Genomic DNA, 55,840 nt, shown 5'->3' with positions numbered 1-55,840 from the left:
CCAGCGCGCCCTCCTCAACCAACGACGGGCACCGGCCAGCGCGCCCTCCTCAACCAACGACGGGCACCGGCCAGCGCGCCCTCCTCAACCAACGACGGGGACCGGCCAGCGCGCCCTCCTCAACCAACGACGGGCACCGACCAGCGCGCCCTCCTCAACCAGCAGCGGGACCGGCCAGCGCGTCCTCCTCAACCAGCAGCGCGCCCTCCTCAACCAACGGCGGCACCGGCCAGCGCGCCCTCCTCAACCAGCCGCGGGGACCGGCTAGCGCAGCCTCCTCAACCACCGGCATGCCCCCGCAGAGTGACGCCAATCCGTCACGCCAGCAGGTCCGAACCCTTTGCAGCGCGCGTCATCGACGACGTGCAGCCCGATGTGGAGGACCAGATGAGTGACACCAGCAGAAGGAAGTTCCTCGCTGCGGCAGGGATCGGGGCGGCCGGTACGGCCGGACTGATGGGGGGCCTGACAGGCGAGGCGGCAGCGGCCGCACCGGCCGTTGCGTCCCGCAACGTCAAGAGTGCGCGGCAGCCGGTGGTGGCCTACGTGGAGCACCACTTCAGCAACCGCGTGCACCTCATGGTCGGCGAGAGGGAGATCGTCGTCCACGACCCGGACCTCGCGGCCCGGATTCTCAACGCAGCAGGAGGCGAGTGACATGTCGTCGCACCGTGAAGCCCCCGAGATCAGCAAGGACCCCGTTGCCGACGGCACCGACGTCTATGCGTTCGTCAGCCCCGACCGGCCGACGCACGTGACCTTGATCGCCAACTTCATCCCTTTGCAGAAGCCGGACAGCGGCCCGAACTTCTACGAGTTCGGCGACGACGTCCTCTACGAGATCCACGTCAACAACCGCGGTGACGCGACCAAGGACGTGACCTACCAGTTCAAGTTCTCGACGAAGGTCCGCAACGACAAGACCTTCCTCTACAACACCGGCCCCATCACCGGGATCGGCAGCCCGAACTGGAACCGCCCGCAGTTCTACTCGCTACGTCGCATCGAGCGGCGCAAGAACGGCGACATCAAGAAGATCGTCGACCTCGGCACGAACCTTCGGGTGCCGCCGGTCAACGTCGGCAAGCGCAGCACTCCGAACTACGCGAACCTGTCCTCGCAGGCCATCCACGAGGTCAAGCAGAACACTCGCGTGTTCTGTGGTCAGCGCGCGGACGCCTTCCACGTCGACCTGGGCAGCATCTTCGACCTCGGGGCGTTGCGACCCCTCAACGAGGCGCACCTCATCTCGATGCCCAACGCGGCGGGCGTCAACGGTGTGCAGGGCTACAACGTGCACACGATCGCGATCGAGGTCCCGATCCGCAAGCTCACCCGCGATGGCACCCACCCGACCAACGCACTGAGCAAGAAGGCGGTCATCGGGGTCTGGGCCACGGCGAGTCGGCGCAAGTCCCAGGTCTGGAACAAGGACCAGGGCAAGTACGTCGGCCACGGGCCGTGGGAGCAGGTGTCGCGTCTGGCGAACCCGCTGTTCAACGAGGTCATCGTGCCGATGGCCGAGAAGGACGAGTGGAACGCCCGAGGACCTCACGGCGACAAGCGCTACACGAAGTACGTGAACAAGCCGGAGCTGCAGGGCCTGTTGCCCGTGCTGTACCCCGGCGCGTTCTCGAACCTCGCGGCCTACGACAAGCCGCGCGCGGACCTCAACGCCGTGCTGATGACGGGGATCCCGGCAGGTGTCGTGCCCGGGTTCCAGAACTTCACCGGCGCGGTCCAGGCCGACATGCTGCGGCTCAACGTCGCCGTACCGCCGTCGTCATCGCCCAACGACCTCGGCCTGGTGGCTGGCGACGCGGCAGGGTGGCCCAACGGTCGCCGGGTCAACGACGACGTCGTAACGGTGGCCCTGCGTGCCGTCGCCGGGCTGACCATCCCGCTGGTCGACCCGTCGTACACCCCTGACGGGGCTGCCTCGGCGGTCGCGGACGGGACCACCAACACCAACGCGGCTGCCACGGGCTCCTTCCCGTTCCTGGGGCTGCCGGGTGGCGGATACCAGACCGAGCCCGGGACCACCTCGGCGTCATGAGCGAGAACCCGCACGCCGGTCAGGGCTCGGTGCTGCTCGACATCGGCGGTGACGTGGGGGCCCTCGTGGTCGCCATGCCAGCGTCGATGGTCGGCACCGAGATCGAAATCGCCCCTGTCGGGCAGGGGCGAGGGCACGAGCACGAGCACGGCCACGCGCACGACGGGCACCCGCATCGCCCACACGTCGCCGTCGTCGACCGACCGGTCGGCGGGGCCACGATGCCCTCCCTGGTGTTCCCCGAGCTGGTCGAAGGCACATACGAGCTGTTCGACAAGGGGGGCCACGCAGTGCTGTTGAAGGCCGCCATCACGGGCGGTGAGGTGACCTTCATCGACTGGCCAGCCAGCGGGGGTGAGCCTGTCTAGCCCTGGGGGTGAGCCTGGGGCAGTGACCTGACAAGCGGTTCGTGTCTTGTTACTTTCCTGACATGGGTTCTCTCCCCCCAAGAGCCCGGCTGTTCGCTGCGGCCGCGGCGGCCATCACGGCCGCTGCGGTTCCCGCGGTCTCCGGAGCGACGACGACGACGACCACGACCGCCGTGCAGACGACTGCGCGCGCGGCCCAGATGGCGTTGGTGCAAGGCACCAACGGCAACGACCAGATCATCACCAAGAAGCGGGCCCAGCTGGTCTACGGCCTCGATGGCGACGACTGGATCCGCCTCGGCCGCGGTGATGACCGCGCCTTCGGCGGTGACGGCAACGACTGGCTGCACGGCAACGAGGGCAGGGACTACGTCTCCGGCGGACCGGGCCAGGACCACCCGCAAGGCGGCTCCGGCAATGACCGCGTCTATGGCGGCCCCGGCAACGACGAGCTCGACGGCGACTCCGGCAACGACCGGCTCTTCGCCGGTTCCGGGGATGACCAGGTCACCGGCGACGAGGGTGACGACATCATCTACCCCGGCGACGGCGCCGACGAGATCTACGGCGAAGAGGGCAACAACACGATCATCGCCACCAACGACGGCGTCCGCGACGACATCTTCTGCAACTCGATGCGACTGGACTCCCCGCCGGGACTCATCATCTACCGCGGTGAGCGCGACCCGCTCGACGCGCTGCGCAACTGCAAGGTCCAGGTCAAGCGCTGACCAGCTTCGTCTGACCTAGCTTCGGGCGCTGGCGTACCCGAGCACCGCTGCCAGCCCGAGGGCGCTGCGTGGCTCGTACGGTGCCCGCCACAGGCCGCCGTGCACCGCGGCGTACGCCTCGTCCTGCCAGGGATGGTCGCGGGCCGCAGGTGCCGGCGCCATCAGGTCGTGGACGAGCAGCGCGGCCATCAGGGTGTTGGACGTGGACGGGTCGAACACCTCCACCCCGAACCGGTGCGCGCCCGCGAAAGCCGCAGCCAGAGCGCGGTTCTTGACGACCGAGCGCGTGCGGGTCGCGGGGGCCACGTGGAAGGACACCTGGCGTCCCCGGACGCGTTCGACGCACGCCTGCCAGCGCTGGATCCGCTTGGCCAAGGCGTAGTTGGGGCCCTGCTGAGGAACCAGGCAGTCGGCGATCCCGGGGTCGGCGCCCGGGGGGTAGTTGCGGTGCAGCAGCCGCCCGCGGGAGAGCCAGCGCAGTGGCCGGCCCAGCATCTTGGCGGCCCCGGAGCGCTCCTCGTAAGCACGTGTCGAGTGAGCCACGGCATCGGCAGGTACGGCGAACACATCTGTCGGCGTGGCCAAGAAGGCCAGCGCGGTGTCCGGTCGCGCGGCCGTGACCCGCGAGGCGAGCGCGTCGGCCGCGACCGACACCCGCACGTGCGTCCCGCCGTCGGCGTACAGGTAGTTGCCCACCACCAGCCGGCCGTCGAGCCCGGCCAGCCAGTCGGCCGTCTCGGGAACCTCGGCCAGCAGGTCCACGCCGGGGTCCTCCGCGCCGGCGGCAACGGGGACCAGCAGGTCGCCGGCCCCGGCCTTGGCCATCGCGAGCACACGGTCCCAGACCGCGCCGGAGGGCAGGTCGACGGCCGCCACCCGGGCCCCCCAGCGAAGGAGCGGTCCGAGTGGACCCATCTCGGCACCGGCCCCGAGCACGGCGACCGTATGGCCCTCCAGGCTCAACCACTCGGGATGGTGGCTGACCTCGAGGACGGCCCGGGCTGCCGAGGGTTCCAGCACGCCCACCGTCTCCCAGGCCTGGACCTGATCGACCAGCGCCGACCCGGTCAGGAGCTGCCCGCGATAAGGCAGCACCAGCTCGGTCAGCCGATCGCTCTCCCCCTTCACGCACATCGTCTCGAGCGAGCGCGAGCCCGGGTCCTGTGCCAGGGCGCCCACAGGGCGGTCCCCGGAGTCCGAGGTCACCACCATCTGGCTGCGCACGCTGTGCAGCCCGGCTTCTGCGATGTCGCACCACGCCTGCTGCGTGGGCAGACCCGCCTCGACGAGCCGCCGGAAGTGCAAGACGTAGCGACTGCGCCACGACGTCTCGGTGCGGCAGGCACGGCCACCGATCGGGTCGACCGACTCGAGGGCGGCTGCTACGACGCTGCGTGCGACCGCGCTCGTCGGTCTGGTGCGGTCAGGCAGAGCCGGGAACGAGACGCCGTGGGTCACCCGCCCATCATGGGGGGTCAGGCAGTCAGCGCGGTGAGGAGCTCAGCAGCGGGCCACACGCCTGCGGCGGCCTGACGAAACGGTGCGGCTGCCGAGCCGACCACTGACCTCACACCGCTCAGCTCGCGACGGTGGAGGTCACTGACCACGGTGGTCCAGGGTTCGCTGCCGCGGTCGGAGCGCACAGCGTGGAGGCTCAGCAGCTCGCGGTGCTGGTGACCCTGGTCGTCCGGAGCCGTGGCTCCCACGACCGACAAGACGGGGAACCCGGCGGCCTGTCCCTTGTGGGTGCGCATCGTGGACACGTGGACGTGCAGCACCGGGAACTGTTCGCTGACGGTGCGGTCGTGCCAGTGGCGAAGCCGGGCGCGGACCGTGTCGAGGATGCGGGACAGCGTGCGAGGCGCAGCAGTGGTGGGATAGGCCTGGGCGAGGAGGTCGAGCGTCTCGCGAGCTGGCGCTCCCTTGGCCGCCAAGGGCAGCAGCACGCGATCGATGCCGACCACCTCCCGCTGCCACTTGCCGACGGTCATGGGCTGAAAGGTCCCCCAACGGTCACGCGGGACCTCGACCGTGACCGGTCCGACGACGGTGCGCACGGTCTTGGCCCGGGTCCCGTTGCGGGAGTTGCGGCGGCCGCGGTGGAGGCGCTGGTTGTGGGCGCCGGCGAGATGCTCCATCAACTCGGCCTCGAGGGCTGCCTCGATGACGTGCTGGGCCAACTCGGCGAGCAGGCCGGTGGATCGATGACGCTCGGACATCAGGGCACTCTCCTGGGATCGTTTCGCAGGTAGGAGGGTGCATCTGGTGGACTACGCGGGTGCAGCGCGGAAATACCTGAACCACTACGTGTTCTCGCGCTCCAGGACTTTCGAGGGGTGAGACGAGCACGCCGCTGAGGGTGGCGCTCAGGAAGTCCATCTAGGGTCCGACGGGTTTCCGACTCGAGGCGGTGAGCGTGGGCAGGCAGGGCAGCGGGGGCGATGTCGTGCTGACCTCCTTCGTCGGACGCCGGCGCGACCTGGACCAGTGCCGCCGGCTCCTGGGCGCTGCCCGTCTCGTCACGCTGGTGGGCCCGGGAGGGGTCGGCAAGACCCGGCTGGCACGCCGGCTGACCGACGAGGTCTCACGGTCCTTCCCCGACGGCACCTTCCTGGTCGAGCTGTCCGAGCTGCACGACCCGGAGGCACTGGTCTCCGAGCTGGCGAGCAGCCTGGGGGTCGAGGACATCGGCACGTCGCATGCCATGGCGGTCTCGGCGTTCGTGCGCGATCGTCGACTGCTGCTGGTGCTCGACAACTGCGAGCACCTCGTCGAGGCCACCGCCCGGTTGGTGCACGGCCTGCTCCACGAGTCCACCGGGCTGCGGGTCGTGGCGACCAGCCGTCAGCCGCTCGGCGTGGTCGGCGAACAGCTGTTCAACGTGGAGCCGCTCTCCTTGCCCCACGAGGGCCAGGCACGCGAGACCGAGGTTCCGGAGGCGGTCCAGCTCTTCGTGGAGCGGGCCCGACTCGTCGTACCCGCCTTCGACCTGACCCCGGACAACGCGGCCCTCGTCGGTCGGGTGTGCACGACGCTCGACGGCATGCCCTTGGCGATCGAGCTGGCGGCTGCCCGCCTGAGGCTGTTGTCGCTGGCCCAGCTCGCCGAACGGCTCGTCGACCGGTTCGGGGTGCTGGCGGTCGCCGCCACCGCCGCGTTGCCACGGCACCAGACCCTGCGCGCGTCGGTCGACTGGAGCTTCGACCTGTGCTCCGCGGACGAGCAGACCCTCTGGGCATGGATGTCGGCGTTCGAAGGCGGCGCCGATCTCGACGCAGTCGAGGCCTTGTGCACCGGAACACGCATCAACGTCTTCGACACGGTCGCCGGACTGGTGGACAAGTCCGTGCTCACGCCGAGGGAGGCCGCCGGCCGGGTCCGCTACCAGATGCTCGACACCATCCGGGCCTACGGCCGCGAACGCCTCGATGAACGCGGTGACACCGGCGACGTGGCCGAGCGGCACCGCGCGTACTTCGTCGAGTTCGCGCGCTCGACTGGTCAGGCGTGGTTCGGACCCGACCAGCGAGACGCCATGGCCCGGACCGCTGCGGAGCACGCCAACCTCCGCGCTGCCTTCGAGTCCTGCCTCTCGTCGCCGCACACCCACCAGGACGCGTTGACGCTGACGACCTCGATCTGGTGGTTCTGGGTCGGTCACGGCGGCCTCGACGAGCTGTGGCGCTGGCTGAGCAGGGCACTCGAAGTCCCTCAGCCCTCGACGTCGCTGACCCTGCACGCGACCAGCCGTGCGTCGTTCGTCGCAGCGATGCGGGCCGACTACGCCATGATGCGCACGTACGCCGAGCGCGCGCTCGCCCTCGATCCCGGCGAGGACTCCCCCGCCGTGAGGTGGGACAGACGTTGGGGCCGGACCTGCCAGTTGATCCTGGCCGGTGACGCGGCCGGCGCTGCAGAGGTCAACCTTGAGGCGTTGCGCGACGACCCTCCGCCCGGTCGGCCCGGGCAGCAGGAGATCGTCAACATCCTGACCACACTGGCCCAACGGCGGATGAGCTCCGAGGAGCCGGACGCTGCCTTGGACCAGGTCGACGAAGGCATCGAGATCTGTCGTCGCCACGGCGACGAGTGGAGTCTCAGCTTCTTGATGAGCATCCGCGGTGCGCGGCTGGCCGACGCCGGGCGGCATGTCGAAGCCCTGGCAGCCGAACGCGAGGCACTCCGCCTGGCCAGGGGCGGGTTCAACGCCTGGGCGGTCGTGCACGCCCTGGAGTTCACCGCGCAGATCTATGCCTTCGCCGGCCAGAGCACCCGCGCGGCGGTCTTGTTCGGCGCCCTCACCGGCCTGTGGTCCGACGTCGGCGGCGTTCTCACGCGCAGTGACCAGTCGCGCCATGCCGACCTCGAGCGGGAGACCCGCTCGGCCCTGGGCGACGGCGCCTTCGACGAGGCCTTCGATCGGGGGCGACGACTGTCCCTGGAGTCTCTACTCGCCTTCGTGCTGGACGAGGAGCCGGGGGCCGAGCCGCCGGTCGCCGCACCGACGCAGATCGTCGCAGACCTGACCCCCAGGGAGCTCCAGGTGGCCGAGCTGGTCGCCCGTGGGCTGTCCAACAAGGACATCGCGCACGCATTGGTGGTCTCGCCGCGCACGGCAGAGGGCCACGTCGCTCGTCTGCTCGTCAAGCTCGGGTTCGACTCACGTGCCCGGGTCGCGGCGTGGGTGGCCGAGCGTCGAGCCGGTGGACAGTGACGAGCAGACTGGCTCGCAACGCCTAACCTGCTGGGGTGTCTCGTGGACTCCCGGTCGAGCTGACCTCGTTTGTCGGGCGGCGGGTCGAGCTCGCTGAAGGCCGGCGGATGCTCCGCTCCGCGCGCCCGGTGACGCTGGTCGGTCCCGGCGGTGTCGGCAAGACCCGACTGGCCCAGCGACTGGCCCGTCAGGTCGAGCGGGTGTTCCCCGACGGCGTCGTGCTGGTCGAGCTGGCCGCCCTCCAGGACGCTGCGTCGCTGAGCACGACGATCGCGGGTGCTCTGGGGATCGACCCGCAGGACTTCGCGCCCGACGTCGCCATCACGGCGTACCTCCGCACCCGCCGGCTACTGCTGGTCCTCGACAACTGCGAGCACGTGCTCGACGCGTGCCACGACCTGGTGGCGGGGCTGCTCTCCGATGCACCCGATCTCCGGGTCCTCGCCACGAGTAGGCAGCCCCTGGGTCTGCCTGAGGAGCACGTGATGGTGATCGGCACACTGGCCGTGCCGACGGCCGAGGAAGCCGCCGCGGGCAGGGTCGGTCATGCCGACGCCGTCGCCTTGCTCGCCGACCGGGCACGGGCCGTCGCCCCCGGCTTCCGGGTCGATGCCGGCAACGCCGCTCTCGTCGCGCGGTTGTGCAGGGCCCTCGATGGCATCCCGTTGGCGATCGAGCTCGCGGCCCCGCGCCTCCGGGTGCTCGCACTCGCCCAGTTGGTCGACCGCCTCGACGAGCCGTTGGCGCTGCTGACCACGGGTCCCCGTGACGCGCCGGGGCGACACCAGACCCTGCGTGCCGTCATCGACTGGAGCTACGAGCTGTGCACGCCGCAGGAGCAGGCACTGTGGGCCCGGATGTCGGTCTTCGAGGGCGGCGCTGACCACGACGCCGTGGAGGCCGTCGGTGGCGAGCCCGGGTCGTCGGTTGCCGACGCGCTGGCCGGACTGGTCGACAAGTCCATCGTGATCAGCACCGCGGTCGACGACCGACCGCGTTACCGGATGCTCGAGACGATTCGCGAGTACGGCGCCGAACGCCTTGCGGAGCGCGGTGAGGAGGACGGGGCGAGGAGAAGGCACCAGGAACACTTCGTCCGCTTCGCGCGCAGCGCGCGAACCTCGGCGGTGGGCGCCGACCAGCTGGGCTGGCTGGCGCGCGTCAGCCTCGACCTCGGCAACGTGCGTGCCGCCTTCGAGCACAGCCTCGCGCGTGACGATGCGGCTAGCGCCTTGGAGATGGCGACTTCCCTGGTGTGGTTCTGGTCGCCGGGCGGCGCGCCTGACGAGGGAGCCAAGTGGTTCACACGAGCCCTGGCGTGTGCCGACGACGAGTCGCCCCCACTCCTGCATGCTCTCGCGGCCGCCGCCATCCTCGCGGGGGATCGCAGCGACGTCGACACCGCACTCGCGGTCGCGCAGCGGGCGGCGACCTTGCCCGTCCGGGGCGACGACGCCGCCGACCGCGCAGCGCGCTGGATCCTGGAGGCGACCGGGGCCATCGCGGGAGGCGACCTCTCCACCGCAGAGGCCGCCTATCGAGAGGCGCTGGCCGCCTACCAGGAGGCCGGTGACCTCTTCGGCCAGCTCGAGTGCTGGGCCATGGTCGGCGTCACGACCGGCTATCTCGGCCGCACGGACGAGGCGGTCGCCACTCTCGCGCAAGGCAGGCTGGTCTGCGAGGCGCACGGCGAGGTCATCATGAGAGGCCAGCTGCTGGACTACACGGCTGTGCTCCTGACCCGTGCGGGCAGATCGAGGGAGGCCCTGGGCGCAATCAAGCAGTGCCTGTCCAACTGGTCGATCCGGAGGCCCTTCGTGCTCGTCAGCGCCCTCCTGCAAGCGGCGCAGATCTTCGCCGACGAGGGTGAGGAAGCAACGGCTGCTGGACTGCTGGGTGCGCGCGAGCGCATCTGGGACGACCACGGACTGCTACCGGGGCCGTTCAGCGCTGATGAGGCGAGGGCCGCCGTCCGCAAGAAGGCCGTCGACGTTCTCGGCGAGGAGTCGTTCCAGGAAGCGTTCGACGCCGGGTACGCCATGACCCGGGCACAGGCTGTCGGACTCGTGCTCGGTCGCGAGCTGAGCGATCCCCACCCGCCTTCATCGGATGCCACAGCCGTGCTGTCCAAGCGCGAGCGGCAGGTCGCCCAGCTGCTCGCAACCGGGTCGACCAACAAGCAGATCGCCGCGGAGCTGACCATCTCCTCTCGCACCGCCGAGGGTCACGTGGCCAAGGTGATGGACAAGCTCGGCGTCACCTCGCGCGAGCAGGTCGCGGCGTGGCTGGTGGGGGCTCAGGAGTAGCCGGACGGCAGTCTGGGCGTGTACGCCGCCTCGAGCGCCTCGACCTCCTCGGGGCCCAGCTCGATGTCGAGAGCCGCGGCAGCGTCGGCCAGGTGGTGCTGCTTGGTGGGGCCGACGATGGGGGCTGCGACCACGGGGTTGCGCAGTACCCAGGCCAGCGCCACCTGCGCCATGGGCACGCCGCGTTGCTCGGCGACGCGTTGTACGGCGGCCACGATCGGTGGGTTGCTCTCGTCGTCGTAGCGCCGTTGGAGCGAGTCGCTCCCCGACCGCTCTGTCTGCTCTCCCCACGGCCGCGCCAGACGTCCCTTGGCCAACGGGCTCCACGGGATGCTGCTGACGCCCTGGTGGGCCAGCAGGCCGAACATCTCCCGCTCCTCCTCGCGCTGGAGCAGGCTGTACTGGTCCTGCATCGACACGAACCGAGTCCACCCGCCGAGGTCGGCGGCGTGCTGCATGGTCGCGAACTGCCACGCCCACATCGACGATGCCCCGAGGTAGCGGGCCTTGCCCGCCTTCACCACGTCGTGCAAGGCCTCCATCGTCTCCTCGACGGGAGTGTCCGGGTCGAAGCGGTGGATCTGGTAGAGATCGACGTAGTCGGTGCCGAGGCGGCGCAGCGAGGCGTCGATCTGCTCCATGATCGCCTTACGTGACAGGCCTGAGCCGCCCGGCCCACCGTGCATCTCGAAGAAGACCTTCGTGGCGAGCACGACGCTCTCGCGACGGCTGTACTGCTGGATCGCCCTGCCCGTGACCTCCTCCGACGAGCCGCCGCTGTAGACGTTGGCGGTGTCCCAGAAGGTGATGCCGAGCTCGACGGCCTGCCGGAAGACCGGCGCGGCCGCCTCGTCGTCGAGCGCCCAGTCGTTCTTGCCGGCTCCGGCGCCGAAGCTCATGCAGCCCAGTGCGATGCGGCTGACGGTCAGGCCCGACGGTCCGAGACGCGTGTAGTCCATCCCGTCAGTCTGCCTCGGTGCCTAGACCGTCCCACGACCACCACCTCCCGAGCGGTCGGGGCGACCTCGGCCCGGCGTTGAGAAGTGTCGGCCCGCCGACGGTCCCCGGTGGCTGACGCGCCCTACCTTGGCCGCATCAGACAGATGGAAATGGAGTACGGAGATGGGCACGATCGACGCCGAAGCCTTCCTCGAGCGCCTCGAGACCGACGACGCCTTCGCCGCCACCATGCAGGCGGCCGGCGGTGACCCGGACGCCACGCATCGCCTGGCGGCCGAGGCAGGCTACTCCTTCACCCACGACGAGATGCTGGAAGCGCTCGCCAACGTCTACGGCGTCGAGCTGACCCTCGAGCAGTTGGAGCAGATCGCGGCAGGCGATGCCGGTCACATCATCGTGAGCGCCTCCGTCACCGCACCGTTGTACGGCAGCGTCATGATGGGGGCGGCCGCAGGCTGAGCCCGCGGTGAGTCGCCCTCAGACGTCGAAGCGAACGATCAGGCGGGTTCCGGCTGTTGTCGGTCACCGTTGGTCGGGACCGGAAGATGCCAGCAGCCACCGTCGCGTCGAGCTCTGCGCGGCCACGCCTCACACCCCGCTGTCGAAGTCGAGGATGAGCTCGGGGATGGGCATGCCGTCGGCGAGTGAGACACCGTGCACGTCCTGGACGTGGTCACGGAACCACTGGTCGAACGGCGCACCTGATCCTCCGATGGAGCCGAATGCCGCATCGAGGTCGTCTGCCTCGAGGTAGATCACGGCCAGGTCGCCCATCGGCGTGGTCTGTATCCACACGGTCTCCTTCATCACGCCCGCACGTCGACGGGCGTCCTCGTAGGCCGCCCGGCGCTCTCCTCGCCAGCAGGAACCCATGGCGTCGCGGTCGACGTCGGTCTTGCCGGGGAGCACCGGGATGGCAAATCCCACACTGGCCATGATCGGTTCCCTCCTGGGTTGTGACGCGGTGGGGTCTCATCCGTCGGCGGACCGGCGGCGTACGTGTGCTGCCGGGTGATGTGGACTCGCCGGACGTTGAAGTCAGGCGAGCTGGACGACCGTCGCATCGAAGGGCCCGGCCAACAGAGCGAGCACCGGCGCCATCGCCTCGGCGGTCGCCGGGTCGCTCATGACGGCGTTACGCGCGTCGGCCGTCTCCCAGTCGGCGATCTCCACGAGTGCGTCGGGGTCGTCCACCACCTCGTAGAAGGTGCTACCCAGGGAGCCGCTCTCCTTCAGGGCCGGGCCGAGGTCGGCGAGCAGCGTGTGAAGCACGCTCTTGAGCTCGTCGCGCCGGCCCGGTGCGGCCCTCAGCTGGACGATCACCCTGACTGCCATGGGGTTCCTCCTTGCGACCGAGGTGGGACTACTTCTCGACGTAGACAGTCAGGGGCGGGACTACGCCATGCGCTTCCATCTGGGCGGCCACCTCGGGAGGAGGCGAGTCGACCAGCGCTCGTAGGGCGTCCATGTCGTGGACGGAGGCGGTCACGGCGACGCGGTTGCTGTCGTCCATGGCAACGTGGTCGGTGACGTCCGTGCCGATCGACCCGATGGCTGCCGCCCGCTCGTCCTTGCCTGTGAGCCAGCGCTCCATGTCGACGACATCGTGGGTGATGACGATTCGGGGCATTTCTTCTTCACTCCTTGCGTGGAGGGGTCCGTGATCCTGCCGACGGGGCGCGTCCGGAGTCTGCGGTTATCTGGCTGCGCGACCGATCGTGCTCTCGACCGGCAAGGGAGACATCACTCGATCGTGCGATGGCGAAAGGTTCCCGCTGTTACCGGCGGGCAACCACGCTGGATCATGGCGCCGGCGTGGAGCAGACTCTGCACGTGGCGGAGTCGTCGTGATGCCGTCTGCGGACGAGCTGGTCGGGCGGGATGCCGAGCTCGCTCTGACCGCGGCTGAGGTCGGGCGGCTCAGCGAGGGCCGGGCAGCGGTGCTGGCGATCGAGGGGGAAGCCGGCATCGGCAAGACCCGCCTGGTCCAGAGCATCGTCGACGATGCGCGTTCGCGTGGCATGGCGGTGTTCTGTGGCCGGGCTCATCCCTTTGAGAGAACGCGTCCGTTCGGCGTGGTTGCTGCTGCGCTGGGTGTGAGCGCGCGGTCGCCCGACCCGCGCAGCGCCGCGATCGGCGCGCTGCTGGCCGGCCAGGGCGCCGGTGCACCGGGCGTCGTCGGCGACATCCAGTACCGGGTCGTCGAGGAGATGGTCGACCTGGTGGAGACGGCGTGCGCCGAGCGCCCAGGGCTGCTGGTCGCCGAGGACATCCACTGGGCGGACACCGCGAGCCTGTTGACGATCTCCTTGATCGTGCGGCAGCTGTCGCTCGTTCCCCTGCTCACCGTGGTGACCACCCGACCATCGCCGCTCCCGGGCGAGGTGATCCGGCTGTTCGACGACCTGGCGGCCGGCGGCGGGCGCACCCTGCGCCTACAACCGCTGAAGTCCGACGACGTCGCGGTCCTCGCCTCTCACGTGCTCGGGGCGGCTCCCGGTCCCCGCCTGACCGCCATGCTGGCCAAGGCCGGCGGGAACCCGCTGTGGGCCACCGCAATGCTGCGCTCCCTGGTCGACGAAGGGGTGCTGCGCCGCGCCTCCGACCAGATCGACGTGACGAGCTCGGAGTTGCCGGCCTCACTGAGCGAACTGGTGGCTCGTCGCCTGCGGGACCTGCCGAGGCCGACGCTGGATCTACTCCAAGTCACGGCGGTGCTCGGCGACGCGGTGTCGCTTCGTGATGTGGCCGCTGTCGCCCGCCGGCCCGCAGCCGACGTCGTCGGGCAGCTGAGCGAGGCGTTCGACGCCCAGCTTCTCGACGAGGTCGACGAACGCGTCGTGTTTCGGCATCAGCTCGTGCACGACGCGATCTATCAGCAGGTGCCCGTGTCGGCTCGCCGCCTCCTGCATCGCGAGGCCGCGGTCGCGCTGATGGCCGCCGGAGCGGATCGGCTGGAGGTTGCTGATCATCTGATGCTCGGCGCAGAGCGCGGCGACGAGCGGGCCGTCGGGTGGCTGCGGGACGCCGCCCGTGAGGCGTCGGGGCAAGCGCCGCTGGTCACCCTCGAGCTTCTCCGCCGTGCCGAGGCGCTGCTATCGGGCGGTCATCGCGACGCGGATCTTGTGTCGGCAGAGGTGGTGCAGGCGCTGCTGCGTGCTGGAGGTGTGGCCGAGGCGTCAGCTCGTGCCGAAGCGGTGCTCGCCCGGCAGCACGCCCCTGAGGTGGACACCCCGTTGCGGGTCGCTCTCGTCGGCGCGCTGGCCCTGCAGAATCGTGCCGACGAGCTCACCTCCGTGGTCGAGGCCAGCTTCGCCGCCCCTGACCGGCTGCGGCCCGCCGACCAGGTGCTGATGCTGGCCCAGCAGAGTTGGGCTCTCACCTACACCGGGGCCCCCCGTGCGGGCGAGTCGGGCGCTGCCCGGGCGCTGGCGATCGCCGAGCAGGCGAGCGACGCGGCGATGTCGGTGTGGGCGCTGACGGCGTTGATGGTGGCGGTGGGGCGGCAAGGCCGCTTCGACGAGGCGCTGACACATGCCCGGCGCGCGGCCGCCCTCGCGGCTGACTCTCCCGACACGAGATCGCTGCCGCTGCAGCCGAAGTTCTTCCTCGGCCTGGCGTTGTTCGACTGCGACCTCGTCGGCGAGGCGCGGGCAGCGTTTCGGGCGGCTCTGGACGACGAGTTCGGCTCCGCGTGGTGGCTCTCGGACACATTGATGGCTGATGCCCAGGCGTCCTTTGCCATCGGCGAGTGGGACGACGCACTGCCCGGCCTGATCGCCGGCGGGCAGGCCGCGCAGGAGAAGGGCAACGAGCTCCTCACGTCACAGTCGCTCGCCTACCGCACCATCATCGCGACCGCCAGGGGAGATCTCCGGGCCGCGCGCGAGCTGGCCGACGGACTCACCGGACCGCTGGAGGGCGAGCAGCTGAGCTACAACGCCGGAGTCCTGGCGTTCGCGGCGGCCGGGATGAAGGCGTCCGAGGGCGACCGGCAGGGAGCCTTCGACCTGTTGGTGCGGTGCTGGCGTTTCGACGCCGCCCGGGACAGCCGCTTCTACCACCGCTTCCTCGCCCCGGACCTCGTGCGCCTATCCCTGGCACTGGGGAATCGTGATGTCGCCGCCGAGGTGGCCGACAGCGTCGCAGCGGGGGTGGCACTGGCACCGGAGGTGCCCACGGTGCGCAGCTTGGCGCTGCGCTGCCGGGGTCTGGTCGACGGCGACGTCGAAGCGCTGATCGAGGCAGCCGCGCACGCTCGTCGGGCGCCCCTCTTGTTGGAGCACGCCGGCGCGTGCGAGGACGCGGCAAGCCTGCTGGCGCAGGGCGGGTGGCGGGACGAGGCAGCGACGCTGCTGAGCGAGGCCCTGACCCGCTACGAGGCAGCAGGCGCCGATGCCTGGGCCGGCCGGGTTCGGGCCGAGCTGCGGTCGCTCGGCGCCCATCCCGGCGCGCGCGGGTCCAGGAGTCGACCCGCAGAAGGCTGGGACAGTCTCACCGCCACGGAGCGGGCGGTGTCGCTGCTGGTTTCCGAGGGCCTCACGAACGGCGCTGTGGCCCGCCGCATGTACATCTCGCCGCACACCGTGAACACCCACCTCCGGCATGTGTTCGCCAAGCTCGGCGTATCGAATCGGGTCGCGCTCGCCACCGTGGTGCATCACTCGATCGAGTGATGTTGTCCCCGCGGGGCTCCGGCACATTCGACGGCATGCAGTCGCGCAGGCTGCAACGCGACGAATGGGAGAGCCACCGTGGAGCACGCTGCGACGATGCGGAGAACCTACGAGCTGATCAACGCCGGAGACATCGCCGGGTTCGGCGACCTGGTCGCGGACGACTTCATCGAGCACCAGGGAGCGCCCGGGTTCCCTGCCACCAAGGAAGGAACCCTCGACTTCTTCCGCGCCCTGCTCGGGGCTTTTCCGGACATGAGCATGAGCGTCGAGGACCTGGTCGCAGACGGAGACAAGACCGTGGCTCGAGTCACGGTCGCGGGGACCCACCGGGGCAGCTTCATGGGGATCCCGCCGACCGGCGCCAGCGTCGACATGCAGCTCATCGACATCATGCGGTTCGACGAAGCCGGCCGGGTCTGCGAGCACTGGGGTGTCGCCGACATGCTCTCGCTCATGCAGCAGCTCGGCGTCGTACCGGCCGGCGCTCCGGCGTAGCCGCTGCCGGCCGTCCTAGTCAAGGCTGGCGGCGTCCCAGGAGCTGCTCGACCTCGATATCGACCAGATCTGATCGCGACAGGGAAGGAAGGCACATGTGGGCGCAACTCATCAAGATGCCCGTGAAACCGGACAAGGACGTCGCAGGCCTGTCCCAGGCGCTGCGCGACGCTGAACAGCCGGGATCGGGGCTGGTACGCAGGCTCACGATGCGTGACCAGAAGGACCCGCGCCTGGTGTACACACTGGTCGTGTTCGAGAGCGAGGAGAAGGCACGCGCGCGCGAGCGGGATCCGCGTCGCGTGGAGGCGCTCCAGGGCGTCCGCGCGATGGTGGACGACATCCAAGACGGCCCGCCGGAGTACGTCGACCTGACGGTCGAGGAAGAGTGGACGGGCCAGTAGGTCTATCGGCTGGGTGCGCTCACCGCGCAAGGGTCGACGTGCGATCGCAGGCAGATGTGACGGTTTCTTGCGGACCGCATGCGGACCGCGGCAGTTTCCGGAGTCGGCGATGCGCCAACCGCCATGTCGGAAAAGGGCCTCTGACCTGGGCAAACGCTGCTCGCGAGCCGTTGGCAGCCGTTGGTCAGAAACGGGCTCCGCGCGACTTCTTGCGGACTATTTGCGGACCGCTGGACGGTCAAGGCTAGTCCGAGCTCCGACGTAGACCTTCGATCTTCGAGCATCTTGCGGACAGGTCGCGGATGCTCTGCCAGACAGCTGCTCGGGGCGCGTCGATCTTGAGTGCGCGGATGCATTCGTCAAGACGTTGCGGGCGATCTCGGAGGTAGGTGACTGCTTTGTTGAGGCTCTCGCCAACCGTGTTGCCGTATGCATCGACTGCCTTGCGCGCGCCGGCCTTCAGGGCGACGATGTCGGGTTTCATCATGGCTAGGTCGATCAGGTCGCGGCTGAACGTCGACGTGTCTTCCCAACGGTCGTCGTTGGCGAGCAGCTTGGTTGCGACCTGGTCGGTTCGCGTCAGGATCCGTAACCCGCAGATCTCATCGTCGGGGGCGGGAGTGTCGAGGTCGATGCGGCCTTCATGGATGATCTCGAACTTGATCGCAACCCCCGCAACGAGCACCGAGGTCCTGATCCCGTAACCGTCAACAGAGGTTGTTCGACCCAGGTCCAGTTCGCGTGTGGCCAGAGCGTCGAGCCCGTGGTCCCTGACCATCTGGCGCAGCGCGCGGTAGGACTTCGGGTCGGAGACCAGGAAGTCGATGTCAACCGATTCGCGGAACTCGCCGTTGGCAAGGACGATCGCGGTCCCGCCTCCGAACCAGCAGTTGTGCTCTGCCAGGAGCGGTGCGTCGAGGATCGACAGCACCTCGGCCACCTGTTGATGGTGCAGCCGCCTAAACAAGGAGCCTCCCGTTGCTGTAGGTGTCCGCGAGGTGCTGGATGAACGCTTTCTCGTGGTCCGTTAGCGCCTCCTGGTTGAGGTGCCGCCAGCCGCGTTCGTAGAGGTTGAGTGCCTCCGTCTCGGTGATGGTGGTGCCGGCGTCGGTCTGCCAGGCCAGCGTGCGCAGGCCGGGGTAGTCGCCGACCGTGATCGTCGCCGGTTCCGCTGCTGGAGCGTCGAGGATCGGGACGACGAGGTGAAGTCCGAGTGCGGCTGCAACGTTGACGTAGGCGCCGATCGTGACCGAGGGGTTGCCTGCCTCGATCCTGTGCAGGGTGACGCGCGACACGCCAGCAGCTTCGGCACAGGCGACTACCGTGACACCGAGGGCTTTTCGGCGTTCGCGCAGCCGGGCGCCTAGGCGTTCGAGGTCCGCCTGTTGCTCGGGGCTCGTGTACGGGCTAGGAGCTGGCATGTTTCTCATTTTAGCCATTTGGTCCTTCAAGTCAATAATGAGAAACACTTGTGGCAAGTCTCTAGGTCAAGCGAACAGGATCAACGCGAGGACCGGCGTGTCCGCTGACGATCTCGTCCACGCGGGACGAAGCCAGTGATTACGGTCGCGTCGACCGTGTCGCCATCGTCTATTCCAGCCGACACGTACAGCCGGATGGCGAAGCCCACTGCGCCACCGGAGACACACTCTGGACTCGAGTTCACTACCCCCAGAAGATCGGGTCGCCGCGCCCGCAACCCTCAACGCCTACCGGCGATTCCCGAAGACGCTAGACATTGAAGCGGAACGAAAACCCCTGGTTTCGGGTGTTGACGGTCACCGTTGGTTGAGGCCGGAAAACGAGGGATGACCTGCGGAAACGCGCTCGCGGGACCGTTGGACATCGTTGGCGTGAATCGGCCTCGGCCGGACTTCTTGCGGACTATTTGCGGACCGCTGAACCTCAGTCATCGCCGTCCAGGTCGAGGATCTCGTTGGCGACCTCGGACGGGAACAGCGTCGACCAGATGATCTCGCCCGAGCCAGGGCTCATCTCCGCCAGGGGCGACGGTTCAGGCTGCCAGTCCCCGGGCGCGACACCCGGGACGCAGTCGAGGAGCAGCGCGAACATCTGCGGGTCCGGCACTCCCTCGGCAATGATCGCGAGGTAGGCCTCGTGCCCGTTCTCTGCCCGGACGAGGGCCTTGATCCGGTGGTTTCGGAACTCGGCGACGGCAAGGCTGCCGCTCTTCAGGGACATCGCGACGAGCCGGATGACCATGCTCTTCATCTCGCGCCGCCACGCGACGGCCTGTTCTGCAGCGAGGCGCTTCCAGTCCCACTCGGCAGGGAGCAGGTGATCCGAGGAGACGGTCTTCCCCGTCGTGCACTCTCGCTGCAGCGTGGCGTAGAAGTCGCGCTGGGCGCTGTCCGCTTGGCGCCGGCCAGCGGCCCCGATCCACCATGCCCCTCGGCTCGGGCGCACCCAGTCCGGGAGATCAGTGCCGCGGAGCTCGGTCACGGCGGCGCGATGGTCGCTGGTCTTGACCTTGAACCAGACGCGGTCGGTGAGCGCGACGACGCGCTCGGCGCCGCCTGCGTCCCGCTGTTCAGGGACCGCCTGGGCGCTCACGATGACCGGCTGATCGATCTCTTCCAGGCGGACCCCGAGATCTGGCAGTTCAACCCCAAGATCACCGAGGCAGCGCTCGGTTGGGCGCACGCCGACCGGTTCCGAGACCATGTGGCGAATCTAGCGGCCAGGTCCGACGGTCCAGGGGAGGCGATGCGTCGGTTACTTCGGCATGCCGCCGAGGTCGTCGAGCTCTTCGCCGCTGAGGCCGGTCATGAGCGACACAGCAGCGGCGTCGGTGCCGTTGAGCTGGCCGAGCGCAGCCTTGATCCCGGCGTTGATCTCGTCGCGGTGCGCGTCGATGTACTCCCGTACGGCAGCGTCAACGATGTCCTTCTTCGAACGGGACATGAAGTGAGCTGCATGCGACACGAGCTCGTCAGTGGCGGCGTCGACCTTGATCGGCGCAGTAGCAGTAGCCATAACGCTGCCCTCCTTCTCGGGTACCAAAGTACCAGCGTCTACCGTACCGAGCAATATTGAGCCCTACTGCCGAGGATGGTGAATAGCTGGCCTCCCGAGCACGAACTGGCTACCCCCAGAAGATCGGGTCGCCGCTCTTCTCGATGTGGTCCAGGAGCGCCTGAACGTTCTTGGTCGGCCGCTTGCGCCTGTACTCGTGGAACTTCAGGTTGCGGTCGCGCCAGTAGATCGCCCACTGGCCGGTCGACTTCGTGTAGCGCAGGCGCGCGATCGGAAACCGGGTGTGCTCACCGACGCCGTCCCACGGTGGCCGCACCTCGACGATGTCGACGTGTCGGTCGGAGACGTCGGCCTCGACCTTCAGCTCGTCCCACAGGTGCTCGGGCACCCGCTCACGTGCCCACAGCCGGATGCGGTGCAGGTCAGCCTCTGGAAGTGCCATCACACCAGTCCATAGCGCATAACCTACGAGGCACCATGAACCTCGGGAACGACGCCAACCGCCTTGCCGCGGAGGCGCGCGCCCGCGTATTGATCGACCGCCAGCTCACCGACGCGGGCTGGTCGGTCCAGGACAGCAGGTCGCTTAACCTCTTCGCAGCGCAAGGCGTCGCGCGCCGCGAGGCAACGATGGCGACCGGACACGGTCGAGCCGACTACCTGCTCTACGTCGACCAACGGGTCGTGGGGGTGATCGAGGCCAAGCCGGAGGGCACTCCTCTCTCAGGTGTCGAGTGGCAGTCCGCGATGTACGCCGAAGGACTCCCGGCGGACGTCAGGTTGGCGGCCCAGACCAAGGACGGCCGGCTCCCCTTCGTCTTCGAGGCCAGCGGCACCGAGACCCACTTCACCAACGGTTTCGATCCCGAGCCGCGGGCTCGCCGAATCTTCAACTTCCCCAAGGCGGCCACCCTCGCCAAGACCCTTCGAGGGAAGGACGAGGAACACCCGACCTGGCGGGGCAAGGTCACCGCGATGCCACCGCTGGACACCACTCCCCTACGGCCGGCACAGATCGAGGCCATCAACGGCGTCGAGCAGAGCCTGCGCGAGCAGCGCTACGACCGGAGCCTGGTGCAGATGGCGACCGGTGCCGGCAAGACCTTCGCGGCCGTGACGTTGTCCTACCGGCTGCTGAAGTTCGGCGGATTCGACCGCATCCTGTTCCTGGTCGACCGGAACAACCTGGCCAAGCAGACGATGGGCGAGTTCGAGAACTACCGCACCCCCGACGACGGCCGCCGGTTCACCGAGCTCTACAACGTCAACCGCCTCAACCGCGGCCCGATGCCGGAGTCGACGGCCCTCGCGATCTCCACCATCCAGCGCGTCTTCAAGGCACTGCGCAACGAGGCATTCGACGACGACGCTGATGATCCAGGGCTGGACGGCTGGGTGCCCGACGCCCCGGTCACCGTCGCCTACAACGCCGACATCCCACCGGAGACGTTCGACCTGATAGTCGTGGACGAGGCCCATCGTTCGATCTATGGCCAGTGGCGCGGCGTCCTGGAGTACTTCGACGCCCACGTGGTCGGCCTCACCGCGACCCCTGGCAAGCAGACCTTCGGGTTCTTCAAGCAGAACCTCGTCTCGGAGTACACCTACCCGCAGTCTGTGGCCGACAACGTCAACGTCGACTTCGACATCTACCGGATCAAGACCCAGATCAGCGACCAGGGTTCGACGATCGAAGCCGGGACGGTCGTCCCGAAGGTCGACCGGCGCACCCGCGCCCAGCGCTACGAGGCGCTGGACGAGGACCTCGAGTACACCAGCGGTCAGCTCGACCGCGCAGTGACCGCGACCGACCAGATCCGCACCGTGCTGGAGACGTTCCGGGACAAGCTCTTCACCGAGATCTTCCCGGCACGGTCGACGGTGCCGAAGACTCTCATCTTCGCCAAGGACGACGCCCACGCCGAGGAGATCGTCACCCAGGTGCGCGAGGTGTTCGGCAAGGGCAATGACTTCGCCGCCAAGATCACCTACACCGCCCGCAACGCAGACCAGCAGCTCGCCGCCTTCCGCACCAGCCCGGCTCTCCGGATCGCGGTCACCGTCGACATGATCGCCACCGGAACTGACGTGAAGCCGCTGGAGTGCGTGTTCTTCATGCGAGACGTGCGCTCGCCGCAATACTTCGAGCAGATGAAGGGCCGCGGCGCCCGCACCATCCCCTCAGCCGACTTCCGGGCAGTCACCCCCGACGCCAAGAACAAGACCCGCTTCGTGCTCATCGACGCCATCGGGGTCACCGAGCACGACTTCGTCGAGCCGCCGCTCAACCGCGAGAAGTCGGTCAGCCTCCAGAAGCTGCTGGAGAAGGCCGCCAATCTGACCATCACCGAGGACGAGACGGCAACCCTCGCATCACGGCTCGCCGCCCTCGAACACCAGCTGACTCCCGAGGAGCGCACCGAGCTCGACTCCGTCGCCGGCGGGTCTGTGCGGAAGGTGGTCCGCCACCTCGTGGATGCCGTCGACCCCGACCGGCAGGCCGAAGCCATCGAGGGTGCCGAGGACCCGGACGCGGTCCGTCAGCAGCTGATCATCGACGCCGTGAAGTCACTCGCATCGAATCCGGACCTGCGCGCCCGCATCCTCGAGCTCCGCCGCGTCCACGACCGGGTGGTCGACGAGGTCTCCGCCGACGTACTGCTCGATGCGTACGGCGTGGTCGACCCCAGCAAGGCAACATCCGTCGTCGAGTCCTGGCGCGCCTACCTCGACGAGCACCGCGCCGAGATCACCGCCATCCAGCTCCTCACCGAAGCCAAGGAACGACGGATCTCCTTCAGCGACATCAAAGAGCTCGCGGACCGCATCGCACGACCTCCCTACAACTGGACACCCGACATCATCTGGAACGCCTACGTCGCCCTCAATCCCGAGTATCAAGACTCGGTGGTTGAGGAGGGCGCGCAGCGCCCGTCTCGAAACCACCACCACACGTTGACGGACCTCGTCTCGTTGGTCCGCTACACCGTCGGTGTCGACGACAAGCTGATCCCCTACGTCGAACGAGTAGAGGAGAGGTACGCCGCCTGGCTGGCCCAGCAGGAGCAGGCCGGCGTCACGTTCACGGACACAGAGCGCTGGTGGCTCGACAACATGGTCAAGGTGATCGCGAACTCCGCCGGCATCCGCACGGAGGACCTCGACGACGCCCCCTTCACCGAGCGCGGCGGCACCGATGGCGCCCTACGCGACCTCGGCGACCGCGCGGCCGAGCTCATCGACGAACTGAACTCGGAGCTCACGGCATGACGTGGCCAGAAGTTCCGCTGGACGCGGTAGCCGAGATCCAGGGCGGTATCCAGAAGCAGCCCAAACGTGCACCCCGGGACAACGCATTCCCATTCCTTCGGGTTTCGAACGTGACGGCGTCCGGCCTAGACCTAAGTGACGTTCACGCGGTGGAACTCTTCGACGGTGAACTCGACCGCTTTCGCCTCGAGCGAGGCGATCTCCTGGTCGTCGAAGGCAATGGGTCGGCGAGCCAGATAGGCCGCGCCGCAGTCTGGGACGGCTCGATCAAGGATGCGGTCCACCAGAACCACCTCATCCGTGTACGGCCAGCACCCGACCTCTATGAGCGCTACCTCGGGCTGCTCTGGAACTCCCCCACGATTAGGGACGAACTCTCGCGAGTCGCCAGCTCGACCAGTGGCCTCCACACACTAAGCGTCACCAAACTCAAGCGAATCATGCTCCCCCTTCCGCCCCTCGCTGAGCAGCATCGCATCGTCGACCTCCTCGAGGACCACCTCTCCCGCCTTGACGCCGCTGACGCCTACCTCGAAGCAGCTCAGCGACGTGGCAACGTGTTGTACGACCAACTGCTTGTGAGCGCACTCGCGGCGTTGGAGAGTGCGGAGCTCCCGTTCGCTGAGCTCCTCGCCGACGGTCTCGCAAACGGTAAGTCAGTCCCGACCCAAGAGGACGGGTTCCCGGTTCTGCGCCTTACTGCCCTGCGCGATGGCCACATCGACTTGGCCGAGCGGAAGCCCGGCGCATGGACAGCGGCCGACGCCAGGCGCTTCCTGGTCGAGCGGGGCGACTTCCTGATTGCCCGCGGCAACGGCAGCCTCCGACTCGTTGGCCGCGGAGGGCTCATCACCGACGAGCCAGACGCCGTCGCGTTCCCTGACACATTGATCCGGGCACGACCTGACCTCACCCGGATCCACCCTGAGTTTCTGGCCTACGTCTGGAACGCGCCCGGCGTTCGACGTCAGATCGAGCAGGCGGCCAAGACGACTGCCGGTATCTACAAGGTCAACCAGAAGGACCTCGCGGCGGTGCGGGTCCCAGTGCCGAGCTTGGCAGACCAGGAACGAGTCACGACCGCGGTCCGGGAGTCGCGCGATGCCCTTCTGCAACTGGCTCTCGAAGTTAATCGTGCCGTCGCCCGATCCTCTGCCTTGCGCCGCTCCCTGCTTGGCGCCGCCTTCTCGGGCCGCCTCACCGGCGATCCAACCGACTTGTCGGAGGCCGAGGAGATGATCGGCGCGTGAGTGGCAAACAGATCAAGCTGTTCCTCGTCGACGGCACACCGGGAGGCCTGACGACGGCGGAGATCACCAACTGGACCGGCCACGTGCTGTCTGGCCGCCGTTCCGACCTGGCCGATCTGTTGAAGCGCGATGAGGCTCAGCGCACTGGCGTCTACCTGCTGTTGGGTGACGACGAAGCCGCGATCGGCGACACCCGCTGCTACATCGGTGAGGCCGACGTCGTGGCCGACCGCCTGCGATATCACAACCGCGACGTCAACAAGGACTACTGGGATCGCGTCGTCCTCGTCACGTCCAAGGACACCAATCTCACCAAGTCCCACGGTCGCTACCTGGAGTCGCGGCTCATTTCGCTCGCCACGCAGGCCGGCCGGGTGAGTTTGGAGAACGGCACCGCGCCGCCTGTACCGGCGCTGCCCGAGGCGGATGCCTCAGACATGGACTATTTCCTGTCGCAACTCCAGATCGTCCTGCCCGTCCTCGGCGTCAATGCGATCCGGGTGCGGCCGCCAAAGCCGTCGACGGCGCCCCTCGCGGAGAGCACGGAGTCTCCGGTCTTCCGGCTGCGCCAGGCCAAACTCGGCGTTGACGCCCAGGCACAGCAAGTCGACGGCGAGTTCACCATGCTTGCCGGCTCGATCGTCGTCGCGTCGTGGCACGGCGTCGGCAAAGCCGACAGCACACAGAAGGCGTACGCCTCCTACCGAGCCCAACACGAACAGTTGGTCACTGACGGGTCGATCGTCGTCGAGAACGGCAAAGGTCGCCTCGCCCGCGATGTCGTGTTCTCCTCTCCCTCGACAGCGGGAGCTGTCGCGCTCGGTCGCTCCTGCAACGGCCGCCGCGAGTGGGTCGCGGGCAGCGAGACCTTCGGCGACTGGGAGAGCCGGGGCGTGGAGTAGATGATCGCGACCGACCACACGCCGAGCGAAGGGCTCATCGACCCCTACGCAGTGCTTGCCTCCCTGGCTGAACGTAGAGCGGTGTTCCATTCGGAGGCAGACTTCCAGTTCGCGTTCGCATGGGAGGCAAAGACGCTGAATCCCGGTCTGGAGGTCCGGCTCGAGACCCACCCCGAGCCGGGTGTTCGTCTCGACCTGGAACTGATCGATCCAGATTCTCCGCGTGGCCTGGCTGTCGAGCTCAAGTACATGACACGACTCTGGGCGGGTGCGCACCGAGGTGAATCCTTCGCGTTGAAGAACCACGGCGCGTCGGATCTGCGCGCCTACGACGTCGTCAAGGACATCGCACGCGTCGAGCGCTTCGTTGGCGAGCGCTCAGGTTGGGCCGGGTTGGTCATTGCAATGACGAACGAGGCCGCGTACTGGCGGGCTTCGACGCATGGGCGCATCACGAATGCGGATGCGTTCCGCCTCTTCGAGGGCAACGTCCTTGCTGGCGAACGACGATGGGGACCGAACACCGGTGGTACCTCGAGAGGCCGTGAGACCCCGTTGACTCTGCGCGGAACTTACGAACTTCGCTGGTCGGACTTCTCGCGCGTGGACTCAAGTCCGGCCGGCACCTTTCGCGCATTGGTCGTGCCGATCGGTGGTGCCACATGATCTGGGGGCGAGAAGGCTCGGAGTGGACCGAGCTGGTCGCGACGACATCAGAGTTCCTGGCCGAGCAGGCTCGCTTGGGCCGCACTACGTCCTATACCGAGCTGAACTCGGTGCTTCACCGGCGTACGGGGGCCCGTCCCTTCGACTTCAGCAAAGACAGCGAGCGCGCGGCCATGGGATCGCTTCTTGGCGAGGTCGCCCGGGAGCAGTTGCCCGTGGTCGGGGCCCTCGTCTCGTCCATCGTGCTCTATCTCAACGAGAACTACGCCGGAAGTGGGTTCTATCGCCTCGCCGTCGAATTGAACCTGCTCACACCCAAACCAACCGTCGACCAGAAGCTCGCCTTCTGGCCGGCCAAGTGAAAGCAACCTATGAGTACTACGCCTGACTCCCGCCGCCTCGTCGACAAGCTCTGGTCCTACTGCAACGTCCTGCGCGACGACGGCGTGGGCGTCATCGAGTACACCGAGCAGCTGACGTACCTGCTGTTCCTCAAGATGGCCCACGAGCGGGCTACCCGGAGGCTGAACCCGCAACAGATCGTGCCGCCCGAGTACTCGTGGCAGAAGCTCCTCGACGCCGAAGGCACGGAGCTGGAGGTCACATACACCCAGATTCTGGTTGGTCTTGCACAACAACCGGGCACGCTCGGCACGATCTTCCGGAAGGCCCAGAACCGGATCCAGGACCCGGCCAAGCTCAAGCGACTCATCGTCGACCTCATCGACCAGGAAAACTGGTCAGCCTCCGGCACTGACCTCAAGGGAGACGCCTATGAGGAACTGCTGTCGAAGGGCGCTTCCGACAAGGGCTCCGGCGCCGGCCAGTACTTCACGCCCCGCGAGCTGATCCGGGCGATCGTCGACGTCATCGACCCCAAGCCCACTGACACGGTCGTCGACCCCGCCTGCGGCACCGGCGGCTTCCTCCTGGTCGCCCACGAGCACGCCTCCCGCGACGCCGCCAGCCTCACGCCGACCGAGCGCGATCACCTCCGCGACGAGTTCATCTCCGGCTACGAGCTCGTCGACGGCACCGCTCGGCTGGCTGCGATGAACCTGCTGCTGCACGGCATCGGGACACCGAACGGCGACTCCCTCATCGACGTACGCGACTCCCTGATCGCCGACCCCGGGCAGCGCTGGTCCGTGGTGCTCACGAACCCGCCGTTCGGCCGCAAGTCGTCGCTCACCATGGTCGGCGCGGACGGACGGGCCGTGCGCGAAGACCGCGACATCGAGCGCCAGGACTTCGTCGTGACGACGTCCAATAAGCAGCTCAACTTCCTGCAGCACATCATGACGATCCTGGACATCAACGGTCGCGCCGCGGTCGTCCTGCCCGACAACGTGCTGTTCGAGGGCGGTGCCGGCGAGACGCTGCGCCGCAAGCTGCTCGCGGACTTCGATCTGCACACGATGATCCGGCTTCCGACCGGCATCTGGTACGCCCCCGGGGTGAAGGCCAATGTGCTCTTCTTCGACAAGAAGCCAGCGGCCGAGCAGCCCTGGACCCAGAAGCTGTGGGTCTACGACTTCCGGACCAACATGCACTTCACGCTCAAGCAGAACCCGCTGCGCCGGGCAGACCTCGATGACTTCGTGACGTCGTACCTGTCCGGCAAGGACCGCGCGGAGCGGGTGGAGTCCGAGCGGTGGACGTCGTTCACGTACGACGAGCTCGTGGCCCGCGACAAGGCCAACCTCGACATCACCTGGTTGCGCGACGAGTCGCTCGAAGACGCCGACAACCTACCGGCGCCGGAGGTCATCGCCCGCGAGATCGTCGAGGACCTGACGGCCGCGCTCGCCGAGTTCGAGGCCGTCGCCGCCGCACTCGAAGCGTCTTCCGCCAACTCCTGATCGTCGCTCGGCGCTCGCCCCTCGCACCTGATTTGCTTGCAGAGTTGGTGAGGACCGGGATCCGCTACACCCATCTGGCCTGCGCAAACGCACTGATTCACACGTTGAAGCGGAACTCCACCACGTCACCGTCGGCCATCACGTAGTCCTTGCCCTCCATGCGTACCTTGCCGGCCTCACGGGCCTTGAGCATGGAGCCGGCGGCCATCAGGTCGTCGTACGACACGACCTCGGCCTTGATGAAGCCGCGCTGGAAGTCGGTGTGGATGACACCGGCGGCCTCGGGCGCCGTGGCCCCCTTGCGGATCGTCCAGGCGCGCGACTCCTTGGGGCCGGCGGTGAGGTAGGTCTGCAGGCCGAGGGTGTCGAAGCCGACCCGGGCGAGGGTGTCGAGACCGGGCTCGTCAACGCCCATCTCCCGCAGCATCTCGCGGGCCTCGTCCTCGTCGTCGAGTTCGACCAGCTCGGACTCGAACTTCGCGTCGAGGAAGATCGCCTCGGCCGGCGCAACGAGCACGCGCATCTCGTTCTTCAGCGCCTCGTCGCCCAGCTCGTCGGCGTCGCAGTTGAAGACGTAGAGGTAGGGCTTGGCCGTCAGCAACGAGAGCTCGCGCAACAGGTCGCGGTCGATCTTCGTGGCGATGATCGGCGTGCCGGACTCCAGCGCCTCCTTGGCCTCGCGGACCGCAGCCGCCTTGGGGGCGGTCTCCTTCTTGATCCGCGCTTCCTTCTCCAGGCGCGGCAGCGCGTTGTCGACGGTCTGGAGGTCCGCCAGCATCAACTCGGTCTGGATCGTGGAGATGTCGTTGCCGGGGTTGACCTCACCGTCGACGTGGGTGACGTCGGCGTCGCGGAAGACCCGTGTCACCTGGCAGATCGCCGCGGACTCCCGGATGTGGGACAAGAACTTGTTGCCCAGCCCCTCGCCTTCGGACGCGCCCCGGACGATGCCCGCGATGTCGACGAACTCGACCGTGGCCGGCACCACGCGCGCCGACTCGAAGAGCTCGGCCAGCCTGCCCAGGCGCGGCTCGGGCACGGCGACCACGCCGACGTTGGGCTCGATGGTCGCGAAGGGGTAGTTCGCCGCGAGCACGTCGTTCTTGGTCAGCGCGTTGAAGAGGGTCGACTTGCCCGCGTTGGGCAGGCCGACGATGCCGATGGTGAGAGCCACGGCCGGGAAGTCTAGGTGCCCGTCGGCCGGCTGACGGCATCGCGGCGGCTGCGGATCACCGAGGTCGATCCCCGACCTCGCCCGCCAGCCACCACTTCGCTGGTCGCTCCCCCCGACACGTCAGTACTTTCCGGGGGCACGAGCTCTCTCGGGCTGATGCCCGGCCCCCACCCCCCACTCCTAAGAGGTCCGATGAAGCGTCGCTGTGCCGTCCTGCTTGCCCTGCTGTCGGTCGTACTCCCCGTGCTCGTCATGGGCGTGACGCCACCGGCGTCGGCGATACCCGACGGGGAGACCCGCTCCACGGTGGTGTTCAACCCGGTGCCGGGCACCAACATCGTCACCGCGAACCCGACCGCGCCGTGGGCCTATGTCACCAGCCCTGCGATCCTCACCCGCGGCAACACCCTCGAGCTGTGGGCCTGCCAGAACAGTGTCGGCCTGCCATCGGGTCCGCCCCGCATCAGCCACGCCACGTCCACCGACGGCGGCCAGACGTGGACCTGGGACGGCTACGCGCTGCAGCCCACCAGCGCCGGCTTCGACAGCCGCGGCACCTGCGACCCCAGCGTCGTCAAGGCCGGCGACTACTGGTACCTCGCCTACACCGGCACCGACACCTCCGGCCACCGCGCCGTCTTCGTGGCCCGTTCGGCGACCGCCGCCAACGGCAGCTGGGCCAAGTGGAACGGCACCACCTGGACCCTGACCGGCTCGCCTGCCCCATTGATCACCGACAACAGCGGCCTCTCCTTCGGCGACACCGCACCCTCACTCGTGCTCTCCCCCACCACCTTGTCGGTCTACTACGGCTACCACGCGACCATCAACGGGGCACCGATCTGGCAGACCAGGGTCCGCACCGCTGACATGGCCTCCATCAACCCCGACACGTGGGTCGCCCGCCTGGTCGAACGAGGCTCTGTCATCCGCCACCCGGGCCAGGACACCGAGGTCACCTGCGGTGGTGACGAGCTCCGCGACTCCACTGACGTCAAGTACGTCGACTCCCTCGGCAAGTACGTCGCCGTCACCAGCGACGCCGCCACCTACAACCTCTCCACCATCCAGACCTGGGAGTCGACCGACGGCATCAACTTCACCCAGTCCATCACCAAGCGAGGCGACATCCGGGCGCACACCATGAACGCCAGCCTCATCGGCGACCCGAGCGGTCACATCACCACCGCCACCCCGAAAGCCGTCGCCTTCAACCACGGCGAGGCCAGCTGTCCCCGCAACCTCACCCTCGACCCCGTCCAGCTCGACAAGGCCACCACCGGCTTCGCCAACCAGCCGGTCCCCAGTGGCACCGGTGGCTGGAACATCACCTCCGGAAGGTTCTCCATCATCGCCGACAAGTTCCGCTCCTCGGCCAACCGGGAGCAGTGGAACACCGCCACCTACTTCGCCCAGCAGTGGGGAGGCAGCTACACCATCGACATCGACACCGACATCGACACCGGGCCGTCCGGTGTGCAGTTCGGGCAGACGTCTCCCACCGACACCTTCTCCAGCTCGGGCTACCTAGTCAGCATGGAGCACCAGGGCCGCGTCCAGATCTGGAAGGCGGGCTTCGGCGTCGTCGCGTCCGGGCAGTACGACGAGCTTTTCCCGTCGAACTACGAGCACATGCAGATCGTGGTCGCCAACGGGCACATTGCCGTCTACGTCGACTCCGCGAGCAACCTCAGCCCGGACAGGATGAGCAAGCCTGTGGTGACGTTCGTCGACGCCGACGCCCCGTACCTCGGCGGCTACATCGGACTGGCGTCCTACGAGCTGGCGAGCTTCTGGAACTTCCGGGTCACCGACAACGTGCCAGGCAGGTACGAGGATTTCGGCAGGGACTGGGTGGCCACCTCAGGGCTATGGGAGACCCTGAACAACGACGTCTTCATCTTCAGCAGGGACCCGAATCCACAACCCAGCGGTGCGGCGTACCTGCACCAGGAGTCCGCGGTGCTCGGCCGCACCTTCGCCACCCACGTCGGCGACGGCACCTACACCGCCACCCTCGAGTTCGGCCCCAACCAGGGCAGCGGACCCCAGGCCTGGGCTGGCCTGAACCTCACCAACGATGCCCACGAGGAGTACCCCGGCTGGAGCCAGGGCGGCTACCTCGTCTTCCTGCGCCGCAACGGCAATCTCGGCCTCTACGAAGCCGGCGCCGGACAGGTCGTCCCAGACAGGGCAACCGGCACCAACCCGGCCTACACACCGGTCACGATCCGCGTGCTCAAGCGCGGCTCCTGGATCCAGGTCTACGTCGACGACGACCAGTACCCCACCATCAATTACCACGACACCAACGGCGGACCGAGCATCGGCGCCTTCGGCCTCGCCGGGGAACAGACCCCCGCCAGGTTCGGCGGCGTCACGTGGACGAGCTCGCTGGTCGGCTAGAGCACCTTCGACAAGAACGCCTGGGTGCGGGCGTGCCGCGGATGACTGAGTACGTCGACGGGGTCGCCCTCCTCGACGATCACCCCGCCGTCCATGAACACCAGGTTGTCGCCGACCTCGCGGGCGAACCCCATCTCGTGGGTGACGACCATCATCGTCATGCCGTCCGTCGCGAGGGTGCGCATCACCGCGAGCACGTCGCCGACCAGCTCGGGATCGAGAGCCGAGGTCGGCTCGTCGAACAGCATCATGTCGGGCTCCATCGACAAGGCCCGCGCGATCGCCACGCGCTGCTGCTGGCCGCCTGAGAGATGCGCCGGGTAGGCGTTCTCCTTGTCGGCCAGCCCGACCTTGGCGAGGTTGTCGCGGGCAATGCGCACGGCCTCGTCCTGGCTGCGCTTGCGGACGCGGCGCTGGGCGACGCACAGGTTCTTCAACACGCTCATGTGAGGGAACAGGTTGAACTGCTGGAAGACCATCCCGATGCGAGAGCGGACCGCGGCGAGGTCGACCTCCGGGTCGCAGATGTCGATCCCCTCCACGAGGATGCGGCCGGAGGTGGGCTCCTCCAGGCGGTTGACGCATCGCAGCAACGTGGACTTCCCCGAGCCGGAGGGTCCGATGACACACACCACCTGCCCGGCGTCCACGTGGAAGTCGACACCCTTGAGCACCTCGTGGCTGCCGTAGTACTTGTGCAGGTCGCGTACCTCGATCGCGCGTGCCCCGCGTTCAGGCTCAACGGTGGTCATCAGCGGGCCCTTTGCTGTCGTCGTTCGAGCCACGCCACCAGGCGCGTCATCGGAAGCGTCACCACCAGGTAGAACAGCGCGATCGCCAGCAGGGGCGAGGCATTGGCGAAGGTGACGGTGTTGTTCTGGCCGAAGGCCGAGAGCTCGACCTGGTCGGCCTGCATGCCGACCACGAAGAGCAGGGACGTGTCCTTGATCAGGGCCACCAGCTCGTTGGTCAGCGGCGGGATCACGATGCGGATCGCCTGCGGCAAGATCACCGACACCGTCGTCCAGGCGCCGTTCATGCCGAGCGACTGGGCTGCCTCACGCTGTCCCTTGGGCACCGCCTGGATGCCGGCTCGCAGCGTCTCGGCCATATAAGCGGCGTAGGTGACGATCAGACCGACGATGCCCGCTCCGACCAGCCCGCCGGGTGGGATCCAGTGGAAGGCCAACGGGACCGCGAAGGCCATGAAGAAGATCACGACCAGCGCCGGCAAACCCCGGAAGAACTCGATGTACGCCGTGGCCAGCCATCGGTAGACCGCCAGCGGCGAGAGCTTCATGAAGGCCAGCACCAGCGCCACCGCAAAGGCGAAGACGAACGAGATCACCGTGTACGTGACGGTGTTCCAGACCGCCACGGTGACGATCTCGGGCCACATCGCCCGCCAGGTGGGGCCGTCGAGGAAGTTGGTGGTGACGGCTTCCCAGTCGGTGACGACGGCGGCCCCCACGAGGGCCAGCGTCAAGACGGCATACAGGGCGCCGTCGCGGACCCGGCGTCGTTGGGTGCGGTTCACGCGGTGGTCAGCTCGTCTTGAAGTAGGAGTCGTAGACCGTCTGGTAGTCACCGCTGGAGCGCATGTCCTGCAGTGCGTCGTCGACCTCGGCGATCAGCGAGGTGTTGGTCTTCTTGAACGCGAAGCCGTACTGCTCGTCGGTGTCGTAGGTCTCGGCGACGGTGAAGGCACCACCTTGCTCAGGGTCCTCCTGGTGGCCCAGGTTGACCGGCAGGTCCTGCAGCAGTGCGTCGACCTGGCCGGCCTTGATAGCGGCGTACATCTGCGCGTCACTCGGGAACGACACGATGTCGGCGTCCTTCACGTTCTCGTTGGCGTAGATCTCGCCCGTCGATCCCTTCTGCACACCGACCTTCTTCTCAGCCAGACCGTCGATGCCCGTGATGCCCGAGTCGGAGCGCACGAGCAGGGACTGCTGGGAGTCGTAGTAGCCGTCGCTGAAGCCGAGCTTCTCCTTGCGGGCGTCGGTGATGGTGAGTGCGCTCGCCACCATGTCGCACTGGCCGGCGTTCAGGGCCAGCCCGCTCTGCAAGGCGTCGAAGTCGGAGTCCTTGACGACCAGGTCGAGATCCAGCTGCTCGGCGACGTAGCTGATCACGTCGATGTCGAAGCCCTTGAAACCCGACGGCGCGGCCTTGTCGAAGTCCTCGAACGGCGGGTACGGGACGTCGGAACAGACCGTGAGGTCACCGGCGGAGACCAGCTGGAGACCGGATCCCCCCGCTTGTTCTCCGGTCGTGCTGTCGTCGGTGCTGGACCCGCAGGCGGACAGGCCGGCGAGCAACAAGGCGGCGGAGGAGACAGAGATGACGGCGCGTAGAGGCATGGCGGGAACATATGCGGCAAATGGCCCGAGTAACAGAAGATCTGCGGTCCAAATACTGCTCTCACACCTATGATTTCTTGCTGTCTGGACGTTGAGTGCCAGAATTTCTTGGACTGTTACGCCCTTGCCGCGATCTCCGGGTGGCCTCTCGCAGGGCGCGCACCGCTGCCCTCAAGGCGGGGGTCCCCGAACGTCGCATGTGCACGGCCACCGTCAGGCGGCTCGCTCCTTCCTCCTCCATGGGGCGCACGTGCAAACCGTCGGGATGCCTCCAGGGCAGTTGCGGCACCACCCCGACGCCGAGCCCGGCGGCCACCTTGCCGAGGACCAGGTCGTGGTTGCTCGTGTGCAGGCGGATCAACGGGTCGAACCCGGACCGGAGGCACAGCGTGCGCACGGCCTCCTCCCCGGAGGAGGCATCCAGGCCCACGAACCATTCCCGGTGGGCCAGCCCGGTCAGGTCGTGCACCTGCCCCCAGCCGACCGGGGTGACGAGGTGCCACGGGGCCTCTTCCAGCTCGATCACCTGGGCGTCGTCCAGCTGTCGTGGCGCGAGTGGGTAGTCGTAGACGAGCCCGAGGTCGAGCGCCCCGACGCGGACCCGCTCGAGCACCTGGCTGCTCGAACCGCCCTCCAGCTCGATCTCCAAGCCGGGTCCCGCCTCTCGCAACATAGCGAGGGAATCGGCCACCAGCACCGATCCCGCATCCAGCGCCGTGCCGATGCTCACGCGGCCCAGCTGCCCGGCCGCCGTCGCCCTTGCCTCCTGCTCGAGGGACTCCAGGAGCTCCAGGGCGTGCTGGCCGCGCTCGGCGAGCAGCAGCGCTGCGGGCGTGGGGCGGATCCGCTGCGGCTCCCGGACGAACAGTCGGACGCCGAGGTCTCGCTCGAGCGCGGCGATCTGCTGGGCCACTGCCGAGGAGGTGTAGCCCAGCTCGCGGCTGGCCTGGGAGAACGAGCTGGTGCGGACGACGGCAGCCAGTGTCTGGAGATGAACCGGCTTCAGCACGACCGCGCCCGAGAAGAGGTGCGGAACACGAGCGGACCATAGCCACGAGCGATGGGTTCGCGAGAGTGCGTCACCGCAAGACTTTCTTACGACAACCTCGCGTGGCAGGAGAATCCCTGGCTAAATACACCAGATCTGAGAAATTCGGTGTCCTACCACCAGTTCTGTTCGGCCTCCCTGGGGGCGGACCTAGTTTTGGATGTGTGACGTACGTCTCCGGTGGCAGAGCACAGCGATGCTGAACCCGGTCCAGCTCCGGGCGCTCACCGAAGTAGTCCGCACGGGCTCCTTCACCGAGGCCGCCAAGAAGCTGGGCTACACGTCCTCCGCGGTGTCCCAGCAGGTCGCGGCCTTGGAGCGGACGCTCGGCCTCCGGCTCGTCATCCGCGAGCCGCAGCGCATCCGCTGCACCGCTGCAGCCACGCGACTGGCCCAGCGTGGAAGGCACGCCGTGGCGGTGCTGACCTCACTCGAGCACGACGTCCGAGCCCTGGCCCTCGGGCAAGCCGGGACCCTGCGTATCGGCACCTCCCTCGACTCCAGCGCCGGCCTGATCGCGCCGACATTGCGCGCCCTGAAGGTTTCACACCCCCGCCTCGAGCTGACGGTGAGCGAGCAGTCGGCCGACGAGCTCGTCGAGAGCGTACGCGTCGGCTCCCTCGATGTCGCGCTCCTCTACGACTACCCGGCCGCACCACGTGCGCTGCCGCCGCAGCTGGCCTGCGTCGAGATCGGTCAGGAGCCCTGGGACCTGGTCACCCCTGCCGGTTGGCGTGACGGACTCGCCTTGCGCGACCTGTCCACCCACCCCTGGGTCGTCGGGCTCGACGCCGGGGTCGGTAAGCGCGCCCTGGTCACGGTCTGCGCCGCCGCCGGCTTCAGCCCGCGCATCTCGGCGACCAGCACCAACCGGGACGTCGTGCTCGGTCTGGTCTCTGCCGGCATGGGCATCGGCGTCGTGCCGGCACTGCCTCAGCGCGGTGTACTCGAGGTCGACGTGAGACCGCTGGGAGAAACTGACGCGACGCGCCGCACCATCGCCCTCCACCGGCGCCACCCCGCTGACGACAACGTCCAGGTCGCCGTTCAAACGCTGCAACAAAGCGCGACGCAGACCCTGAGGTAGCCGGCCAGAGCACGGTGTGGCCGTCGGCCGGGGAGACCACGGTCTCCCCGGCCGACATGCTCTCAGCCCTCGGCGTCCTGGACGACGAGCGTCTGGACCTCGTCGGTCTGGAAGGCGAAGCCCGGCCCGTAGTCGTCCTCCATCCGCACGAGGAAGATCCACGTCCCGACGTCTGCCTTCTCGGGGGTGCCCGTCAGCGCGACCTCGGCCCCGCTCAGGGCGCCCGGTGACCAGTTGCTCAGCGACGCCGGCAGCCCCGGCCTCGTCCCCTGAGGCGGATTGGCCGGTGCGACGATGCTCCACGAGTAGGGCGTCATCCCGTCGACACCCAGCAGCTGAGCGGTCCACGGCTTACCCACGGTGGCGTCGTCGTAGTCGACCTTGCTGATGTAGGGCCGGCACCTGTCCTCATAGGCGATCTGGACGATGGATGCCCAGCCCGCGAACCAGTCGCAGATGAAGTCGACGGCGCTCTTCGCCCGGACTATCCCGCGCCACACAAAGGTGTCCGGAGACCTGCGATGGGAACTCTCGAGCAGCGCCATGCGGAGGAAGCCGGTGGTCGCCGACTCGAACGAGGTGACGTTGATGGCGCAGTTCCACTTCGCGAACGGATAGTCCTTGTCATCACCGTCCATGTAGCGCAGGCCCGAGATGATCGTGCGGCAGCCGCCCAGCAGGAAGTAGAGATTCGGACCCAAGAGACCCTTCTTCTTGTCAAAATCGGGCTCCCAGACGCCCAGGAAGGTCGACCACTCTGCGGCGCAGCCGAGATCAGCTGCGTTGGCCACTGCGCTCATGAACCACATCACGGTCGGACCCCAGTCGGTGGGGCCCCACCCTTCGGGCGGGAACTCGTTGCCCCAGAAGGGCGGGTAGTCGCCGATGCCGTACGCGAGCACGTGGGCGTAGGCCCAGATCACCCAGTACTCCTTGGGCGGTTTCCAGTACGGCGCCTGGAGGCTCTTGGCGATCGCGATGTTGTTCATTTGGACGTCGAAGGGACCGTCGAGCACCATCATGATGACGAAGTAACCCTGGAACAGCCGCAATGCCTTCCACTTCGCCGGCGGTTGCGAGCCACCCAGTGCGCCGGGCATGGTGTCCGGCACCTGCAGGTCGGCCATGCCTGTCGCCCCGGCCTTGAACGGCGCGTCGCCGAAGGCCACCTTGTAGAGCACCGTCGCCGGGTAGGCCGCCATCAGGACACCCATGTCGGCGAACGTCAAGATCGCAGGCTCGCCCGTCACACCAGCCTTCTGCTGGATGTAGGAGTAGACGGCCTGCAGCTCCGGTGACCCCACCGGCTGCTGACCCCACGCGACCAGCCGGTCCGTCAGATCGTCCATGAAGTCCAAGATGAGCGGGAGGGCCGCCGCTCCAAGTTCGACTCCGCCCTTCAACAGGCTCTCCAGCGTTTCCAGGAGCGCCGTCACCAAGATGTTCTTGGCCGAGTTGGGGTTCCACCAGTCGAACAGGCCGGCCAGGTCTGAGACGACCTTCGTCAAGTCGGGCCCGAATGCCTCCCACTCCGGGAGTGCCTCGATCCCGTTGATGAGCGCGCTGAACGGGTTGTCAGGGAACGTGGTGGTGTTGTCGTAGGTCGCCCGGCGCATCAGGTCGTTGATCCAGTTGCACGTCGAGCTCCGCAGGAAGTCGTCCAGGCCGAGGGACGGAAGAGGGATCTCGATCCCGGGCTGGGGACCCCCGGACTCGAACCGGGAGATGTACTGCTCGCCGAAGACTTCGCCCATGGAGGCGAGCGAGTCGTCAACGGCTTGTCGGGCCTGTGCTGTCCAGCTGTCGGGGGGCACCCCTCGCATCCACGTCGTCGCCTGCTTGAGGTTCGCCACCAGGTTGGCCATCTCGCCCTTCAGCGCCTCCTTGCTCGCCCAGACGTCAGCGAACTCGAACGGCCAGCTCAACCAGGCGACGACGTCGGCGATCTTCGCCCCGAGCGCGCTGAGGATGGCCTCGACCGCATGCGCGGCAGAGACGACGTCGTCCCACCTGGCCTGCAGCCACACCTGGGCTCCATTGGCGAGCTCGACCAGCACCGACAGCCGTGAGTCGACGACGTCCACGATGACCTCTGCGGCCGACAGCACCGAGGCACGCAGGCCTTCGACGAGGTCCCCGAACCACTCGGAGTCCTCGGTCACGCCACGCTCGGTGCGGAACCGTGCCAGGTCGTCCTTCGAGGTGAACACCCGGGTGGCCGGACGCGTGGGGTCGTGAGCCTGCAAGGAGAACGCCAACACCTCCTCCCCCTCACCGAGGCCGTCGCGAAGCCCGACGGGCAGCAGGGCCCCCGAGCCGACCGCGAACGCGCCTTGGCACCAGGTCACCACTTGCTGGGCAGTGGGTGGCCACTCACCGTCGGACTCCGACGGAGCGGGGCCAGCCAGCACGGGGAACAGCGGGGACTTCCCGTCGGGGGTCCGAGCCGCCGTCAGGGCTGCCGCGGTCAGACCGCCGCTGTGCCCTGGCAGCGTGCCCGCCCCTGCCAGGAACTTGTGCACCTCGGCCGCCGGCTGGATCGTCAAGGAGCTGCCCACACCAGCCACCGACAGGTGCAGGGCCGGGGTTGCGAGGCCGACCGCAGGCACTGCCAGAGTCAGGGTCCCGGTCAGGTCGGTGGTGACCGTGGCCGGCAGGTTCGGGCGGATCCGGTATCCCCGCCCGGCGATGTCGAGGTCGACAGGTGCGTCGCTGGTGACGGTAACGGCGCAGCCGGCAACCGGGGCGCCGTAGCCGTCCTGGACAAGCACGCGCGACTGGTAGCGGTGTTGGGTGATAGGCGCCGCTGTGGGAACCGCCTCCACGCGGATCGTCTCCTGCTCCCAGTAGCTGGTCCCGACCTGCTGGGTGTAGATGACCGTGGCCTCGGACCCGCCGCCTGCATGCTGCACGACCTGGTTGGGCATCTGGTCCGGATAGCCGTCGACTGCGTAGGCGGCCACGTCGCCGACAAGTGGGCGCATGGCCGCGAAGGTCGTCTTGTTCTTGTCGTTGCCCTGGACGACGTCCCAGGTGGGTGCGAAGCACGCGCGCTCTGGGTCGAAGGGGTCCCAACCGACCTGGTGCAGCACGTGCAGCTGCTTGCCCGGGCTCACGCCGTACAGGTGCAGCATGCCGGAGCCGTCCTGCCAGCGCGTCAGGTCCGTGTACTCGCCCCCGAGCGGAAGCTTCTTGGTCTGGCCGGAGCCGCTGACACTGTTGTCGTCGTACGGCGCGAAGGTGAGCAGGTTGCCTTGGGCATCGGTGCCGAGCGCTCCGAGCCCGGTCGGCCCGGCGAACCCGGCGATCCCCGACTGCCAGCCGGTGTCCGCCAGCTGTTGGACCTTGTCTCCCTCGGCGCCATGGCTGGTACGCCAGAGGTCGCCGGCATCGTTCACGGTGTAGTAGCGCAGCCACGACAGGCTCGCGTCGTCGTACCCGATCGCGAAGAGCTCCGCGGCGTCAGAGTTCGACAGGAGGTAGTTCGTCCGCTGCGCCCAGGGCTGAACCTGGTTGGTCCAGCCGCCGAAGATGGTCGTCACGATCGACATCTCCGCCCACAGCGTGAGCGTGACGAAGACGACCGGCGTCCTGGGCGCGTCATCGAGGTACTGCACGTGGATGCTCTCGATCGGGTTCTGATAGGTCCACCTGGGGATCGTCACCTCGCGCCAGTCGGGCCATGCCTCGCCCGTGACTCCCAGCTCGAAGACCTTCAAGGTGCCGTCGACCGCGGACACCGCGAACGCGTAAATCGTGCCGTTCGGGTGCGTGACTGTCTTGACCTCACGAATCTCCCGGGCCACGTAGTCGCGACGCCATCCGCGGTCGCCGTGCTCGGACGTGTCACTGCCCCCGACCGGGCGCCAGGCGTACATGAGCATGCCGTCGGGGTCCACGTAGAGAAGCTCGGGTACGCCGCCGCTCAGCGGGCTGCCGAAGAGCGCCAGGCTGCCGGGCTTGCCGGACGCGTCGATACCGGCCGCGAAGACGGTGTCTTCGGCCAGGCTGCTGATCGCAGACATCGTGGCCGGCCGTTCGTTGGCCGCGAGGACCAGGAGGTCCTCCGGACTCGGGCCTTCGGTCTGTCGTGAGCCCTCGTCATGAGCGTGCCCTGCTGGGCGCAGCTGGAGGTCGGTCATCGAAGCTCCTCGGGTTCGGGATTGCGTCCGAGGCATCCCAGCAATCCTTTCGAACGGCCTCAAGACCTTGCGCCGCCAGCAACGGTTGCCCTCCTGCCGCAGAGCACCAGGCGGACTGCGATGAGCGCCCCAACTGGTGGCGGGGCGGGTTCGTGCTGGACGGATCGCACGCGACAACGTTGAAGACCTTTGATTCCTCCGGCCCGCAAGCCCTTGTTTCTCTGGGGGTTGGGCGTGTTGACGCACGTCGGACCCGCCAGGTGTGCTGGTCCCCGAGGCTCCGCCGCCCCCCACGCGTCGAGCCACGGGCCACTCCCCCCGGCAGCTTCGTCCTGTCCATACGCCAGCGCGCTCCATCCCTAGGCACCGGCGCCGCTGACATCACCTGGCCGGTGCGCCAGCACATCCTCGGAAGGTCACCATGAGACGCCTCGCGCTCACAGCCACCGCATGCCTCCTGCTCGTCTCGACGACGATCGCCGCTTCCCCCGCACAGGCCCAGCCGACACCGGTCTCACGCGACGAGGTCGTGATCGAACCGCTCGCTGGGTCGGACCTCTACACACCGGCCAAGGTCGCCGGTTATCGCGTTTCCCCGGACCCGGTGATCAGCGGGGCGAGGACCTGGGTGCTCACGTGCGGTCCTGACGAACCTGGCGGCCCCGACCTGATCTGGGCAGCGCCGACCGGCGAAGCCCCCAACGGCGGGCGCGTGGTGCTGGGTGAGAACAAGGCGCTCCTACCTGAGACCACGGGACCGGACTCCAGTGGGGTCTGCGACCCCTCCGTCGCCAAGATCGGGGCCTACTACTACCTGACCTACACCGGCGTCTCGGGAAGCGACCGCCAGGTGTTCGTCGCGCGCAGCTCGAGCATCGAGGGGCCGTACGCGAAGTGGGGCGGGACGTCGTGGGGCACCGGAACACCCCAGCCGATCGCTCGCTTCGGCGACCCGAATGCCAGCGCCTCGGGTCCGTCCCTGGTCGTGCGCGACAACACGGCATACCTGTTCTTCAACACGCGCGTCGGCGGTGCGACGTACCAGACGCTGCTGTCCACCAGCGTGATCGGCACCCAGCCCAGCGACCAGGACACCTGGTTCCTCCGGCTGCGACAGCCGGTCGTCGCCATCGAGCACCCTGAGTCCTACCCCGGCCTCGACTGCGTCGGCAACCGCTGGCCGGCAGACACCGACGTGAAGTACGACGCGAAGACGAGCCGGTACGTCGCACTGACCACCGACCAGGAGTACCCCCACTCGGTCCTGCAGGCCTACGACTCCGCGGACGGCTTGAAGTTCACGAAGTCGGTCATCACCCGGGGTGACTACCACCAGGGAGCGCGCACCCCTGGGCTGCTGGCCGATGCCACCGGCACCATCCGGGTCGGGGCGCCGACCGGGATCGCCTACGCCTACTCGTCGACCTGCGGGCAGTCCAGCGTGCGCTGGAGCGGAACCACCCAGGCCCTCCTGCCCACGGGTGCGGTCAGCGGACAGATCGATGGCGCGCTTGTCGGAGGCTCGAGCACCATCTCGGTCAACATCAAGTTCGACGACAACACCGTGGACAGCTGGATCGGGGTGCACTTCGGCAAGGTCCACCCGGGCGACACCGTCAACGACTCCGGCTACGTCGCCCGCCTGCGCATCTTCCGCACGTTCACCTACCGACTCAAGCAGCTGTGCCTGGTGAAAGTGGGCTTCGGGGACCTTGCCTGCGGTCGCATCTACGACCAGTTCGACCAGCTCGACGTGCTCAAGTGGGTCAACCTGCGGATCGTCCAGTCCAACGGCAACATCAGCGCGTTCTTGAACGGTGACGTCTCGCACGGTGTGTCGACGACCGACGCCGACGACCCGTACCTCGGAGGCTTCATCTCCTTTGCGACCCACAGCGTGTCGGGGCAGTACTCGGGTCTCTCGGCCTGGGACAACGTGCCGGCATCGTCCCAGTCCGGCGACTGGTCGACCAGCAGCGGGTCCTGGAACATCGCGAGTGGCACGGCGACCAACGTCGCGACCTCCGGGCAGACGAACCTGCAAGACCTCGTCAACGGAGACGCCACCTTGCCGACGCGGTTGGGTGATGGCACCTACGCCGCCACCGTCAGCCTGCCGCCGGGTGGGACACAGACCGCGTGGGCAGGACTCAACCTCACCAACCCGGACATGACGGGCGCGTGGTCGACCGGCGGTTACACCGTGTTCCTCCGCAAGAACGGCAACCTGGGCATCTACCAGGCCGGCGTCGGGCAGGTCGTCGCCGACACCCCCACGGGCCGGAACCCCACCGCCGCTCCGGTGCGACTGCGGGTCCTCAAGACCGGGGCCAACCTCCAGGTGTACGTCGGCAGCTCGGACAGCCCCTTCATCAACTGGACCGACCACAGCAGCTCTGCCTGGGGGATCGGCGGCTTCGGCCTGGCCAACTACACCACCGGTGGCGCCACCTTCACAGGCGTCACGTGGAACGGCGACCAGTCTCGCTGAGCCACGTCCCCCCGACGACCCGGGTAATCGTCCTAGGACGACATCGCCGCGCGACGGCGAGGGTTGGCGAAGGTGAGCCAGAGGCTGACAGCGACGTAGTACACGACGTACGCCAGCGAGAGGGCTACCAGCACCTCGGACGGGTCGGGCAGCTGGGCGGTGATCACGGCGAAGAGCAGCAGCCAGACCCCGGAGAGCGTCATGTTGGCGTACCAGAGCTTCTCGGTGCGCGAGGGGTAGAGGTACTTGATCGGCACGAACACGAGCACGGTCAAGCCGAGGAGCAGCACCGTGGTCGCCGTGCTCGACAGCTCCCAGACGATCGCGTAGAAGGCCACGATGTTCCAGTACGACGGGAAGCCGAGGAAGAAGTGGTCGTCGGTCTTCGCGTCGGCCCGGCAGAACTGGTACGTCGAGGCAAGCAGCGGGATCGACGCCACGACCCCGCCGGCAGCGCCGTCGGGTAGGTAGCCGTTGGCCCACAGCAGCGCCATCGGCGCAAGTGCGTAGGTCATGTAGTCGACGATGTTGTCGAGGAGAGCACCGTCGAAGCCCGGCAGCACCGCCTTGACCCGGAAGCGCCGGGCCAGCATGCCGTCGGTGCCGTCGATCACCATGGCCACCAAGAACAGCCACAGCACCGTCTCGACCTCGTGACGGTAGGAGAAGTGCACCATCAGCAGCGCGAGCACCGCACCCGTCGCGGTGAAGACGTGGACGGCCGCGGCCGCCGCCCGGGCGCCCAAGGTGGCCATGACGACCACCCTAGGGCCCGCCGGGCGGCGGTCGGCTCATTGAGCCGAACCCGTCAGTCGACCAGGGCTCTCACTAGGGTCTACCTCGTGCGGATCGCCACCTGGAACGTCAACTCCCTGCGCTCGCGGATCGACCGGGTCGAGGCGCTCCTGCAACGTCACGACATCGACGTGCTCGCGCTCCAGGAGACCAAGGCGCGCGAGGACCAGCTCCCGTTGATGGGTCTCCAGGCGCTCGGCTATGAGGCAGCCGTGGCCGGCGTCAACCAGTGGAACGGCGTCGCGATCCTCAGCCGCGTCGGCATCGAGGACGTCGAGGTCGGGTTCGATGGTCAGCCGTCCTGGGGTGAGCCGGCCGGCGTCGAGTCCCGAGCCATCGGCGCGACCTGCGGTGGCGTCCGGGTCTGGTCGCTCTACGTGCCCAACGGCCGCAAGGTCGACGACCCTCACTACCACTACAAGCTCGACTGGCTGGCCCGTCTGCGTGCGACGGCCGAGACCTGGCGGGACCACGACGTGGCCCTGGTCGGCGACTGGAACATCGCCCCGTTCGACGAGGACGTCTTCGACATGGCGGCCTACGCCAACGACACCCACGTCACCCCACCGGAGCGCGCCGCGTTCCGGGCCTTCCTCGACGACGGCTGGACCGATGTGGTGCGGCCACACGCACCCGGCCCGGACGTCTTCACCTACTGGGACTACTTCCGGCAGCGCTGGGAGCGCAACCGCGGCATGCGCATCGACTTCGTCCTCGGCTCCCCCGGCCTCGCGGCCCGCGTCACGGGCGCCTTCATCGACAAGGACGAGCGAGCCGGCAAGGGCGCCTCCGACCACGCCCCTGTCGTCGTCGACCTCGCCTGACCCGGCGACCGCCCGCAGGTCGAGGGACGGGCGACGTGCTTGCCCCGAGACCAGTGATCGCCCAGTCGACACACAGGAACTCTTTGCTTGGCGGTCGGGAGTCCGAGCGAATCTGTTCGTAGGAGCGTTGACGGTCAGCGCTTCGACCCGGTGTGCTTGACGCGTTCGGCTCCGCCGCGTCTCAGACGTCGAGCCGCCTCCCACCCCCACCGGCATCGGCCATCCGGTGTCGCCGCCCACCCTCGGAAGGGCCATCCATGAAGCGCGTCCTCCTGCCCGCGGTCCTGCTCTCGGTCTCGACGGCGCTGGCCGTCGTACCAGCTGGACCCAGCGCAGCTCAACCCCTGCCGGTGGCACGGGTGAGCTTCGTCGTCGAGCCCACGACGGGGCACGACCTCTACACCCACACCGGGCCGAGCGACTACCGCATCGGCGCCGCGTTGGTCAGCTCGTCGTTCACCGCCGTCGACCAGTACAACTGCGGGCCGCGCGCACTGACCGACCCTCACCCCGTCATCCGGCTCACGCATTCGAGTGACGGGGGGACGACGTGGAGTCCGGAGAGCCTGGTGCTCACCGGCACCCCCGGCGAGCGCGACGCGGCCGGAGTGTGCGACCCGGCAGTTCTCGAGCTTGGAGGCTTCACCTACCTGGCCTACACCGGCACCGACAACGGGGGCACCCGGCAGGTCTTCGTGGCCAGACGTCAGAGCGCGACCGAACCATGGGTGATGTGGGACGGCCAGGGCTGGAGCCAGGACCCGTTCCCCGTGACCGCCTGGACGCCGAGTGCCTCGGGCCCGTCCCTGGTGCTCTTCGACGGGCAGGTCCGCCTCTACTACAACGTCCGGCTACCCGACGGGACGATCCAGACGCGCCTGGCCTGGAGTCCAGGAAGCGCGGCCAACTGGCCGTCTTCGATGACCCGTGAGGACGAGCCTGTCATCGAGCACCCAGAGGTCAACCCCGGACTCGACTGCGTGGGGGCGGCCTGGCCGGCCGACACGGACGTCAAGTACGACATCACTACCAATCGCTTCGTGGCCGTCACCACCGACCAGGCCTACCCGCGCTCGGCGCTCCAGCTCTACGAGTCCGGCGATGACGGGCTCACCTTCGCCAAGTCCACGATCACCCGCGGCGACTACCACCCGGGGGCTCGCAGCCCTGCGTTCCTGGGCACGCCGACGGGTGCCATCCCGCTCAAGACCCCGACCGCCATCGTCTACTCCCACACCACCGCCTGCGGTAGCGCCGACGTCAGGTGGAGCAACACGCGACAGCTCCTGCGCACAACGGGATCCATCGTCGAACCGCTGACCGGGAGCAACACGGCCAACTGGCGGCGAAACTCCGGCCAGTGGCTCAACCAGGCCGACGGCTTCCGCCAGGACGACCGCACGGCCTACGCCGAGGCCAGTCTCGCCGGCCGCGTCGCCAGCTCATCGAGCACCTTCTCGCTGCACATCGACCCCTATCTCCCGCCCGGTGGCTATGCCGGCATCCACTTCGGCAAGGCCAACGTCGACGACACCCTCGACGAGTCGGGCTACGTCGCCTATGTGGAGAGCAAGGACACCGACCCGAAGCTGTGCGTGGTGAAAGCCGGCTTCGGCACCCTGGGCTGCACGACCATCCAGACCGCATACGGCATGACGCCCTTCAACCTCCGCGTCGTCCAGTCAGGCGGCAACATCAAGGCCTTCATCGATGGCGCACCGCGTCTGGGCGTGGCCGTCACTGATGCGGAGGACCCGTTCCTGGGTGGGTACGTCGGCCTGGTCACCTGGCAGAGCGCCGCGGTCTTCAGCAACCTCCAGATCGGCGACAACGTGCCGGGGAAGTCCCAGCTGTCCGACTGGGGCACCCGTGAGGGCGCCTGGGCGTACGGGCAGGCTGCGACAACGACGTTCTTGAGCAACGGCACCTCGAGCGGGCAGCTGAACCTGCAGACGGACCAGGATCTGATCGCGCCGGTTCTCACCCAGCTCGGCGACGGCACCTACTCGGCGATGGTCGAGGTCGGCAACGGCGGCCCCTCTCCGAACCCGTCCGCGTGGGCCGGCATCGCGCTGGCCGACCACACCGGCTCCGGTTCGTGGAGCAGGGGCGGCTACCTGGTCTTCTTGCGAGCCAACGGCCACGTGGGCATCTACAAGGCCGGCAGCGGTCAGATCGTCCTCGACGTGGCCACAGGCACCAACCCGGCCGCGGGACCGGTGCGGCTTCGCGTTCTCAAGACGGGGGCCAACTTCCAGGTGTACGTCGGCGATCGTGCCGCGCCGTACGTCAACTGGACCGACCTGAGCAGCACGGCCTGGGCCATCGGTTCCTTCGGTGTCGCGAACCTGCTCGCCCCAGCCACCTTCAGCCAGGTCACCTACGACGGTGACGCCGCCCGCTGAGTGGGCCTTGACCATTGTCAGCTGAGCCCAGCCTTGCCTTGCTTGCGCGCGAGCGACAAGACCGCTGCCATGGAACCCATGACCAGCGCCGCCCAGCTCCCTCACGACAGCGGATCCAGCGAGGTCGGCCACACTCACGCCGACGTGTCGGGGGGCTGGCTACGCGCGGCGACGTTCGGCGCGATGGACGGCCTGGTCACCAACGTCTCGCTGGTCGCGGGCATCGGCGCGGCAGGGGTGAAGCCGGCGATCGTGGTCACCGCTGGGCTGGCTGGTCTGGTCGCTGGGGCGTTCTCCATGGCGCTGGGTGAGTACGCCTCGGTCGCCACCCAGAACGAGGCCCTCGACAAGGAGGTCGTGGCCGAGCGGCGTGAGCTCCGCGACAACCCCGAGGCCGAGCTGGCCGAGCTGAGCGGCATGTTCCAAGGCATGGGGATGACAGCCGATACCGCATCGAAGGCGGCGGTCGAGGTGCATCGCGACGGTGAGCGAGCGATTCGGGTGCACATCAGCCACGAGCTCGGCCTCGACCCCGAGGACCACCCGAGCCCTTGGGTGGCCGCCGGGTCGTCGTTCGTGATGTTCGCGATCGGCGCGGTGGTGCCGCTGATCCCCTACCTGCTGGGGTTCCACTCGCTGCTGGCCGGACTCGCGCTCGGTGGGGTCGGCCTGTTGGTGGCCGGCGGCGTCGCCTCGTTGTTCACCGCGACCCGCTGGTGGTGGGGAGCCACCCGCCAGCTGCTGTTCGGCACGCTGGCGGCCGGAGCGACGTACGCCGTGGGCGCCATGCTGGGCGTGGGCCTCACCTAGCCCGATCTAGCTCGCGTCGAGTCTCGCCAGCTCGTCGTCGGTGAGCTCGAGATCGGCCGCTGCGGCGGAGTCGGTGATCGAGTCAGGACGCTTGGCGCCGGGGATGGGGATCACGCAGGGTGACTGGGCGAGCTCCCACGCCAAGGTGACCCGCTGCGGACTGACGCCGCGCTCGGCGGCGACGTCGGCGAAGGCCGCGAAGCGATCGCCGACCTGCTTGGCCGATGACAGACCGCCGAGGGGCGACCAGGCCAAGAAGGCCAGGCCCAGCTCCGCGCACACCTCGATCTCGGGCTGGCTGCTGCGGAAGGCGGGCGAGTACTGGTTCTGGACGCTGACCAGAGCCTCGCCCAGCACCCGATGCGCCTGACGGATCTGGTCCGGGTTGGCGTTGGAGAGCCCGACCATCTCGACCTTGCCGCTGTCGTGGATCTCCTCGAGGGTGTCGATCACCTCGGCGTAGTCGACCTGCGGGTCGGGGCGATGGTGCTGCCACAGCGCGATCCGGTCGACCCCGAGCCGCTGAAGGCTGTCGTCGACCGCGCGCCGCAGGTGGTCTCGACTGCTGTCGAGCGCCCAGGCCCCCTCGTCGACGCGCAGGTGGCCGCCCTTGGTCGCCAGCAGGACCTCGTCACGCACACCGAGCTCGTCGAGCAGCCCGGCGATCAAGGACTCGTTGGCGCCCTGGGCTCGATGGCCCAGCTCGTCGCCGGGGCCGTTGGCGTCGGCGGTGTCGAACAACGTGACGCCGGCGTCGAGAGCCGCCCGCACGGTGGCCGCCAGCTGCTCACGTGGCTGGGTGCCGGTCTGGTCGAAGGTCGTCAGGCCGAGCCCGATCGAGCCCACCGAGTGCTTGCCGATCATCTGAGTCTGCATGCTCTCGACCCTAGTGACGGGCCCCCAGCGCCTCGTCGTCCAGCTATGTCGGTGGCTTGTCCCAGACTGTGGGTCATGGTCGCGATGGTGCTGATGTTGCTGGTGGGCCTGGTGACGGGATCTGCCTTGGGCGTGCTCTGGGTGCGCTCGCGGCCGGCATACGTCGACCAGGCCGTCGAGGCGGGCATCGACCGGGCCGAGGTGATGCAAGGTCTGGACCGGCTCAGCGACCAGATGCGTGAGCTCGACCACCAGCGAGCCAGCTGGCAGGGACAGCTCAACGAGCAGGTCCTCGACATGCGCCATGCCACCGACACCCTGCGCCGCGAGACGCAGACGCTGTCGACGGCACTGCGCAAGCCGCAGGTGCGGGGGCGTTGGGGCGAGATGCACCTGCGCCGGGCCGTCGAGCTCGCCGGGCTGGTCGACCGTTGCGACTTCACCGAGCAGGCCCACACGGTCACCCGCGACGACACCGTGCAGCGGCCCGACCTCGTCGTCCAGCTCGTCGGCGGCCGGCGGGTCGTGGTCGACGCCAAGGTCCCGCTCGATGCCTTCCTCGACGCGACCGGCACCGATGACGACGAGGAGCGCGAGGCCCACCTGCTCCGTCATGCGCGACAGCTGCGTCACCACGTCGACCTGTTGTCCTCCAAGCGCTACTGGCGCTCGCTCGAGGGATCGCCGGAGTTCGTGGTGATGTTCGTCCCGGCCGAGTCCTTCCTGTCGGCTGCCCTCTCGGTCGACCGCGATCTGCTCGACGACGCCGCCGCCAAGCACGTGGTGCTGGCGACCCCGACGACGCTGATCGCACTGTTGCGCACAGTGGCCCTCGGCTGGCGGCAGGAGGCACTGACCGAGCGCGCCGACGAGATCCACCAGCTGGGTCGCGAGCTCCATGAGCGGCTGTCCACCCTGTCGACGCACGTCGACAACGTGGGCCGCTCGCTCAACGCCGCGGTCGGTCACTACAACGCCGCCGTCGGCTCCCTGGAGTCGCGGGTCCTGGTGTCGGCGCGAAGGTTCGGCGACCTCTCGGTGACCGATGCGGACCTGCCTGCGCCGAGACCCGTGGTCGCGCTCGCTCGGCGCGCCGCCCCGGATGAGGACGCCCAGCCTCCTAGCGTGGCCCTGTGAGCCACACCCGGGCGATCTGGGACGACGGCCGCGAGCCCGGTCGTGCCGTCGTCGCGCTCGGCGTCGCCGTCGCCCTGAGCGCCATCGTCATCAACATCGCGATGGTCGGTCGGGTGTCGATGTTCTTCGACCTGTGGTTCGTGCTGTTGTCGTTGGGTCTGGCAGTCCTGGTGAGGCCGGGCGACTTCTTCACCGTCGGCGTGCTGCCGCCTTTGATCATGGTGGGCGCCTTCACCGTCCTCGCCGTCGACCGACCCGGGGCGATCGCGACGGCCCAAGACGGCGTCGTCCAGGCGGTCGTGTCCGGACTGGCCCACCACAGTGTCGCCCTGGTGTGCGGCTACGCCCTGTGCTTGGCCACGCTGATGGCCCGTCAACGCGCGGCCCGCTGACTCGGTGAGGACCTAGGCCGCAACGAAGCGGCCCGGATCGCCGGCACCTACGCGCACGATCTCGGGCGCACCCTCCGACCAGTCGACGACCGTGGTCGGCTCGGCCGGCGTCTCTCCTGCCTCCACGACGATGTCGACGTCGTGGTCGAGGTCCTCCTTGACCTCCCAGCCCATGGTGCGGGGCTCCGACTCCCCCGGCAGGATCAACGAGCTGGTGAGCAGGGCCTCGCCCAGGGTCTCCAACAACGCCTGGTCGAAGACGTGGTCGGGGATGCGAACTCCCACGGTGCGCTTGCGCGGGTGGAGCAGGCGGCGGGGTACTTCGGGGGTGGCCTTGAGGATGAACGTGTAGGGGCCCGGCGTGGCGGCGTTGATGGCCCTGAACGCCGAGTTGTCGACGTACACCAACTGGCCGAGCTGGGAGAAGTCGCGGCACATCAAGGTGAAGTGGTGCCGCTCGTCGAGGCCGCGGATCCGCAGGATCCGGTCGCGGCCTTCGCGGTTGCCGATCCGGCAGCCGAGGGCGTAGCCGGAGTCAGTCGGGTAGGCGATCAGGGCGTCGTCACGCAGGGCATCGGCGACCTGGTCGAGGAGCCGCTGCTGCGGGTTCTCCGGATGGATGTCGAGGAATCGCGCCATGGCGGCCGACTAGGACGCCGAGGCTGCGCGCAGGTCGCGGCGCAGCTCGGGCGGCAGCGCGAAGATGAGCGACTCCTCGGCGCTGTGGACTGCCTGGGCGTCGGGGTAGCCGCGCTCGGCGAGGAAGGCGAGCACCCCGTCGACCAACTCCTCGGGAACGCTGGCGCCCGAGGTGACGCTGACGGTCTTGACGCCCTCGAGCCAGGACTCGTCGATCTCGGCGGCGTCGTCGACGCGGTAGGCGGCCTTGGCGCCGGCCTCCAGCGCAACCTCGACCAGCCGCACGGAGTTGGAGGAGTTGCCCGAGCCGACCACGATCACCAGGTCGGCCTCGCGGGCGATCTCCTTGATGGCGAGCTGGCGGTTCTGGGTGGCGTAGCAGATGTCGTCGCTGGGCGGGTCGAGCAGGAGGGGGAAGCGCTCGCGGATGGCAGCGACGGTCTCCAGCGTCTCGTCGACCGACAGCGTGGTCTGGGAGAGCCAGGCCACCTTGGCCGGATCACGCACCACGATGCCGGCGACGTCGCCGGGGCCCTGCACCAGCTGGATGTGGTCGGGAGCCTCTCCGGAGGTGCCCTCGACCTCCTCGTGGCCCTCGTGTCCGATCAGCAGGATGTCGTAGTCCTGGTCGGCGAACCGCTTCGCCTCGTGGTGCACCTTGGTCACCAGGGGGCAGGTCGCGTCGATGGTCTTCAACGCGCGCTCGGCGGCCTGGGCGTGCACGCTCGGCGCGACACCGTGGGCGGAGAAGACGACGGTCTGGCCCTCGGGGACCTCGTCGAGCTCCTCGACGAAGATCGCGCCTCGCGACTCGAGGTCGGCGACCACGTGCTTGTTGTGCACGATCTGCTTGCGGACGTAGACGGGGGCGCCGTAGAGATCCAGGGCCTTCTCAACCGTCACCACCGCCCGGTCGACACCCGCGCAGTAGCCGCGCGGGGCAGCCAGCAGCACACTGCTGTCGGCGATGCGGGGGATCCCCAGGTCGGTGGTCGTCACGTTGGTCGAGTCTAGGCTGCGGCCATGGCGCTGGAGACATCCCCGCAGTCCCCCGCGCCCGTCCGCCAGATCGCCAACGCCATCGCAGGATGGGTCGACAAGCTCGGTGCGGTCTGGGTGGAGGGCCAGATAGCCCAGGTCAGCAGGCGTCCTGGCGTCGGCACCGTCTTCCTCACCTTGCGCGACTCCGTCGCCGACATCTCGGTGCCGGTGACCTGTGCGCGCACGCTGTTCGACTCCCTCGACCCGCCGTTGGTGGAGGGTGCGAGCGTGGTCGTCCACGCCAAGCCGTCGTACTACGCCAATCGGGGCACGCTCTCGCTCGCGGTGCGTGAGATCCGGCTCGTCGGGCTGGGCGAGCTGCTGGCGCGCCTCGAGCGCCGACGGCAGCTCCTGGCGGCCGAAGGCCTGTTCGCGCCTGAGCTCAAGCGCTCCTTGCCGTTCCTGCCGCGGCGGGTCGGCCTGGTCACCGCGCCCGACTCCGCCGCCGAGCGCGACGTGGTCGACAACGCCCGTCGTCGCTGGCCAGCGGTGGAGTTCGAGACCGCCTACGCGGCCATGCAGGGCACTCGCGCGGCCCTCGAGGTGATCGCAGCCGTCGACCGCCTGGACCGCGACGAGCGCGTCGACGTGATCATCGTGACTCGCGGTGGGGGTTCGGTGGAGGACCTGCTGCCGTTCTCCGATGAGGGGCTGCTGCGCGCGGTCGCGAAGTGCTCGACACCGGTCGTCTCGGCGATCGGCCACGAGCCCGACCAGCCGCTGCTCGACCTGGTCGCCGACGTACGCGCCTCCACTCCGACCGACGCCGCCAAGATCGTGGTCCCCGACGTCGCCGAGGAGCTGCGGATCGTGGCGGTCGGCCGCGACCGCCTGCGATCGGCGCTGGTCGCCTTGCTCGACCGTGAGGCTCACCTCCTCGACACCCTCCGCACCCGCCCGGCGCTGGCCGATCCGTCCTCCCTGATCACGGTGCGCGCCGACGAGATCGAGGCGTTGCGCCAGCGAGCGCTCCGCACCACACGCCACCGCCTGGACCGCGCCGCGGACGAGATCGGCCACCATCGCGCGCGGGCCCGGGCCCTGTCGCCGCTCGAGACGTTGCGCCGGGGCTACTCGGTGATCCAGGACGTCGACGGCCACGTGGTCGCGTCGGTGGGCGATACCGAGCCGGGTGCGACTGTGACGGTCAGAGTGGCCGACGGCAGGCTGCGCGCCCAGGTGACGACGATCGAGGGACTGACAACACACCATGAGCAGGAGACCGATGGCTGAGCAGGAGATCCCCTACGAGCAGGCCCGGGAGGAGCTCATCGAGGTGGTCCGCAGGCTCGAGGCCGGCGGCACCACCCTCGAGGAGTCGCTGGCGCTCTGGGAACGCGGAGAGCAGCTGGCCACCGTCTGCCAGGAGTGGCTCGACGGCGCTCGCGCCCGCCTCGACGCCGTCCGCGGCGACGAGGCCGCGAGCCGGGACTAGCCAGTCACGGGGGCGTCGGTCAGGGACCGTACGACGGTGAGCAGGTCGCCGACCGGGGCCGAGCCGTAGACGAGGACCTCGTAGTCGTCGACCGTCGCCGCCAACGCATGGTCGCCGCCCTGGTCCGACCACTCCCGCCACTCGGGCACGATCGCGCCGTCAACGGTGACGAGGGCACCCTCCTGGGGAGACTTGTCGACGTACGTCGCGAGCAGGCGGTCGATGTCGTCGTCCTCCTGTCGGACGCCGACGAACTTGCCCGTGTCGGTGAGCAGGCCGACGCCCCAGTCCGGGTGGGCACCTGGGTCGAAGTCCACACTGGTCGCCTTCCACCCTGTGGGCAGAGACGGCGGGTAGACGATGTCGAAGCCCGACTCCTGGGCAGGTGCCACGACCGCCAGGTAGTCGACCGGATCGACCTCGACGGCAGCGTTGTCACGAAAGGCGCCCCGGAAGACGACGAAGGCCAAGACGGCCACGACGAGCACGATCATCGACCCGATGCCGCCGGCGATGGTCCGCTGGTAGCGACCCGGGCGGCCCGCGGCCTCGCGTTGGTCGGTCACCGCGCCTGCTCCATGAGCCAATCCTCACAGGTGGCCTAAGTTGAGCCGGTGCCGCCCATCGCCGATGTCGTGCCGGTGGCGGCACTCCTGGCCCTGCTGGTCACGGCGTACGCCCATCCGCGCGGCCGCTGGGAGGCGGCCATCGGCATCGCAGCGGCAGCAGCCGTGCTCGCGACAGGCGTGCTGGGCACCGACGCCCTCCTGGAGGAGCTCCGCCACCTCGGCCCGGTCGTACTCTTCCTGGTCACCATCTTGGTCGTGGGCGACGTCTGTGGCCGGTCGGGCGTCTTCGCGGCCGCCGCCGGCCTGGTTCGCGGGCTGGGGCGAGACCACCCGCGGCCGCTCTTCACCGGGGTGTTCGTGCTGGCCGCGCTGGTCACGACCGTGCTCTCGCTCGACGCCACGGTCGTGCTGCTGACGCCCGTCGTCCTTGTCGCAGCCGCGTCCGCAGGAGTGTCGGCCAGGCCCGGCGCCCATGCCTGCCTGCGGATGGCCAACTCCGCTTCCTTGCTCCTCCCTGTCTCCAACCTCACCAACCTCCTGGCGATGCGACACCTGGACCTGACGTTCCTCGGGTTCGCGGCTGTGATGGCGCCGGTGCTCGCCGCTGTGCTGGTCACCGAGTACGCGGCCGCCCGGGTCCTGTTCCGACGCGAGCTCACCGAGGAGGCCGACCCCGCGCACGCCGTGCCCCGCCGGCCGGCTGTGCCGTGGTTGCCGGTGGCGGTGGTGACCCTGATGCTGGCGGGCTTCGCGGTCGCGTCGCCCTTGGGCGCCGAGCCGTTCTGGGTGAGTGGCGCAGCCGCACTCGTCCTCGCGGTCTGGGGCTTGCGGCGCGGCCACCTCACCGTTCCGCAAGCGGTGCACGCCGGTCACCCGGCGTTCGCGATCTTCGTGCTCAGCCTCGGCGTCGTGGTGGCCGGACTCGCCCTGGGTCCTCTGGGGGAGCTCGTGCACGACGCGCTACCGGATGACACGTCGTACGGCGGGCTCCTGCTGGTCGCCGTGCTCGCAACGGTGCTGGCCAACCTGCTGACCAACCTCTCGGCCACGCTCCTGCTGGTGCCGATGCTCGCGCCGCTCGGCACGCCGGCGGTGCTGGCCGCACTGCTGGGGCTCAACATCGGCTCGGGGCTGACCTACACCGGCTCGCTCGCCAACCTGCTCTGGCGCCGTACGCTCGCCCGTCACGGTCGCCGGCCCTCGCTGCGGGAGTTCCACCGGGTCTCGTTGGTGGTGACACCGATCAGCCTGCTGGTCTCGGTGTCAGTCCTCGCCCTCGTCGCCCACTGACATGGCGGGTGCGAACCCGCCTAGGATCGCGCCCATGGGCGATACGACGCGACCGGACCGCAACCTCGCGATGGACCTGGTGCGCGTCACGGAGGCGGCCGCGATGGCGGCGGCCCGGTGGGTCGGCCGCGGCGACAAGAACGACGCCGACCAGGCAGCGGTCAACGCGATGCGCTACATGATCAGCTCGGTCGGCATGCGCGGCACGGTCGTGATCGGCGAGGGCGAGAAGGACAACGCCCCGATGCTCTTCAACGGCGAGCAGGTCGGTGACGGCACCGGCCCTGAGGTCGACGTCGCCGTCGACCCCGTCGACGGCACGACGCTGACCGCCAAGGGCATGAACAACGCGATCGCCGTGATGGCGGTGGCACCGCGCCACTCGATGTACGACCCGTCGGCTGTCTTCTACATGGAGAAGCTCGTCACCGGACCGGAGGCTGCCGATGTCGTCGACATCCGCAAGCCGGTCGCCGCGAACATCCGTGCGGTCGCCAAGGCCAAGGGCATGCACGAGCACGACGTGACAGTCGTCCTGCTCGACCGGCCTCGCCACGCGGGGCTCGTCGAGCAGATCCGTGAGACTGGCGCCCGCATCAAGTACATCCCCGACGGTGACGTCGCCGGCGCCATCATGGCCGCCCGGCCCGACACCGGTGTGGATCTCCTGCTCGGTGTCGGCGGCACCCCCGAGGGCATCATCGCCGCGTGCGCCATGAAGTGCACCGGCGGCATCATCCAAGCGCGCTTGTGGCCCAAGGACGACGACGAGCGCCAGCGTGCCCTCGACGCCGGGCACAACCTCGACCCCGACCATGTGCTGACGACCGACGTCCTGGTCAGGGCGGAGGACTGCTTCTTCGTGGCCACCGGCATCACCGACGGCGAGCTGATGAAGGGGGTCCACTACCGCTCCAACGGTGCGACCTCCCACTCCCTGGTGATGCGCTCGCGAAGCGGGACCGTCCGCTCCGTCACCGCCGAGCACCGGTTCGAGAAGCTCCGCGAGTTCGCCGAGATCGACTACGAGCGCTGAGCGCCGCGCGGCCCGAGCTTCGCAGGTCGAGGAAGGCGCGCCTGTCTGGACACCCCGTGACGCGTCAGCAGTCTGCTCACCGGGTTTCGAGACGGTTGCTGCGCAACCTCCTCAACCAGCGGGTCAAGTCCACGGTCGTGGTGGATGAAGGGGCCACCGCGTGATCCGGTGGTTGCACTCTAGGCAGTGAGTGCGGCGGGTGTCAGGTCCTCCTTCTCGG

At 68.4% G+C, this 55,840-nt stretch carries 50 protein-coding genes; 28 read left to right on the top strand and 22 right to left on the bottom strand.

Annotated features, from left to right (window positions below; translation table 11 throughout):
• Positions 1–387: 387 nt before the first annotated feature.
• The 4 genes from ISU10_RS18055 to ISU10_RS18040 all read left to right on the top strand — a co-directional run bounded on the left by ISU10_RS18055 (position 388) and on the right by ISU10_RS18040 (position 3,155).
• Entirely contained in the window at positions 388–657 is a 270-nt protein-coding gene (locus tag ISU10_RS18055) for a hypothetical protein (protein WP_194697823.1), read from the top strand.
• A 1-nt stretch (position 658) separates the two neighbouring features.
• Positions 659–2,056, top strand: a complete 1,398-nt coding sequence (locus ISU10_RS18050) for a DUF4331 domain-containing protein (protein ID WP_194697822.1) — start codon at positions 659–661, stop codon at positions 2,054–2,056.
• Positions 2,053–2,424: a hypothetical protein gene (locus tag ISU10_RS18045; protein ID WP_194697821.1), complete on the top strand. Its 372-nt coding sequence runs from the start codon at positions 2,053–2,055 to the stop codon at positions 2,422–2,424. The genes ISU10_RS18050 and ISU10_RS18045 overlap by 4 nt, the downstream gene beginning before the upstream one ends.
• Positions 2,425–2,486: 62 nt before the next feature.
• On the top strand, positions 2,487–3,155 hold the full coding sequence (locus tag ISU10_RS18040) for a calcium-binding protein (RefSeq protein ID WP_194697820.1): 669 nt from the start codon (positions 2,487–2,489) through the stop codon (positions 3,153–3,155).
• A gap of 15 nt (positions 3,156–3,170) precedes the next feature.
• On the opposite strand, the gene ISU10_RS18035 is transcribed toward ISU10_RS18040, so the two are convergent.
• Both ISU10_RS18035 and ISU10_RS18030 read right to left on the bottom strand, forming a co-directional pair.
• Positions 3,171–4,613: a hypothetical protein gene (locus tag ISU10_RS18035; RefSeq protein WP_194697819.1), complete on the bottom strand. Its 1,443-nt coding sequence runs from the start codon at positions 4,611–4,613 to the stop codon at positions 3,171–3,173.
• Between the two features lie 17 nt (positions 4,614–4,630).
• Complete coding sequence (locus tag ISU10_RS18030; protein WP_194697818.1) at positions 4,631–5,374, bottom strand: transposase; 744 nt, start codon at positions 5,372–5,374, stop codon at positions 4,631–4,633.
• 191 nt (positions 5,375–5,565) lie between these two features.
• Between ISU10_RS18030 and ISU10_RS18025 the strand changes: the two genes are divergently transcribed.
• Positions 5,566–7,869 (top strand): ATP-binding protein, encoded by a 2,304-nt coding sequence (locus ISU10_RS18025; protein ID WP_194697817.1) that lies wholly within the window; start codon positions 5,566–5,568, stop codon positions 7,867–7,869.
• A 35-nt stretch (positions 7,870–7,904) separates the two neighbouring features.
• Positions 7,905–10,175 (top strand): ATP-binding protein, encoded by a 2,271-nt coding sequence (locus tag ISU10_RS23900; protein WP_194697816.1) that lies wholly within the window; start codon positions 7,905–7,907, stop codon positions 10,173–10,175.
• Here the strand turns inward: ISU10_RS23900 and ISU10_RS18015 are convergent.
• Complete coding sequence (locus ISU10_RS18015; RefSeq protein ID WP_194697815.1) at positions 10,166–11,134, bottom strand: aldo/keto reductase; 969 nt, start codon at positions 11,132–11,134, stop codon at positions 10,166–10,168. The genes ISU10_RS23900 and ISU10_RS18015 overlap by 10 nt on opposite strands.
• Before the next feature lie 163 nt (positions 11,135–11,297).
• Between ISU10_RS18015 and ISU10_RS18010 the strand changes: the two genes are divergently transcribed.
• The gene (locus ISU10_RS18010) at positions 11,298–11,594 is read left to right on the top strand and encodes a Nif11-like leader peptide family RiPP precursor (RefSeq protein WP_194697814.1); all 297 of its coding nucleotides are present in this window, start codon (positions 11,298–11,300) and stop codon (positions 11,592–11,594) included.
• Between the two features lie 129 nt (positions 11,595–11,723).
• Here ISU10_RS18010 and ISU10_RS18005 read toward each other — a convergent pair whose 3' ends face one another.
• The 3 genes from ISU10_RS18005 to ISU10_RS17995 all read right to left on the bottom strand — a co-directional run bounded on the left by ISU10_RS18005 (position 11,724) and on the right by ISU10_RS17995 (position 12,765).
• Entirely contained in the window at positions 11,724–12,071 is a 348-nt protein-coding gene (locus tag ISU10_RS18005) for a hypothetical protein (protein WP_194697813.1), read from the bottom strand.
• A gap of 102 nt (positions 12,072–12,173) precedes the next feature.
• A complete protein-coding gene (locus ISU10_RS18000; RefSeq protein ID WP_194697812.1) occupies positions 12,174–12,470 on the bottom strand; it encodes a putative quinol monooxygenase in 297 nt (98 codons plus the stop codon).
• Between the two features lie 28 nt (positions 12,471–12,498).
• Complete coding sequence (locus tag ISU10_RS17995) at positions 12,499–12,765, bottom strand: hypothetical protein (RefSeq protein ID WP_194697811.1); 267 nt, start codon at positions 12,763–12,765, stop codon at positions 12,499–12,501.
• Between the two features lie 220 nt (positions 12,766–12,985).
• Between ISU10_RS17995 and ISU10_RS17990 the strand changes: the two genes are divergently transcribed.
• The 3 genes from ISU10_RS17990 (at position 12,986) to ISU10_RS17980 (ending at position 16,713) form a co-directional block, all read left to right on the top strand.
• Complete coding sequence (locus ISU10_RS17990) at positions 12,986–15,811, top strand: helix-turn-helix transcriptional regulator (protein WP_194697810.1); 2,826 nt, start codon at positions 12,986–12,988, stop codon at positions 15,809–15,811.
• A gap of 96 nt (positions 15,812–15,907) precedes the next feature.
• A complete protein-coding gene (locus ISU10_RS17985) occupies positions 15,908–16,309 on the top strand; it encodes an ester cyclase (protein ID WP_194697809.1) in 402 nt (133 codons plus the stop codon).
• A 95-nt stretch (positions 16,310–16,404) separates the two neighbouring features.
• Positions 16,405–16,713, top strand: a complete 309-nt coding sequence (locus ISU10_RS17980) for a hypothetical protein (RefSeq protein WP_194697808.1) — start codon at positions 16,405–16,407, stop codon at positions 16,711–16,713.
• A 244-nt stretch (positions 16,714–16,957) separates the two neighbouring features.
• Here the strand turns inward: ISU10_RS17980 and ISU10_RS17975 are convergent, their stop codons facing one another.
• The 5 genes from ISU10_RS17975 to ISU10_RS17955 form a co-directional block, all read right to left on the bottom strand.
• Positions 16,958–17,653 (bottom strand): nucleotidyl transferase AbiEii/AbiGii toxin family protein, encoded by a 696-nt coding sequence (locus tag ISU10_RS17975; RefSeq protein ID WP_370865635.1) that lies wholly within the window; start codon positions 17,651–17,653, stop codon positions 16,958–16,960.
• A gap of 19 nt (positions 17,654–17,672) precedes the next feature.
• Positions 17,673–18,134, bottom strand: a complete 462-nt coding sequence (locus tag ISU10_RS17970) for a helix-turn-helix domain-containing protein (protein WP_228501280.1) — start codon at positions 18,132–18,134, stop codon at positions 17,673–17,675.
• A gap of 484 nt (positions 18,135–18,618) precedes the next feature.
• Positions 18,619–19,287, bottom strand: coding sequence for a hypothetical protein (locus ISU10_RS17965; protein WP_370865634.1), 669 nt, complete (start codon positions 19,285–19,287; stop codon positions 18,619–18,621).
• A gap of 162 nt (positions 19,288–19,449) precedes the next feature.
• Complete coding sequence (locus ISU10_RS17960; RefSeq protein WP_194697805.1) at positions 19,450–19,710, bottom strand: hypothetical protein; 261 nt, start codon at positions 19,708–19,710, stop codon at positions 19,450–19,452.
• Positions 19,711–19,819: 109 nt separating this feature from the next.
• Positions 19,820–20,152, bottom strand: coding sequence for a DUF3024 domain-containing protein (locus ISU10_RS17955; RefSeq protein ID WP_194697804.1), 333 nt, complete (start codon positions 20,150–20,152; stop codon positions 19,820–19,822).
• Between the two features lie 35 nt (positions 20,153–20,187).
• On the opposite strand from ISU10_RS17955, the gene ISU10_RS17950 reads away from it, so the two are divergent.
• The 6 genes from ISU10_RS17950 to ISU10_RS17925 are packed head-to-tail and all read left to right on the top strand — an operon-like array spanning position 20,188 to position 27,660.
• Positions 20,188–22,980, top strand: a complete 2,793-nt coding sequence (locus ISU10_RS17950; protein WP_194697803.1) for a type I restriction endonuclease subunit R — start codon at positions 20,188–20,190, stop codon at positions 22,978–22,980.
• Positions 22,977–24,230: a restriction endonuclease subunit S gene (locus ISU10_RS17945; RefSeq protein WP_194697802.1), complete on the top strand. Its 1,254-nt coding sequence runs from the start codon at positions 22,977–22,979 to the stop codon at positions 24,228–24,230. Before ISU10_RS17950 ends, ISU10_RS17945 begins: the two co-directional genes overlap by 4 nt.
• A complete protein-coding gene (locus ISU10_RS24205; protein ID WP_194697801.1) occupies positions 24,227–25,132 on the top strand; it encodes a GIY-YIG nuclease family protein in 906 nt (301 codons plus the stop codon). Before ISU10_RS17945 ends, ISU10_RS24205 begins: the two co-directional genes overlap by 4 nt.
• On the top strand, positions 25,133–25,798 hold the full coding sequence (locus ISU10_RS17935; protein ID WP_194697800.1) for a hypothetical protein: 666 nt from the start codon (positions 25,133–25,135) through the stop codon (positions 25,796–25,798). It abuts the gene before it with no gap.
• Complete coding sequence (locus ISU10_RS17930; protein ID WP_194697799.1) at positions 25,795–26,160, top strand: hypothetical protein; 366 nt, start codon at positions 25,795–25,797, stop codon at positions 26,158–26,160. Before ISU10_RS17935 ends, ISU10_RS17930 begins: the two co-directional genes overlap by 4 nt.
• Positions 26,161–26,169: 9 nt before the next feature.
• Positions 26,170–27,660 carry a type I restriction-modification system subunit M gene (locus tag ISU10_RS17925; RefSeq protein ID WP_194697798.1) on the top strand — a complete coding sequence of 497 codons (1,491 nt, stop codon included), beginning with the start codon at positions 26,170–26,172 and terminating at the stop codon, positions 27,658–27,660.
• A 97-nt stretch (positions 27,661–27,757) separates the two neighbouring features.
• On the opposite strand, the gene ychF is transcribed toward ISU10_RS17925, so the two are convergent.
• On the bottom strand, positions 27,758–28,834 hold the full coding sequence (ychF, locus tag ISU10_RS17920; protein WP_194697797.1) for a redox-regulated ATPase YchF: 1,077 nt from the start codon (positions 28,832–28,834) through the stop codon (positions 27,758–27,760).
• A gap of 192 nt (positions 28,835–29,026) precedes the next feature.
• Here ychF and ISU10_RS17915 point away from each other — a divergent pair, with 192 nt between their 5' ends.
• Positions 29,027–31,240 carry a hypothetical protein gene (locus tag ISU10_RS17915; RefSeq protein WP_194697796.1) on the top strand — a complete coding sequence of 738 codons (2,214 nt, stop codon included), beginning with the start codon at positions 29,027–29,029 and terminating at the stop codon, positions 31,238–31,240.
• On the opposite strand, the gene ISU10_RS17910 is transcribed toward ISU10_RS17915, so the two are convergent.
• The 4 genes from ISU10_RS17910 to ISU10_RS17895 form a co-directional block, all read right to left on the bottom strand.
• Positions 31,237–31,992 carry an amino acid ABC transporter ATP-binding protein gene (locus tag ISU10_RS17910; protein ID WP_194697795.1) on the bottom strand — a complete coding sequence of 252 codons (756 nt, stop codon included), beginning with the start codon at positions 31,990–31,992 and terminating at the stop codon, positions 31,237–31,239. The two genes, ISU10_RS17915 and ISU10_RS17910, sit on opposite strands and share 4 nt — an antisense overlap.
• Positions 31,992–32,777 (bottom strand): amino acid ABC transporter permease, encoded by a 786-nt coding sequence (locus tag ISU10_RS17905; protein ID WP_194697794.1) that lies wholly within the window; start codon positions 32,775–32,777, stop codon positions 31,992–31,994. Before ISU10_RS17905 ends, ISU10_RS17910 begins: the two co-directional genes overlap by 1 nt.
• A 7-nt stretch (positions 32,778–32,784) precedes the next feature.
• Positions 32,785–33,603 carry an ABC transporter substrate-binding protein gene (locus ISU10_RS17900; protein WP_194697793.1) on the bottom strand — a complete coding sequence of 273 codons (819 nt, stop codon included), beginning with the start codon at positions 33,601–33,603 and terminating at the stop codon, positions 32,785–32,787.
• A 67-nt stretch (positions 33,604–33,670) separates the two neighbouring features.
• On the bottom strand, positions 33,671–34,612 hold the full coding sequence (locus ISU10_RS17895) for a LysR family transcriptional regulator (RefSeq protein WP_194697792.1): 942 nt from the start codon (positions 34,610–34,612) through the stop codon (positions 33,671–33,673).
• Positions 34,613–34,847: 235 nt separating this feature from the next.
• On the opposite strand from ISU10_RS17895, the gene ISU10_RS17890 reads away from it, so the two are divergent.
• The gene (locus tag ISU10_RS17890) at positions 34,848–35,738 is read left to right on the top strand and encodes a LysR family transcriptional regulator (RefSeq protein ID WP_194697791.1); all 891 of its coding nucleotides are present in this window, start codon (positions 34,848–34,850) and stop codon (positions 35,736–35,738) included.
• Between the two features lie 62 nt (positions 35,739–35,800).
• On the opposite strand, the gene ISU10_RS17885 is transcribed toward ISU10_RS17890, so the two are convergent.
• Positions 35,801–39,880, bottom strand: coding sequence for a hypothetical protein (locus ISU10_RS17885; RefSeq protein ID WP_194697790.1), 4,080 nt, complete (start codon positions 39,878–39,880; stop codon positions 35,801–35,803).
• 421 nt (positions 39,881–40,301) lie between these two features.
• On the opposite strand from ISU10_RS17885, the gene ISU10_RS17880 reads away from it, so the two are divergent.
• On the top strand, positions 40,302–42,371 hold the full coding sequence (locus tag ISU10_RS17880; RefSeq protein WP_194697789.1) for a glycoside hydrolase family protein: 2,070 nt from the start codon (positions 40,302–40,304) through the stop codon (positions 42,369–42,371).
• Positions 42,372–42,403: 32 nt separating this feature from the next.
• On the opposite strand, the gene ISU10_RS17875 is transcribed toward ISU10_RS17880, so the two are convergent.
• Positions 42,404–43,126 carry a CDP-alcohol phosphatidyltransferase family protein gene (locus ISU10_RS17875; protein WP_194697788.1) on the bottom strand — a complete coding sequence of 241 codons (723 nt, stop codon included), beginning with the start codon at positions 43,124–43,126 and terminating at the stop codon, positions 42,404–42,406.
• An 87-nt stretch (positions 43,127–43,213) separates the two neighbouring features.
• Here ISU10_RS17875 and ISU10_RS17870 point away from each other — a divergent pair, with 87 nt between their 5' ends.
• The 3 genes from ISU10_RS17870 (at position 43,214) to ISU10_RS17860 (ending at position 47,205) form a co-directional block, all read left to right on the top strand.
• Positions 43,214–43,990: an exodeoxyribonuclease III gene (locus tag ISU10_RS17870; RefSeq protein ID WP_194697787.1), complete on the top strand. Its 777-nt coding sequence runs from the start codon at positions 43,214–43,216 to the stop codon at positions 43,988–43,990.
• Positions 43,991–44,247: 257 nt separating this feature from the next.
• Positions 44,248–46,395, top strand: a complete 2,148-nt coding sequence (locus ISU10_RS17865; RefSeq protein ID WP_194697786.1) for a hypothetical protein — start codon at positions 44,248–44,250, stop codon at positions 46,393–46,395.
• A 78-nt stretch (positions 46,396–46,473) separates the two neighbouring features.
• Complete coding sequence (locus ISU10_RS17860; protein ID WP_194697785.1) at positions 46,474–47,205, top strand: VIT1/CCC1 transporter family protein; 732 nt, start codon at positions 46,474–46,476, stop codon at positions 47,203–47,205.
• Positions 47,206–47,211: 6 nt separating this feature from the next.
• Here the strand turns inward: ISU10_RS17860 and ISU10_RS17855 are convergent, their stop codons facing one another.
• Positions 47,212–48,081 carry an aldo/keto reductase gene (locus ISU10_RS17855; RefSeq protein WP_194697784.1) on the bottom strand — a complete coding sequence of 290 codons (870 nt, stop codon included), beginning with the start codon at positions 48,079–48,081 and terminating at the stop codon, positions 47,212–47,214.
• Positions 48,082–48,156: 75 nt separating this feature from the next.
• Here ISU10_RS17855 and ISU10_RS17850 point away from each other — a divergent pair, with 75 nt between their 5' ends.
• Together ISU10_RS17850 and ISU10_RS17845 are read left to right on the top strand one after the other, a co-directional pair.
• Complete coding sequence (locus ISU10_RS17850) at positions 48,157–49,218, top strand: DNA recombination protein RmuC (protein ID WP_194697783.1); 1,062 nt, start codon at positions 48,157–48,159, stop codon at positions 49,216–49,218.
• On the top strand, positions 49,215–49,610 hold the full coding sequence (locus ISU10_RS17845; protein WP_194697782.1) for a DUF6542 domain-containing protein: 396 nt from the start codon (positions 49,215–49,217) through the stop codon (positions 49,608–49,610). Before ISU10_RS17850 ends, ISU10_RS17845 begins: the two co-directional genes overlap by 4 nt.
• A 12-nt stretch (positions 49,611–49,622) precedes the next feature.
• Here ISU10_RS17845 and ISU10_RS17840 read toward each other — a convergent pair whose 3' ends face one another.
• Together ISU10_RS17840 and ISU10_RS17835 are read right to left on the bottom strand one after the other, a co-directional pair.
• Entirely contained in the window at positions 49,623–50,249 is a 627-nt protein-coding gene (locus ISU10_RS17840; RefSeq protein WP_194697781.1) for an L-threonylcarbamoyladenylate synthase, read from the bottom strand.
• 9 nt (positions 50,250–50,258) lie between these two features.
• Positions 50,259–51,248: a 4-hydroxy-3-methylbut-2-enyl diphosphate reductase gene (locus ISU10_RS17835; RefSeq protein WP_370865625.1), complete on the bottom strand. Its 990-nt coding sequence runs from the start codon at positions 51,246–51,248 to the stop codon at positions 50,259–50,261.
• 24 nt (positions 51,249–51,272) lie between these two features.
• Here ISU10_RS17835 and xseA point away from each other — a divergent pair, with 24 nt between their 5' ends.
• Positions 51,273–52,523 (top strand): exodeoxyribonuclease VII large subunit, encoded by a 1,251-nt coding sequence (xseA, locus tag ISU10_RS17830; RefSeq protein ID WP_194697780.1) that lies wholly within the window; start codon positions 51,273–51,275, stop codon positions 52,521–52,523.
• The gene (locus ISU10_RS17825; protein WP_228501272.1) at positions 52,516–52,725 is read left to right on the top strand and encodes an exodeoxyribonuclease VII small subunit; all 210 of its coding nucleotides are present in this window, start codon (positions 52,516–52,518) and stop codon (positions 52,723–52,725) included. Before xseA ends, ISU10_RS17825 begins: the two co-directional genes overlap by 8 nt.
• Here the strand turns inward: ISU10_RS17825 and ISU10_RS17820 are convergent.
• Positions 52,722–53,291, bottom strand: a complete 570-nt coding sequence (locus tag ISU10_RS17820; protein WP_194697778.1) for a DUF4245 family protein — start codon at positions 53,289–53,291, stop codon at positions 52,722–52,724. The genes ISU10_RS17825 and ISU10_RS17820 overlap by 4 nt on opposite strands.
• Before the next feature lie 48 nt (positions 53,292–53,339).
• Between ISU10_RS17820 and ISU10_RS17815 the strand changes: the two genes are divergently transcribed.
• Both ISU10_RS17815 and glpX read left to right on the top strand, forming a co-directional pair.
• Positions 53,340–54,584: an SLC13 family permease gene (locus ISU10_RS17815; RefSeq protein ID WP_194697777.1), complete on the top strand. Its 1,245-nt coding sequence runs from the start codon at positions 53,340–53,342 to the stop codon at positions 54,582–54,584.
• A 34-nt stretch (positions 54,585–54,618) separates the two neighbouring features.
• Positions 54,619–55,620: a class II fructose-bisphosphatase gene (gene glpX, locus ISU10_RS17810; protein WP_228501270.1), complete on the top strand. Its 1,002-nt coding sequence runs from the start codon at positions 54,619–54,621 to the stop codon at positions 55,618–55,620.
• Positions 55,621–55,840: the final 220 nt, after the last annotated feature.

It is taken from the genome of Nocardioides agariphilus (assembly GCF_015352445.1).
In the GTDB taxonomy this organism is placed as follows: Bacteria; Actinomycetota; Actinomycetes; order Propionibacteriales; family Nocardioidaceae; genus Nocardioides; species Nocardioides agariphilus.
This window is presented reverse-complemented; position numbering and strand designations above follow the sequence as displayed.

Bases quoted from the DNA above. Each gene is read 5' to 3' on its own strand.
- ISU10_RS18055 (WP_194697823.1), top strand. From the start codon at position 388: ATGAGTGACACCAGCAGAAGGAAGTTCCTCGCTGCGGCAGGGATCGGG.
- ISU10_RS17935 (WP_194697800.1), top strand. From the start codon at position 25,133: ATGATCGCGACCGACCACACGCCGAGCGAAGGGCTCATCGACCCCTAC.
- xseA (WP_194697780.1), top strand. From the start codon at position 51,273: ATGGCGCTGGAGACATCCCCGCAGTCCCCCGCGCCCGTCCGCCAGATC.
- ISU10_RS18010 (WP_194697814.1), top strand. From the start codon at position 11,298: ATGGGCACGATCGACGCCGAAGCCTTCCTCGAGCGCCTCGAGACCGAC.
- ISU10_RS17890 (WP_194697791.1), top strand. From the start codon at position 34,848: ATGCTGAACCCGGTCCAGCTCCGGGCGCTCACCGAAGTAGTCCGCACG.
- ISU10_RS17980 (WP_194697808.1), top strand. From the start codon at position 16,405: ATGTGGGCGCAACTCATCAAGATGCCCGTGAAACCGGACAAGGACGTC.
- ISU10_RS17860 (WP_194697785.1), top strand. From the start codon at position 46,474: ATGACCAGCGCCGCCCAGCTCCCTCACGACAGCGGATCCAGCGAGGTC.
- ISU10_RS17985 (WP_194697809.1), top strand. From the start codon at position 15,908: ATGCGGAGAACCTACGAGCTGATCAACGCCGGAGACATCGCCGGGTTC.
- ISU10_RS17925 (WP_194697798.1), top strand. From the start codon at position 26,170: ATGAGTACTACGCCTGACTCCCGCCGCCTCGTCGACAAGCTCTGGTCC.
- ISU10_RS18005 (WP_194697813.1), bottom strand. From the start codon at position 12,071: ATGGCCAGTGTGGGATTTGCCATCCCGGTGCTCCCCGGCAAGACCGAC.
- ISU10_RS17930 (WP_194697799.1), top strand. From the start codon at position 25,795: ATGATCTGGGGGCGAGAAGGCTCGGAGTGGACCGAGCTGGTCGCGACG.
- ISU10_RS18015 (WP_194697815.1), bottom strand. From the start codon at position 11,134: ATGGACTACACGCGTCTCGGACCGTCGGGCCTGACCGTCAGCCGCATC.
- ISU10_RS17825 (WP_228501272.1), top strand. From the start codon at position 52,516: ATGGCTGAGCAGGAGATCCCCTACGAGCAGGCCCGGGAGGAGCTCATC.
- ISU10_RS17910 (WP_194697795.1), bottom strand. From the start codon at position 31,992: ATGACCACCGTTGAGCCTGAACGCGGGGCACGCGCGATCGAGGTACGC.
- glpX (WP_228501270.1), top strand. From the start codon at position 54,619: ATGGGCGATACGACGCGACCGGACCGCAACCTCGCGATGGACCTGGTG.
- ISU10_RS18045 (WP_194697821.1), top strand. From the start codon at position 2,053: ATGAGCGAGAACCCGCACGCCGGTCAGGGCTCGGTGCTGCTCGACATC.
- ISU10_RS17970 (WP_228501280.1), bottom strand. From the start codon at position 18,134: ATGCCAGCTCCTAGCCCGTACACGAGCCCCGAGCAACAGGCGGACCTC.
- ISU10_RS18040 (WP_194697820.1), top strand. From the start codon at position 2,487: ATGGGTTCTCTCCCCCCAAGAGCCCGGCTGTTCGCTGCGGCCGCGGCG.
- ISU10_RS18000 (WP_194697812.1), bottom strand. From the start codon at position 12,470: ATGGCAGTCAGGGTGATCGTCCAGCTGAGGGCCGCACCGGGCCGGCGC.
- ISU10_RS18050 (WP_194697822.1), top strand. From the start codon at position 659: ATGTCGTCGCACCGTGAAGCCCCCGAGATCAGCAAGGACCCCGTTGCC.
- ISU10_RS17885 (WP_194697790.1), bottom strand. From the start codon at position 39,880: ATGACCGACCTCCAGCTGCGCCCAGCAGGGCACGCTCATGACGAGGGC.
- ISU10_RS17955 (WP_194697804.1), bottom strand. From the start codon at position 20,152: ATGGCACTTCCAGAGGCTGACCTGCACCGCATCCGGCTGTGGGCACGT.
- ISU10_RS17875 (WP_194697788.1), bottom strand. From the start codon at position 43,126: ATGGCCACCTTGGGCGCCCGGGCGGCGGCCGCGGCCGTCCACGTCTTC.
- ISU10_RS17850 (WP_194697783.1), top strand. From the start codon at position 48,157: ATGGTCGCGATGGTGCTGATGTTGCTGGTGGGCCTGGTGACGGGATCT.
- ISU10_RS17950 (WP_194697803.1), top strand. From the start codon at position 20,188: ATGAACCTCGGGAACGACGCCAACCGCCTTGCCGCGGAGGCGCGCGCC.
- ISU10_RS17960 (WP_194697805.1), bottom strand. From the start codon at position 19,710: ATGGCTACTGCTACTGCGCCGATCAAGGTCGACGCCGCCACTGACGAG.
- ISU10_RS17945 (WP_194697802.1), top strand. From the start codon at position 22,977: ATGACGTGGCCAGAAGTTCCGCTGGACGCGGTAGCCGAGATCCAGGGC.
- ISU10_RS17840 (WP_194697781.1), bottom strand. From the start codon at position 50,249: ATGGCGCGATTCCTCGACATCCATCCGGAGAACCCGCAGCAGCGGCTC.
- ISU10_RS17900 (WP_194697793.1), bottom strand. From the start codon at position 33,603: ATGCCTCTACGCGCCGTCATCTCTGTCTCCTCCGCCGCCTTGTTGCTC.
- ISU10_RS17915 (WP_194697796.1), top strand. From the start codon at position 29,027: ATGAAGCGTCGCTGTGCCGTCCTGCTTGCCCTGCTGTCGGTCGTACTC.
- ISU10_RS17855 (WP_194697784.1), bottom strand. From the start codon at position 48,081: ATGCAGACTCAGATGATCGGCAAGCACTCGGTGGGCTCGATCGGGCTC.
- ISU10_RS17995 (WP_194697811.1), bottom strand. From the start codon at position 12,765: ATGCCCCGAATCGTCATCACCCACGATGTCGTCGACATGGAGCGCTGG.
- ISU10_RS17865 (WP_194697786.1), top strand. From the start codon at position 44,248: ATGAAGCGCGTCCTCCTGCCCGCGGTCCTGCTCTCGGTCTCGACGGCG.
- ISU10_RS17880 (WP_194697789.1), top strand. From the start codon at position 40,302: ATGAGACGCCTCGCGCTCACAGCCACCGCATGCCTCCTGCTCGTCTCG.
- ISU10_RS17990 (WP_194697810.1), top strand. From the start codon at position 12,986: ATGCCGTCTGCGGACGAGCTGGTCGGGCGGGATGCCGAGCTCGCTCTG.
- ISU10_RS18030 (WP_194697818.1), bottom strand. From the start codon at position 5,374: ATGTCCGAGCGTCATCGATCCACCGGCCTGCTCGCCGAGTTGGCCCAG.